Source organism: Geomicrobium sediminis (assembly GCF_016908595.1).
Lineage (GTDB): Bacteria > Bacillota > Bacilli > Bacillales > Marinococcaceae > Geomicrobium_A > Geomicrobium_A sediminis.
In genome coordinates this window covers 460,132-503,510 of record NZ_JAFBEC010000002.1, presented here as the reverse complement: position 1 = coordinate 503,510, position 43,379 = coordinate 460,132, and the positions used below count along the sequence as shown (strand labels likewise).

Annotated in this window: 48 protein-coding genes, 1 pseudogene and 1 riboswitch (1 of these 50 running past the window's edge); of the genes and pseudogenes, 36 read left to right on the top strand and 13 right to left on the bottom strand. The window is 42.0% G+C overall.

Annotation, left to right across the window (positions count from 1 at the left end):
• Positions 1 to 835 (bottom strand): annotated as a pseudogene (locus tag JOD17_RS05470) (hypothetical protein); the annotation flags it as partial.
• Between the two features lie 146 nt (positions 836 to 981).
• Positions 982 to 2,436 carry an MDR family MFS transporter gene (locus JOD17_RS05465; protein WP_204696031.1) on the bottom strand — a complete coding sequence of 485 codons (1,455 nt, stop codon included), beginning with the start codon at positions 2,434 to 2,436 and terminating at the stop codon, positions 982 to 984.
• A 156-nt stretch (positions 2,437 to 2,592) separates the two neighbouring features.
• Here JOD17_RS05465 and JOD17_RS05460 point away from each other — a divergent pair, with 156 nt between their 5' ends.
• The 21 genes from JOD17_RS05460 to JOD17_RS05360 all read left to right on the top strand — a co-directional run bounded on the left by JOD17_RS05460 (position 2,593) and on the right by JOD17_RS05360 (position 23,993).
• Positions 2,593 to 3,192 (top strand): TetR/AcrR family transcriptional regulator, encoded by a 600-nt coding sequence (locus tag JOD17_RS05460; RefSeq protein ID WP_239575274.1) that lies wholly within the window; start codon positions 2,593 to 2,595, stop codon positions 3,190 to 3,192.
• Between the two features lie 72 nt (positions 3,193 to 3,264).
• On the top strand, positions 3,265 to 4,059 hold the full coding sequence (locus JOD17_RS05455) for an MBL fold metallo-hydrolase (protein WP_239575230.1): 795 nt from the start codon (positions 3,265 to 3,267) through the stop codon (positions 4,057 to 4,059).
• Between the two features lie 81 nt (positions 4,060 to 4,140).
• Positions 4,141 to 4,252: riboswitch (SAM riboswitch) on the top strand.
• A 127-nt stretch (positions 4,253 to 4,379) separates the two neighbouring features.
• Positions 4,380 to 5,402 carry an ATP-binding cassette domain-containing protein gene (locus JOD17_RS05450; RefSeq protein ID WP_204696029.1) on the top strand — a complete coding sequence of 341 codons (1,023 nt, stop codon included), beginning with the start codon at positions 4,380 to 4,382 and terminating at the stop codon, positions 5,400 to 5,402.
• Positions 5,395 to 6,063 (top strand): methionine ABC transporter permease, encoded by a 669-nt coding sequence (locus JOD17_RS05445; RefSeq protein ID WP_042417671.1) that lies wholly within the window; start codon positions 5,395 to 5,397, stop codon positions 6,061 to 6,063. Before JOD17_RS05450 ends, JOD17_RS05445 begins: the two co-directional genes overlap by 8 nt.
• An 18-nt stretch (positions 6,064 to 6,081) precedes the next feature.
• Entirely contained in the window at positions 6,082 to 6,981 is a 900-nt protein-coding gene (locus JOD17_RS05440) for a MetQ/NlpA family ABC transporter substrate-binding protein (protein ID WP_042360289.1), read from the top strand.
• Between the two features lie 281 nt (positions 6,982 to 7,262).
• Positions 7,263 to 8,771, top strand: a complete 1,509-nt coding sequence (locus JOD17_RS05435; RefSeq protein WP_204696028.1) for a BCCT family transporter — start codon at positions 7,263 to 7,265, stop codon at positions 8,769 to 8,771.
• A 59-nt stretch (positions 8,772 to 8,830) separates the two neighbouring features.
• Positions 8,831 to 9,211 (top strand): carboxymuconolactone decarboxylase family protein, encoded by a 381-nt coding sequence (locus JOD17_RS05430; protein WP_239575229.1) that lies wholly within the window; start codon positions 8,831 to 8,833, stop codon positions 9,209 to 9,211.
• Positions 9,212 to 9,411: 200 nt separating this feature from the next.
• Complete coding sequence (sufC, locus tag JOD17_RS05425; RefSeq protein ID WP_042360291.1) at positions 9,412 to 10,197, top strand: Fe-S cluster assembly ATPase SufC; 786 nt, start codon at positions 9,412 to 9,414, stop codon at positions 10,195 to 10,197.
• 18 nt (positions 10,198 to 10,215) lie between these two features.
• Positions 10,216 to 11,523: a Fe-S cluster assembly protein SufD gene (gene sufD / locus JOD17_RS05420; RefSeq protein WP_204696025.1), complete on the top strand. Its 1,308-nt coding sequence runs from the start codon at positions 10,216 to 10,218 to the stop codon at positions 11,521 to 11,523.
• Positions 11,523 to 12,758 carry a cysteine desulfurase gene (locus JOD17_RS05415; protein ID WP_204696023.1) on the top strand — a complete coding sequence of 412 codons (1,236 nt, stop codon included), beginning with the start codon at positions 11,523 to 11,525 and terminating at the stop codon, positions 12,756 to 12,758. The genes sufD and JOD17_RS05415 overlap by 1 nt, the downstream gene beginning before the upstream one ends.
• Positions 12,742 to 13,179, top strand: a complete 438-nt coding sequence (gene sufU / locus JOD17_RS05410; RefSeq protein ID WP_042417685.1) for a Fe-S cluster assembly sulfur transfer protein SufU — start codon at positions 12,742 to 12,744, stop codon at positions 13,177 to 13,179. The genes JOD17_RS05415 and sufU overlap by 17 nt, the downstream gene beginning before the upstream one ends.
• Before the next feature lie 46 nt (positions 13,180 to 13,225).
• Complete coding sequence (gene sufB / locus JOD17_RS05405; RefSeq protein ID WP_204696021.1) at positions 13,226 to 14,623, top strand: Fe-S cluster assembly protein SufB; 1,398 nt, start codon at positions 13,226 to 13,228, stop codon at positions 14,621 to 14,623.
• A 109-nt stretch (positions 14,624 to 14,732) separates the two neighbouring features.
• Positions 14,733 to 16,019: a M1 aminopeptidase family protein gene (locus JOD17_RS05400; protein WP_204696019.1), complete on the top strand. Its 1,287-nt coding sequence runs from the start codon at positions 14,733 to 14,735 to the stop codon at positions 16,017 to 16,019.
• 55 nt (positions 16,020 to 16,074) lie between these two features.
• On the top strand, positions 16,075 to 16,938 hold the full coding sequence (locus JOD17_RS05395) for a DUF72 domain-containing protein (RefSeq protein WP_204696101.1): 864 nt from the start codon (positions 16,075 to 16,077) through the stop codon (positions 16,936 to 16,938).
• A 4-nt stretch (positions 16,939 to 16,942) separates the two neighbouring features.
• Complete coding sequence (locus JOD17_RS05390) at positions 16,943 to 18,337, top strand: bifunctional metallophosphatase/5'-nucleotidase (protein ID WP_204696017.1); 1,395 nt, start codon at positions 16,943 to 16,945, stop codon at positions 18,335 to 18,337.
• A gap of 77 nt (positions 18,338 to 18,414) precedes the next feature.
• The gene (locus tag JOD17_RS05385; protein WP_042360295.1) at positions 18,415 to 18,717 is read left to right on the top strand and encodes a YunC family protein; all 303 of its coding nucleotides are present in this window, start codon (positions 18,415 to 18,417) and stop codon (positions 18,715 to 18,717) included.
• 56 nt (positions 18,718 to 18,773) lie between these two features.
• Complete coding sequence (locus JOD17_RS05380) at positions 18,774 to 19,736, top strand: thymidylate synthase (protein WP_204696015.1); 963 nt, start codon at positions 18,774 to 18,776, stop codon at positions 19,734 to 19,736.
• Positions 19,737 to 19,751: 15 nt separating this feature from the next.
• On the top strand, positions 19,752 to 20,240 hold the full coding sequence (locus JOD17_RS05375; RefSeq protein WP_204696013.1) for a dihydrofolate reductase: 489 nt from the start codon (positions 19,752 to 19,754) through the stop codon (positions 20,238 to 20,240).
• A 71-nt stretch (positions 20,241 to 20,311) separates the two neighbouring features.
• Positions 20,312 to 21,157, top strand: coding sequence for a sporulation protein YunB (yunB, locus tag JOD17_RS05370; RefSeq protein WP_204696011.1), 846 nt, complete (start codon positions 20,312 to 20,314; stop codon positions 21,155 to 21,157).
• A gap of 79 nt (positions 21,158 to 21,236) precedes the next feature.
• Positions 21,237 to 22,583, top strand: coding sequence for a sodium-dependent transporter (locus JOD17_RS05365; RefSeq protein WP_204696010.1), 1,347 nt, complete (start codon positions 21,237 to 21,239; stop codon positions 22,581 to 22,583).
• A 60-nt stretch (positions 22,584 to 22,643) separates the two neighbouring features.
• The gene (locus JOD17_RS05360) at positions 22,644 to 23,993 is read left to right on the top strand and encodes an alanine/glycine:cation symporter family protein (RefSeq protein ID WP_042417701.1); all 1,350 of its coding nucleotides are present in this window, start codon (positions 22,644 to 22,646) and stop codon (positions 23,991 to 23,993) included.
• 42 nt (positions 23,994 to 24,035) lie between these two features.
• Here the strand turns inward: JOD17_RS05360 and JOD17_RS05355 are convergent, their stop codons facing one another.
• Positions 24,036 to 24,689, bottom strand: a complete 654-nt coding sequence (locus JOD17_RS05355; protein WP_204696009.1) for a histidine phosphatase family protein — start codon at positions 24,687 to 24,689, stop codon at positions 24,036 to 24,038.
• Positions 24,690 to 24,739: 50 nt separating this feature from the next.
• The gene (locus tag JOD17_RS05350) at positions 24,740 to 25,735 is read right to left on the bottom strand and encodes a M23 family metallopeptidase (protein ID WP_204696008.1); all 996 of its coding nucleotides are present in this window, start codon (positions 25,733 to 25,735) and stop codon (positions 24,740 to 24,742) included.
• Between the two features lie 123 nt (positions 25,736 to 25,858).
• Here JOD17_RS05350 and lipA point away from each other — a divergent pair, with 123 nt between their 5' ends.
• The 4 genes from lipA (at position 25,859) to JOD17_RS05330 (ending at position 28,605) form a co-directional block, all read left to right on the top strand.
• The gene (gene lipA, locus JOD17_RS05345; protein WP_204696007.1) at positions 25,859 to 26,782 is read left to right on the top strand and encodes a lipoyl synthase; all 924 of its coding nucleotides are present in this window, start codon (positions 25,859 to 25,861) and stop codon (positions 26,780 to 26,782) included.
• 16 nt (positions 26,783 to 26,798) lie between these two features.
• The gene (locus JOD17_RS05340) at positions 26,799 to 27,083 is read left to right on the top strand and encodes a YutD family protein (protein ID WP_204696006.1); all 285 of its coding nucleotides are present in this window, start codon (positions 26,799 to 26,801) and stop codon (positions 27,081 to 27,083) included.
• A 123-nt stretch (positions 27,084 to 27,206) separates the two neighbouring features.
• On the top strand, positions 27,207 to 27,851 hold the full coding sequence (locus JOD17_RS05335; RefSeq protein ID WP_204696005.1) for an SDR family oxidoreductase: 645 nt from the start codon (positions 27,207 to 27,209) through the stop codon (positions 27,849 to 27,851).
• A 406-nt stretch (positions 27,852 to 28,257) separates the two neighbouring features.
• A complete protein-coding gene (locus JOD17_RS05330; RefSeq protein ID WP_204696004.1) occupies positions 28,258 to 28,605 on the top strand; it encodes an SLAP domain-containing protein in 348 nt (115 codons plus the stop codon).
• A gap of 16 nt (positions 28,606 to 28,621) precedes the next feature.
• Here JOD17_RS05330 and JOD17_RS05325 read toward each other — a convergent pair whose 3' ends face one another.
• On the bottom strand, positions 28,622 to 28,903 hold the full coding sequence (locus tag JOD17_RS05325) for a hypothetical protein (protein ID WP_204696003.1): 282 nt from the start codon (positions 28,901 to 28,903) through the stop codon (positions 28,622 to 28,624).
• 103 nt (positions 28,904 to 29,006) lie between these two features.
• Here JOD17_RS05325 and JOD17_RS05320 point away from each other — a divergent pair, with 103 nt between their 5' ends.
• Complete coding sequence (locus JOD17_RS05320) at positions 29,007 to 29,468, top strand: DUF86 domain-containing protein (protein ID WP_204696002.1); 462 nt, start codon at positions 29,007 to 29,009, stop codon at positions 29,466 to 29,468.
• Positions 29,455 to 30,225, top strand: coding sequence for a TIGR01457 family HAD-type hydrolase (locus tag JOD17_RS05315; protein ID WP_204696001.1), 771 nt, complete (start codon positions 29,455 to 29,457; stop codon positions 30,223 to 30,225). Before JOD17_RS05320 ends, JOD17_RS05315 begins: the two co-directional genes overlap by 14 nt.
• Positions 30,226 to 30,244: 19 nt before the next feature.
• Here JOD17_RS05315 and JOD17_RS05310 read toward each other — a convergent pair whose 3' ends face one another.
• From JOD17_RS05310 to JOD17_RS05290, 5 genes are all read right to left on the bottom strand, one after another.
• A complete protein-coding gene (locus tag JOD17_RS05310; RefSeq protein ID WP_204696000.1) occupies positions 30,245 to 31,423 on the bottom strand; it encodes a GerAB/ArcD/ProY family transporter in 1,179 nt (392 codons plus the stop codon).
• A gap of 18 nt (positions 31,424 to 31,441) precedes the next feature.
• Positions 31,442 to 31,663 (bottom strand): hypothetical protein, encoded by a 222-nt coding sequence (locus JOD17_RS05305; RefSeq protein ID WP_204695999.1) that lies wholly within the window; start codon positions 31,661 to 31,663, stop codon positions 31,442 to 31,444.
• Positions 31,656 to 32,873, bottom strand: coding sequence for a Ger(x)C family spore germination protein (locus JOD17_RS05300; protein WP_204695998.1), 1,218 nt, complete (start codon positions 32,871 to 32,873; stop codon positions 31,656 to 31,658). The genes JOD17_RS05305 and JOD17_RS05300 overlap by 8 nt, the downstream gene beginning before the upstream one ends.
• Before the next feature lie 13 nt (positions 32,874 to 32,886).
• On the bottom strand, positions 32,887 to 34,407 hold the full coding sequence (locus tag JOD17_RS05295) for a spore germination protein (protein WP_204695997.1): 1,521 nt from the start codon (positions 34,405 to 34,407) through the stop codon (positions 32,887 to 32,889).
• Between the two features lie 159 nt (positions 34,408 to 34,566).
• Positions 34,567 to 35,061: a phosphatidylglycerophosphatase A family protein gene (locus JOD17_RS05290; RefSeq protein ID WP_204695996.1), complete on the bottom strand. Its 495-nt coding sequence runs from the start codon at positions 35,059 to 35,061 to the stop codon at positions 34,567 to 34,569.
• A gap of 138 nt (positions 35,062 to 35,199) precedes the next feature.
• Between JOD17_RS05290 and JOD17_RS05285 the strand changes: the two genes are divergently transcribed.
• The 4 genes from JOD17_RS05285 (at position 35,200) to JOD17_RS05270 (ending at position 39,101) form a co-directional block, all read left to right on the top strand.
• Positions 35,200 to 36,225, top strand: coding sequence for a protein kinase family protein (locus JOD17_RS05285; RefSeq protein ID WP_204695995.1), 1,026 nt, complete (start codon positions 35,200 to 35,202; stop codon positions 36,223 to 36,225).
• Between the two features lie 109 nt (positions 36,226 to 36,334).
• Positions 36,335 to 37,675, top strand: a complete 1,341-nt coding sequence (locus JOD17_RS05280) for a homoserine dehydrogenase (RefSeq protein WP_204695994.1) — start codon at positions 36,335 to 36,337, stop codon at positions 37,673 to 37,675.
• Positions 37,641 to 38,591 (top strand): homoserine kinase, encoded by a 951-nt coding sequence (thrB, locus tag JOD17_RS05275; protein ID WP_204695993.1) that lies wholly within the window; start codon positions 37,641 to 37,643, stop codon positions 38,589 to 38,591. Before JOD17_RS05280 ends, thrB begins: the two co-directional genes overlap by 35 nt.
• Before the next feature lie 141 nt (positions 38,592 to 38,732).
• The gene (locus tag JOD17_RS05270) at positions 38,733 to 39,101 is read left to right on the top strand and encodes a YuzC family spore coat inner layer protein (RefSeq protein WP_204695992.1); all 369 of its coding nucleotides are present in this window, start codon (positions 38,733 to 38,735) and stop codon (positions 39,099 to 39,101) included.
• A 56-nt stretch (positions 39,102 to 39,157) separates the two neighbouring features.
• On the opposite strand, the gene JOD17_RS05265 is transcribed toward JOD17_RS05270, so the two are convergent.
• Positions 39,158 to 39,400 (bottom strand): NifU family protein, encoded by a 243-nt coding sequence (locus JOD17_RS05265; RefSeq protein ID WP_238554380.1) that lies wholly within the window; start codon positions 39,398 to 39,400, stop codon positions 39,158 to 39,160.
• 125 nt (positions 39,401 to 39,525) lie between these two features.
• Between JOD17_RS05265 and JOD17_RS05260 the strand changes: the two genes are divergently transcribed.
• On the top strand, positions 39,526 to 39,843 hold the full coding sequence (locus tag JOD17_RS05260; protein ID WP_204695991.1) for a DUF1462 family protein: 318 nt from the start codon (positions 39,526 to 39,528) through the stop codon (positions 39,841 to 39,843).
• 24 nt (positions 39,844 to 39,867) lie between these two features.
• Here JOD17_RS05260 and JOD17_RS05255 read toward each other — a convergent pair whose 3' ends face one another.
• Positions 39,868 to 40,950: an NAD(P)/FAD-dependent oxidoreductase gene (locus JOD17_RS05255; RefSeq protein ID WP_204695990.1), complete on the bottom strand. Its 1,083-nt coding sequence runs from the start codon at positions 40,948 to 40,950 to the stop codon at positions 39,868 to 39,870.
• A gap of 317 nt (positions 40,951 to 41,267) precedes the next feature.
• On the opposite strand from JOD17_RS05255, the gene JOD17_RS05250 reads away from it, so the two are divergent.
• The 4 genes from JOD17_RS05250 (at position 41,268) to dapF (ending at position 43,278) form a co-directional block, all read left to right on the top strand.
• The gene (locus JOD17_RS05250; RefSeq protein WP_042360315.1) at positions 41,268 to 41,504 is read left to right on the top strand and encodes a DUF1450 domain-containing protein; all 237 of its coding nucleotides are present in this window, start codon (positions 41,268 to 41,270) and stop codon (positions 41,502 to 41,504) included.
• A gap of 66 nt (positions 41,505 to 41,570) precedes the next feature.
• Complete coding sequence (locus JOD17_RS05245; protein ID WP_204695989.1) at positions 41,571 to 42,149, top strand: TetR/AcrR family transcriptional regulator; 579 nt, start codon at positions 41,571 to 41,573, stop codon at positions 42,147 to 42,149.
• 24 nt (positions 42,150 to 42,173) lie between these two features.
• Positions 42,174 to 42,413, top strand: coding sequence for a hypothetical protein (locus JOD17_RS05240; RefSeq protein ID WP_042417747.1), 240 nt, complete (start codon positions 42,174 to 42,176; stop codon positions 42,411 to 42,413).
• A gap of 10 nt (positions 42,414 to 42,423) precedes the next feature.
• Positions 42,424 to 43,278 (top strand): diaminopimelate epimerase, encoded by an 855-nt coding sequence (dapF, locus tag JOD17_RS05235; protein WP_204695988.1) that lies wholly within the window; start codon positions 42,424 to 42,426, stop codon positions 43,276 to 43,278.
• Here the strand turns inward: dapF and JOD17_RS05230 are convergent.
• Positions 43,199 to 43,379 carry the final stretch of a hypothetical protein gene (locus JOD17_RS05230; RefSeq protein WP_204695987.1) on the bottom strand. 347 nt of this gene lie beyond the right edge of the window, so the window shows 181 of its 528 coding nt (coding positions 348-528); its start codon lies off the right edge, out of view — the gene reads right to left on this strand; the stop codon is at positions 43,199 to 43,201. The genes dapF and JOD17_RS05230 overlap by 80 nt on opposite strands.

The following is a 43,379-nucleotide window of genomic DNA, read 5'->3' as shown; positions in this document are numbered from 1 at the left end:
AATAGGTGCTACCGTCAAACGTAACGATTTGCCCAACAGGATAGCCCGGTGCGGCAACAGGGTCAAAAGGAACAACACCATCGAGTCCGATGCCCATAGCGCCCGTCGGTCCGGTTGCCCCTGTAGGCCCGGTGTCTCCTGCAATGCCCGTAGCCCCGGTGACACCCGTAGCGCCCGTAGCTCCAGCGCTTGCAATCAAGGTATAATCCGGTGAAGTGCCAGGAGTGCCCGTAGGAGGCGCAGTGTTCACAAAATAGGTGCTACCTTCAAACGTAACGATCTGTCCAACAGGATAGCCTGGTGCAGCGACAGGATCAAAAGGAATAGCGCCATCAAGTCCAATGCCAGTAGCGCCAGTAGCACCGGTAGCGCCAGTAGCACCAGCGCCTGCAATCAACGTGTAATCTGGTGAAGTACCAGGAATACCCGTAGGAGGAGCGGTGTTCACAAAATAGGTGCTACCTTCAAACGTAACGATCTGTCCAACAGGGTAGCCTGGTGCAGCGAGTGGATCAAAAGGAACGGCACCATCGAGCCCGATTCCAGTTGCGCCGGTCGGTCCAGTTGGACCGGTTACGCCAGTTGCACCATCTGATGGTCCGGTTGGCCCTGTAGGACCCGTTGGTCCAGTAGGACCTGGTAAATCAATGGTAATGCCTGTTGGTGGGCTTGTCGGTTGAGTTGGGGAAGTGGGAGTAGTTGGGGAAGTAGGGATTCCCGTTGGAAATGAGCCGGTACCACCAACAATACCGGGACCATTTATGAGATTGTTGTTAATGGAAACCCCATTTCGATTTTGTCGATTGGCGTTCCATAAGTGATCTGGTGGATTCAATCTAATACCTCCGTCTAATCGTTGAATTTCATGCACATCAATTGATTGCTGTGTATGAGCTAAAAGTCATAACAGTATATGTACGGAGTGATGAACGTGTTTATAGAAAAAGCCCTGAATTGCATTAACAATTCAGGGCTTGGTTATTACGCTGGATTTTTGGTGTTTTTACTTCGAATAAAAAGTGCAATAAGAAGTGCGATGACTGCAAAGATCAATCCAAACGAAAAGCTTTGTTGAGCGCCAATCGTTGCAGCTTCTATTTGTTGTTCTGCACTAGGGTTTTGAATTCCAGATAGTGCATTGGTGCGTCCAGTTTCCATAATAGAGATGAAGATCGCAGCCCCAATTGCCCCAGAGACTTGCATGAGTGTGTTAAAGATTGCGGTCCCGTGAGGATAAAGTTCTTTAGGAAGCTGATTCAATCCGTTTGTTTGAGCGGGCATCATAATCATTGCGACAGATACCATGACGAACACATGTTGTAACGCTAGCACCCATTCGTCAACACCCGGCGTTGAGAAGCGGTACGTAAACACAGTGATCACGAGCATAATTGCACCTGGGATTAGAATTGGGCGTGGTCCAACTTTATCAAATAGGCGACCCATAATTGGGGACATGGCACCGTTAATAATCCCTCCAGGAAGCATGATTAGACCAGTCGCTACAGCTGTGAAAAGTAAAGCTGACTGCATATACATCGGCAGTACGAGCATAAGTGCGAACATCGTCATCATCACGAGCATAACGAGCACGAGTCCAAGTGCAAACATCGGAAAACGGAATACTCTAATGTCGAGTAACGGTTCTTCCATTTTCAATTGACGAATCGCAAACGTCACGAGCGCTAAGAGCCCGATAACGAGTGATGCAATCACAAGTGGATCAGCTAGTGAACTGTCGCCTTTACCGGCTGTGCTAAATCCGAACACAATTCCACCGAAACCGATGGTCGATAAGATAAATGAAAACACATCAAGTTTTGGTTTCGATGTCTCAGTTACATTTTTCAAGACGAAATAACCGAAGACGAGTGAGAATAGTGCAATCGGTATGACAAGGTAAAAGAGCCAACGCCACGTTAAGCTTTCAATAATAAGTCCCGAAACGGTTGGACCAATTGCAGGAGCAAACATAATGACAAGACCCATCATACCCATCGCTGCACCTCGGCGCTCGACTGGGATTACGGCTAAAATCACGTTCATAAGCAGCGGAATCATAATTGCTGTACCGACAGCTTGAGTGATTCTTCCTATTAATAGAACTGCAAATGTCGGGCTAACACCTGCAATAACCGTCCCTAATGTAAATAGTGACATTGCGGTGATAAACAACTGACGAGTCGTAAAACGTTTTATGAAATAGGCAGAAATCGGAATAAGTGTACCGATGACGAGCATGTAACTCGTTACGAGCCATTGTGCCGTACTTGATGTAACACCAAGATCTCCCATGATGGCTTGCAAAGCAACGTTAAGAATTGTTTCATTTAGGATTGCAACAAATGCACCTGAAAGAAGCACGGCCAAAATTGGTATAGGTCGTATATCAGGAATATCAGATTTTAAGTCAGCTTCTGTAGCTGTGTGAGCCATAGCCGTACCCTCCTTCTTTTAAACAGCAAGAGAAATCTTACCACGAGTAATTACGGAACGCAACAGTTTCGTAATTAATTCTCTGTAAAGATTGCCTTAACCAATTCGAAGGTGCTACAGTAAAAAGAGAAACAGTAGGAGGTTAGGTTCGTGAGCATGGACGAACAAGTTGTGAAAAAAGGTCGCCCACTAGACGAGAGTCGAAATCAAGTGATCTTAGACTCCACGCTAGAACTTATTGCGGAACACGGATATGAAGCAGTAACGATGGATCATATTGCAAAAGCTGCAGGTGTTGGAAAGGCAACGATTTACCGGCGATGGAAATCGAAGCAAGAGTTGGTCGTTGAAGCGATCTCTTCCATAAAATCGTTTGAAGGCATTTTAGAAGAAGTAGATGAGACAAATGGACTTGAAGAACAGATAAAGCAGTTATTATTATCTAGCTTTTGGTCTGAAGATCCCATTCATCAAAGAGCAATGGCGGCGATCGGGGCTGTCTTGGCGAATCATAAAGAATTAGAATATCGCCTACAACAAGACTATTACCGCAAATACAGACTCGTGTTCTTTGCGATTTTAGATCCTTATGTTTATCCTGAACGCACAGTCGGTTTGGAAACGCTCGATCTAATTGCTGATATTGGGCCTTCAATGGTTTATTACCGAGCAGTTGTTACGAAGAAGCCGATTGATGAGCCATTTATCGAGCAAATTGTAAAAAAGATGATTATGCCCCTTCTCGTTAACGAGTAGTCGTGCTACGGAGGTTAACGGGTAGCTAGTGTACTATCTGAAATTTCAGTTTCAAGTTGGGAGTTGAAGCGTATGAACGTTCAAATGATTGAAGGTGTTACGATTGCTAACGTTGTTCCAGAAAATAAAGGTAGGAAAATGACTCCGGTTTATTTATTTTCTGTCGACAATATGCTCGTAGATACAGGTCCATCGAATATGTATGAAACGTTACGTTCTTTTTTTGATTCGCAATCGTATGATTTTATTGCATTAACCCATAATCACGAAGATCATAGTGGAAATGTAGCCGTATTGGCTAATCAACGTGAGTTGCCTGTTTATGTACATGAACTCGGGTTGGAAGAATGCTTTCTAGAAACACCGTATCCGTATTATCGCCAGCTTGCCTGGGGAGAGCGTAAGCCCTTCCAACCAACGAAAATGCCCGATCAACTTACTACATCGCACTCAACATGGGAAGTGATTTTTACACCTGGTCATGCAAAAGACCATATTAGCTTACTCGATGAGCGAACGGGGCGTCTGTTTACAGGGGATTTATTTGTGACACCGAAACCGAAAGTCATTATGGAAGCTGAATCAATCCCGGAAACGTTACGCTCTCTAAAGAAGTTGTTGAACTACGAATTTTCATCGATATTCTGTTGTCACTCCGGGTATCATATAAACGGGAAAGAAATGGTTAATAAGAAGATTGAACATTTAGAAGCGCTCATTGCTCAAGTACATGAGTTAACTGAACAAGGATATTCTATTGATGACATTGATCGGTCACTTTATCCGAAAACCTACCCAATCGAAACCGTCTCCGAAGGTCAATGGAGTTCTAGACATATCGTCTCGTCAATTGTAAAAGAACGATGATTTAGAACATAGGTGATAAATCATGAAAGATTTGTTGACAGGTAGAAAGCTGGGTGCTAAGATACAATCACAAACTGAATATCCTTATCTGGAGAGGTGGAGGGACTGGCCCTATGAAGCCCGGCAACCGGCAATTTTTATTGCAATGGTGCCAATTCCTGCAAGATTACGTCGTAATCTTGGGAGATGAGACGGGAATAGTTAGAATACAACCTTTCTGCTCATCATATTGAGTTGATGGGTTATTTTTTTATTTCGTTCAAAGTTTACTGAATAGATATGTATAGTAGGAAAAAAGTTTAGAAAAGGAGGTGCAGCCCGTGATTCGAATTAATGATGTTTCTAAAGTTTTTAAGACGAAGGCTGCATCAATTAACGCCGTTCAAAACGTAGAACTTAACATTGAGCAAGGAGAGATCTTTGGCATTATCGGGTACAGTGGTGCTGGGAAAAGTACACTCATCCGTCTGTTGAATTTACTTGAAGTGCCAAGTAGTGGTTTTATAAAAATTGCCGATTACGACATGATGACGCTTAGAGGCAAAGAGTTAAGGAAAGCAAGGCAAGAAATCAGCATGATCTTTCAACATTTCAACTTGCTTTGGTCACGAACTGTACGACAAAACATTGCTTACCCTCTAGAGATTGCAGGAGTTTCAAGTGCAAAACGCAAAGAGCGTGTTGATGAGCTCATTAAGCTTGTCGGTTTAGAAGGTCGCGGTGATGCGTATCCGTCGCAATTAAGTGGTGGTCAAAAGCAACGAGTCGGGATTGCACGAGCTCTTGCGAATAATCCGAAGGTGTTGCTTTGTGACGAAGCAACGTCTGCACTTGATCCAAAAACAACGAGTCAAATTCTAGATCTCCTTTATGATATTAATCAAAAGCTAGGACTTACAATTGTTCTTATCACTCATGAAATGCACGTCATTCACAAAATTTGTGGTCGAGTGGCGGTGATGGAAGATGGCAAAGTCGTAGAACAAGGTGCTGTACTCGACGTATTTAGAAACCCATCAGAGGAAATCACGAGAGCATTTGTGAAACAAATTACAGAGAACGATGAGTCACTTGAAGTCATCGAAGATCAGTTGGATGATGCAAACGGGACAGTGGTGAAACTGACGTTTGTCGGTGAGCGAACAGAAAAACCGTTCGTCTCTGAGCTCATTCGTAATGTCGATATTGACGTCAATATTCTACAAGGTAACATTGCACGTACGAAAGATGGCAGTTATGGAACGTTATTTATTTCATTAGAAGGAAGCGAAGATAAAGTTAAGGCAGCTCTCGCCTTCTTAGAGAATCATGAAGTACAGGCGGAGGTGATTACTCATGGATGAAGGCTTCCTTAGTAATGTGAATTGGGACAATATGCTTGAAGCGACGTGGGAAACAGTGTACATGAGTTCAATCGCAATTGTTTTCACGTTTATATTAGGAATAGCATTAGGGTTATTATTGTTTTTAACGTCTAGAAATCAGCTCTGGTCTAATCCGGTGATTAACTGGTTTACCGCAGCTTTTGTGAATATCTTTCGCTCGATCCCATTTATCATCTTAATCATATTATTGATTCCATTTACAGTCGCAATCTTAAATACGATGCTTGGACCACAAGCAGCTCTTCCCGCATTGATTATTGGTGCAGCACCTTTCTATGCGAGACTCGTCGAAATTGGGCTTCGTGAAGTTGACAAGGGTGTCATTGAAGCAGCTCGGTCTATGGGAAGCAATCAATTTCAGATTATCTTTAAAGTGTTATTACCTGAATCAATGCCTGCGTTAATTTCTGGAATTACTGTTACATCAATCGCACTTGTTGGCTACACAGCAATGGCAGGGGTTATTGGTGCAGGAGGACTAGGAGATCTAGCCTACCGTGATGGCTTCCAACGTAATAATGCAGAAGTAACGCTCGTAGCTACCGTAATTACGCTCGTCATCGTGTTTATTTTCCAAGGAATTGGCGACGTGTTGACGAGAAAATTAGATAAACGATAAGAAGGGAAGAGAAGTAGAATGAAAAAGTTTTATACGGCAATTGCAGCAGGTTCACTTGTACTCGCATTAAGCGCTTGTGGAACGTCTGATGAGGAAAATGGTTCAGGCGCTGAAGGAGACGCGGATTCTGACGTTGAGACACCAGATGAAGATACGGATGAAGAAGCGACAAACGATGGTGAGAATGAACCACTCGTCGTAGGTGCTTCTAACATTCCACATGCTGAGATTCTTGAATTTGCACAAGATCTTCTTGAAGAAGAAGGTGTTGATCTGCAAATTGAAACGTTCAATGATTACATTATCCCGAACCAAGCACTTGATTTCGGTGATTTAGATGCGAACTATTTCCAGCACATCCCTTACCTTGAAAGCCAAATCGAAGAGCATGGTTATGATTTTGCTAACGCAGGCGGCGTACACATTGAGCCGATGGGTGGTTACAGTCAAGAGTATAGTTCTTTATCAGAACTTCCTGAAGGCGCACACGTTATTATGAGTGATTCTGTCGCTGACCATGGTCGTGTGATTAGCTTATTTGAAGAAGAAGGTTTAATTACAGTTGCTGATGGCGTTGATCCAATTTATGCAACGATTGATGACATCGAAGATAACCCGAACGATTTCAACTTTGACCCATCCTATGAAGCAGCGATTTTACCACAAGCGTTTGATACTGGTGAAGGAGATGTTGTCTTCATTAACTCGAACTATGCAATTGACAACGATTTAAGCCCGGTTGATGATTCGATCGCTGTTGAAAGTGGCGATGATAACCCATACGTTAACGTGATTGCAGTAAATTCAGGTGATGAGGACGACCCACGCATCCAGACATTACTAGATGTCCTTCATTCCGATGAAGTCGTATCGTTTATTGAAGAACAATACGAAGGTGCAGTACTTCCAGCAGAATAAATAAAAAGAGCAGTCCGTTTCTGAAAACGGCCTGCTCTTTTTATTTGTCGAGATCAAGCATCATATATCCAAATAAAAAATGCACTTTAAATATGAAGAAAGTGGCATAATAAAATGCTACCTAAATCTAGGGTAAATATTACATGTGCATCGAAAAGATTTTATGCTATACTTTGTAACTTGTGACACCAATAAAAAAAACGAACAAACATTTTCGATGTGTTCTAAAAGAAGACGTCGGGGATGTTTTTTTTGTTTTAAGGAAGGGTTTTTTCGGGATAATGAATTTTAAAAAGGTTGACTGGCCTGTCTTTGCAATAAGTGGAGGGATTCTCTTATTGTTCGTTATTGCGTCAATCATCGACGTACAAGCAGTTAGTCAATTTGTGAATGTAACTTTCGAAGCATCTGTATACTACTTTGGTGGCTTTTGGCAGTTGCTCCTTCTCGTCATGTTAGGTGCAGCACTAATTATTGCATTTTCAAAGTACGGCAAAGTACGGATTGGAAATAGAGATCAAGTTGAAATGAGCACGTTTCGATGGATTTCGGTGATTACAATTTCTCTGCTAGGTGCAGGTGGGGTCTTCTGGGCAGCATCTGAGCCGATGTATTATTTTATGGACGTCCCACCGGTACACAACGACATTGAAGCTGCAACACAGGCGGCAATTGCTCCTGCAATGGCACAAGCATTTGTTAGTTGGGGAATGGGGGCATGGGCTGTACTCGGTACGACCGGTGCAATTGTACTCATGTATGCGGTCTATCATAAAGGGATGCCAATGAAACCACGTTCCCTGTTGTATCCGTTTTTTGGTAAGCGAATTGCGAACCATAAGCTTGGGGCGGTTATTGATGCATTTTGTGTTATTGCAGTTGCAGCGGGTACAATCGGTCCAATTGGTATTTTAGCTCTACAAGTGAGCTATGGAATGGATTCATTATTTGCGATTCCTGATAACTTTTTAGTGCAAATATCTGTTATTGCCTTTCTACTTTCTATTGTTACAATTTCAGCGGTTACAGGAATTCACAAAGGAATTCAATGGTTAAGTAAAATCAATATTATTATTGTGTTCATCTTAGCGACTATTATTATGTTATTCGGTGCTGGAGCATTTATCATTGATACGTTCATCTCTTCATTTGGGTTTTACATCAATAATTTTGTAACGCTTCACACGTACCGGGGTGACAATGACTGGTTAGGTTTTTGGATGTTGTTCTTCTTTGCATGGTTCATTGGATTTGCACCGATGATGACGATGCTCATTGCGAGAATCTCAAGAGGACGTACAATTAGAGAGATTATTATGGCTGTTGCTGTGATTTCGCCACTAATTACGAACTTCTGGTTTAGTGTTGTTGGTGGATCAGGGATCTTTTATGAGATGGAGAATCCGGGAAGCGTCTCTGGTCCCCTTGATGAAGGCGGATTGCCAGCAGCAATTATAGCAATTGCAGAGCAAATGCCATTTTCGGTCATTATGCCATTTCTCTTCTTAATTCTTGCGATCCTCTTTGTAATTACAACAGCAGATAGCATGACGTATTCGATTTCAATGAGTATGACAGGGGAAGGAAATCCTCCGAAATTTATGCGTGTCTTCTGGGCGAGCATTATGGCGGTTGTAGCGGCGATTCTAATCTTTATTGGTGAAGGTAGTATCGATGCATTGCAATCGTTTATCGTCGTAACAGCAGTGCCGGTTGCGCTTTTAATCACACCGTCAATCTGGCACGCACCAAAGATTGCGAAAGAACTTTGGCGCGAGCAAAATAAATAATGGAAAAATATGCATGAATTGAATCCCCCTTTTCCATACTAAGGATGAGGGGGATTGTTATGCCAAAAGATCAGAATTTCATTGAAGAAGTATTGCTAGATTATAAAGAAGGCATGGATTATGTTTCAGAACAATTGCCTCGGTTAACTCGGAAGTACCATGCGTTTACAGAAGTTTGTTTTGCAAAAGGAAAATTGCAAACGAAAGATAAACAGCTGATGGCACTGGCGATTAGTGTGGTGATGAATGATGATTATTGCATGGTCTATCATACGAAGATGTGTGTAGATGAAGGGGCGACAGAAGCTGAGATCCTCGAAGCAGTAGGTGTAGCAGCAGCTTTTCGGGCAGGTCCTTCGCTCAGTCAAGCCGCAACATTAATTCGAGATGCAATCGAAGCATTCGAGAAAGAGCAAGATTCCTCAAGTAGTGATAATTAAGCATTTGTCTTAACAGGTTTAATCCATTGAAACCTTTAGAATAAACCTGCATAATGGGAAAAGAGAATCCAGAGCGGTTCTCTTTTTTACGAATACGCCCATGCTCTTGATGGGAGATTGAATTTGTTATAAAATAAGAATGAGAATAGATTGAGAATATGCTACCTATTCGTTGTAGCTTAAATAAATGGAGGTAGATTATGACTGCATCAACATTGACGATCAAAGACTTACACGTCGAGATCGAAGGTAAAGAGATCGTAAAGGGCTTTAACTTAGAAATTTCTGGCGGCGAAATCCATGCCATTATGGGACCAAACGGAACAGGTAAATCAACACTTGCTTCTGCAATTATGGGACACCCAAGTTACGAAATCACAAAAGGCAGTGTAAGCCTTGATGGTGAAGACGTTCTTGAAATGGAAGTTGACGAGCGCGCACGTGCAGGAATGTTTCTTGCTATGCAATATCCAAGTGAAGTAACAGGCGTTACAACTTCTGACTTCCTTCGTACTGCTATTAACGCACACCGCGAAGAAGGCGACGAGATTCCATTAATGAAGTTCATCAAGAAGATGGACAAAAACATGGAAACACTTGATATGAACGAACAGTTCTCAACTCGTTATTTGAACGAAGGTTTCTCTGGTGGAGAGAAGAAGCGTAACGAAATTCTTCAACTTCTTATGCTTGAACCAAAAATTGCGATCCTAGATGAGATTGACTCTGGTCTTGATATTGACGCACTTAAAGTCGTATCAAACGGAATTAACAACATGCGCGGAGAAAGCTTTGGTTGCCTCATCATCACTCACTACCAACGTCTACTCAACTACATCACACCAGATCACGTTCACGTGATGATGCAAGGACGTATTGTGAAGTCTGGCGACGCTAGCCTTGCTCAACGTCTTGAAGCAGAAGGTTATGACTGGATTAAAGAAGAGCTCGGAATCGAAGATGAGCGTGTAGGACAAGAAGCATAAGAGACGGAGGTGCAGAATATGGCTGTTGAAACGAAATGGGCATTTGATCGTGAAACGGTTAAATCTTGGTCGGAAAAGCGCAATGAGCCTACGTGGCTTCAAGAAAAGCGTTTAGAAGCTCTTACAAATGCTGCTTCTTTACCGATGCCTAACCCTGATAAAACGAAATTAACAAGATGGAACTTCTCAACGTTTGAGAACATTGATAGTGATCAACGTGCAATTGAGAGTTACAGTGATTTGCCAGGAGATGTTGCTCGTCTTGCTGGTGATGAAAGCAAAGTGAACAGTGCAATTATTCAACGTGACGGTAAAGTTGCGCACAACAAAGTTGCAGATGAGCTTAAAGAAAAAGGCGTGATCTTCACTGATTTTGAAACAGCAGTGAATGAGCACAGTGACTTACTTGAGAAGTATTTCATGGGGGAAGCTGTTCGTTCAGATGAAAACCAACTTACAGCTCTTCACACAGCGCTTGTTAACGGTGGTATTTTCCTTTACGTTCCGAAAAACGTTGAAGTGGAAGTTCCATTACAAGCAATTTTCTGGCAAGACGATGTGAAGGTCGGATTGTTTAACCACGTTATTATCGTGGCAGAAGACCACAGCCGTGTAACGTATGTTGAAAACTACGTTTCTTTCGAGAAAGAAAAAGCTGCTGCAAACATCGTTACAGAAGTATATGTCGGTCAAGGCGCTGAAGTGAAGTACGGTGCTGTTGATAACCTTGAAAGTGGCGTAACGAGCTACATTGTTCGTCGTGCACACGTTCAAAAAGACGGCCGTATCGAGTGGGCGCTTGGACAAATGAACGAAGGTAGTACAATTTCTGAGAACACAACGCATCTTCTCGGTGATGGTTCTTACGGAGATACGAAGACAGTTGCTGTAGGTCGTGGAGAGCAGATTCAGAACTTTACGAGCAACATGGTCGGTCATGGTAAGCACTCTGAAGGTTACATCTTGACTCATGGTGTAATGAAAGACGCATCGTCTGCAATCTTTAACGGAATTAATAAGATTGAAAAAGGCGGTACGAAAGCACACAGTGAGCAAACTGGACGTGTACTCATGCTTTCTTCAAAAGCTCGTGGAGACGCAAACCCGATTCTTCTTATTGATGAAGATGACGTAACTGCAGGACACGCAGCATCAGTTGGAAAGATTGATCCGATGCAAATGTTCTACATGCAAAGCCGTGGTCTTTCTACGCTTGAAGCAGAACGTTTAATCATTCATGGCTTCCTTGAGCCTGTTGTAGGAGAACTTCCAGTTGAAGCGGTTAAAGAGCGTCTTACGGAAGTGATCGAAAGGAAAGTCTACTAATGTTTGACGTTCAGAAAGTGCGTGAACAATTCCCGATTCTTCACCAAGAAGTAAACGGCCATCCGCTCGTTTATCTCGACAACTCGGCAACTTCACAGAAGCCAATTCAGGTGATTGAAGCGTTGGAGGAGTACTATAACTCGTACAACTCCAACGTGCATCGCGGGGTTCATACGCTAGGTTCGAAAGCGACGGATGGTTACGAAGGCGCAAGAGACCGGGTACAGTCATTCATTAATGCAAAGAACCGTGAAGAAATTATTTTCACGCGCGGAACGACAACAGCACTGAACATTGTTGCTTCAAGCTACGCAAAAGCAAAGCTTAACGAAGGCGATGAAATTGTCTTAACTCCGATGGAACATCATAGCAATATCATTCCTTGGCAACAAGTGGCAAAAGCAACAGGTGCTGTACTCAAATATATTCCACTTCAACCAGACGGTACGATCTCTCTTGAGGATGTTGAAGAAACGGTAACCGATAAGACGAAAATCGTCACAATGGTTCACGTGTCAAACGTTCTCGGAACGATGAACCCAGTTAAAGAAGTTGGAGAAATTGCTCACAACCACGGAGCAATAATGATCGTTGACGGTGCACAAAGTTCACCACACAAAAAAGTTGACGTTCAAGATCTAAATTGCGATTTCTTCGCGTTCTCTGCACACAAAATGTGCGGACCGACAGGAATTGGTGCTCTATACGGTAAGAAAGAACTTCTTGACGACATGGAGCCTTTTGAATTTGGAGGAGAGATGATTGACGAAGTTGGTCTTTACGAGTCAACTTGGAAAGAGCTCCCATACAAATTCGAAGGGGGTACACCGATTATTGGAGGAGCGATCGGCTTTGCTAAAGCGATTGATTACCTCGAAGAGATTGGTTTAGAAAACATCGAAGCACACGAGAAAATGCTCGTTCAATACGCAATGGAGCGACTTACTGAACATGAAGATGTAGAAGTGTATGGTCCTCCTGCTGACCAACGTGCAGGAATCTTAACCTTCAACATTAAAGGTGTTCATCCTCATGATGTAGCGACTGTCCTTGATTCTCAAGGTGTAGCGGTTCGTGCGGGTCACCATTGTGCTCGCCCTCTCATGAATTGGTTAGGGTGTACAGCAACAGCAAGAGCGAGCTTTTATTTATACAATACAAAAAGCGACGTCGACGCATTTGTTGATGCACTTGTGACGGCAAAGGAGTATTTCGGAGATGTCTATGCAGAGTAATCTAGACACTCTTTATCGACAAGTCATCATGGATCATTACAAAAACCCGAGAAATCGTGGAGAGCTTGACGAGAATGATGCCTTGACGATTAACATGAATAACCCTTCATGTGGCGATCGAATTCAGCTTCATTTACAAGTTGAAAATGATCAAGTTGTTGATGCAAAGTTCACGGGTGAAGGTTGTTCAATTAGCTTATCTTCAGCGTCAATGATGACAGATACAGTTAAAGGCAAATCGATCGAAGAAGCGCTTGAAATTTCTGGGATCTTTTCCGAAATGGTTCAAGGTAAAGAGTACGACGATGAAAAATATGACCTTGGAGATATCGAAGCCCTTCAAGGAGTAACAAAGTTTCCTGCCCGCATTAAATGTGCGACTCTTGCTTGGAAAGCAATGGAAAAGGGTTTGGATGAGTAGTAAGACCATCACCAAGCGGTGGTGATATTTGAAGGAGGTCTTTCACATGGCTAAGAAAATGCCTGAGATTGGCGAATACCAATATGGGTTTCATGATAAAGACGTTTCCATTTATCGTTCAGAACGTGGACTAACAGAAAACGTCGTTAGAGAAATTTCCAAGATTAAAGAAGAGCCTGAGTGGATGCTTGAGTTCCGTCTGAAATCATTGGAGCAGTTTTACAAAATGCCAATGCCACAATGGGGCGGCGACTTAACAGAGCTTGATTTTGATGATATCACGTATTACGTAAAGCCTTCAGAGCGTTCTGAGAAATCTTGGGATGAAGTTCCTGAAGAGATTAAGAATACGTTTGATAAGCTTGGAATTCCTGAAGCTGAGCAAAAATACCTTGCAGGTGTTTCTGCACAATACGAATCAGAAGTTGTTTATCACAACATGCAAGAAGACTTGGAAGAACAAGGCATTATCTTTAAGGATACTGATACTGCCCTTAAAGAAAATGAAGACATTTTCCGTGAGCACTTTGCGACGGTTATTCCTCCAAGTGACAACAAGTTCTCAGCATTGAACTCTGCAGTATGGTCAGGTGGTTCATTCATCTACATGCCTAAAGGCGTGAAAGCTGATTCTCCACTTCAAGCGTATTTCAGAATTAACTCTGAGAACATGGGACAATTTGAGCGTACACTCATCATTGCGGACGAAGGAAGCTCCGTACACTACGTTGAAGGGTGTACAGCACCAGTTTATTCAACAAACTCACTTCACAGTGCAGTTGTTGAGATCATCGTTAAAAAGGACGCATACTGCCGTTACACGACGATTCAAAACTGGGCTCCAAACATTTACAACCTCGTAACGAAGCGTGCGACAGCTGGTGCTGGCGCTACGATGGAATGGGTTGACGGAAACATCGGTTCAAAACTTACGATGAAATACCCATCAATCATCATGACAGGCGAAGGCGCTCGTGGTAACGTTCTTTCAATTGCAATTGCAGGAAAGGGCCAACACCAAGACGCAGGTGCAAAAGCATACCACTTAGCACCAAACTGTTCTTCAACGATTGTTTCGAAATCAATTTCGAAGCAAGGTGGTAAAGTATCTTACCGCGGAATCTCTCACTTCGGACGTAAGTCTCAAGGATCGAAGTCGAAGATTGAGTGTGATACGTTGATCATGGATAACGAGTCAACTTCTGACACAATTCCATACAACGAGATCTTCAACGATGACATCATGCTTGAGCATGAAGCAACGGTATCAAAAGTATCTGAGGAGCAACTCTTCTACTTGATGAGCCGTGGTCTGAACGAAGAAGAAGCAACAGAAATGATCGTAATGGGCTTTATCGAGCCATTTACGAAGGAACTTCCAATGGAGTATGCGGTTGAAATGAACCGTCTAATCAGATTTGAAATGGAAGGTTCGATTGGTTAATTCATTTCTCTCTAGATTTCATAGAGGTTAAACATTAAGAGAGAGTTTATGTAGGCATGTGCCTATGTAAACTCTTTTTTTCACATCGGTATGTAGTAGGGGGAAACGTATGAAAAGGTGGTTTTTGTTGATAATGAGTTTTATGCTCATTCCTTCTTGTGAAGACCAAATGAGTTTTCTGCCTGGTGGTGGTACTAGTACAGGCAATCAAGGGGTAAACAGTACATATGAAATGAAGTTAGAACAAGAAGACGATTACTATCGTGCAACGGTTTCAATAGATGTTCGCAATCATTCGAATGATTCATGGAACAAATTATTGTTTTATTTTGAACATTTTTTACAGCCTTTTGACATTGAAGTAACGGTTAATGGGGATGAAGCAGAGACGAGACAAGTCCAATCGCGCTTTGCAATTGACTTAAATGAGTTTATTCGTCCGAATGACCGAGCGGTTGTGGAGTTATCGTATCAATTTTATCCGGGGGAAGCGGGGAGCGTTCAAGCGATCCGACCTTGGTATCCTTTGCTTGGAGATTATGTTCAAGGGGAATGGCAAGTGTTTGAATCGAACAACACCTATAATCGTATGGCTCGGTTAGCGAAGAATCATTACATGCTGACGTATGATTTACAAGGGAAACAAGTGATAACATCTACAGGTGAAAAAGTAGACGAATCAACGATTGAGATTGAAGATACAGATGTTTTTTCGACCATAGTAATGCCTGAAGAGATTAATGAAATCGAAACAACAGTCGGTGATACGAATGTTTTGTCAGTTAACGTTCAGCCACCGGACGTTGAAATTGCTTTAGATAAAATAAAACAGTTAGAAGACATCATCGGTCCTTATCCAGGCGATCAACTGATTTTTGTCGAAGATGAGCACCAGACTATGTTTCAATTACCGGGAACTTTTGTTCATCGAACAACCATGCAAGGAGGCAGTGAAAGCGGGTGGTTGATATATGAACTTATTCAACTTTGGTATGATTCTATTCATTTAGAAGAACTACAAACCGATTTTTGGATAAAGAATGTACTAGTTATGATGACTTTGGAAACGTTTAATGGCGGTGTCGATGCTGAAGCTCTTCAATCGCAAATGGACGAAGAGGTGGAGTACGTCCTACCCGTAAATCTTCATCGTGAAGATTATAACAACGATGAATTTCATCTCTTTACTCAAGTTCTACCGAGAGCAGCCCTTTGGGAATTAATCGAAGAGAATTGGCAAGATGAGAACGTGCAGGATGCTCCCAAACAATTTTTATCGGAATTCAGCAACGAGTTTATGGGTAAGCAAATTTCTACAGAGGACGTGGCGGAATTTTTATGTGAGTACTTTGCGATCACTGAAGAAGAATTGCACAATTACATCGTAATTGAATGAAATGCACAACGCTCTCATGATAAACTAGAACAATAGAGAGCGAGCGGTGATTGAGATGATTTATGTAGGATTAACGGGTTGGGGAGACCACGACCAATTGTATACAGATCAGACGAGAGCAACAGATAAACTGTCTACGTATGCGAGTTTTTTTCCGACGGTTGAAGTTGATAGTACGTATTATGCAGTTCAACCACATTCTACGTGGCAAAAGTGGATGGATGAAACGCCTGATAACTTCAGGTTCATCGTCAAAGCATACGCTGGAATGACGGGGCAGTTACAAGAAAAGCCTCCTTTTGAATCGGAAGCAGTGATGTTTCAAGCATTTAAGGAGTCGTTACATCCAGTCATGGAGTCTGGAAAGTTAGCGATGGTGCTTTGCCAATATCCGCCTTGGTTTGATTGTACGAAAGAGAATGTCCAAACACTTCGGCAGATGCGAGCGTACTTAGATGGCTTGCCTGTTGCGGTAGAATTTCGTCATCAAAGTTGGTATGAGGAACACTATCGACAGAAGACGATTCAATTTCTATCAGAACATCAGTTTATTCACTCTGTGTGCGATGAGCCACAAGCGGGTGTTGGCTCAATTCCAATTGTACCGATCGCGACAACGAAGGAAAAGACGCTCATTCGACTTCACGGTCGTAACCGAGCAGGTTGGCGCAAGGAGACCGCAGGAGCGAATTGGAGAAAAGTTCGTTATCTTTACGATTACAACCTAGAAGAAATCGATCAATGGATTGAATACGCCGAGCAGTTACACGCACAATCAGAGGATATTTATGTTATTTTTAACAACAACTCCGGCGGACATGCCTCTGGTAATGCACGAACGTATATGGAGCGTGCGAATTTATCGTATGAAGGGTTAGCACCGAAGCAATTGTCCCTTTTCAGCGAAGAAGAGCGGTGAGAGTTTGAGTAAAGAGACCGTATTTTTTTACCATACCAATGACTTGCATAGCCAACTTTCACAATGGCCGAAGATTGTCCACTACCTCGAGACAAAAAAAGTTCTTCATGAAGATCGAAATGAAGACGTTTTGTTTTTTGACTTAGGGGATCATGCGGATCGTGTTCATGCCATTACAGAAGCGACAAGTGGACAAGGCAACATCGAACTACTCAATGCATCACCCGTTAATTATGTGACGATCGGCAACAATGAAGGTATCACGTTCTCGAAAGACAGCTTAGATCATTTGTATGATCAAGCGAAGTTCGACGTGATCGTTGCGAATTTGTTCAATGAAAATCATGTTCGACCGTCGTGGTGTGTACCAAGTCGCATCCATACACTTCAAAGTGGCACAACAATTGGCATGCTCGGCTTAACGGCAGCCTTTTACCCATTTTATACAGAGCTTGGCTGGGTTATTGAAGACCCAATCGTAACGTTGGAGAGAGAATTGCCAGTGTTAAAACAGCAATGTGATGTTGTCGTCTTGCTTTCACACCTCGGATATTTCATGGATGAACGAATTGCAGCGGACTATGATATTGATGTAATCCTCGGTGCGCACACGCATCATCGATTAAATCCCGCAATAGAAATTGAGGGTACTTTGATCGCTCAGACGGGGAAGCTTGGAACTGACCTTGGAAAAATCACGTTGCAGATTGATCAACGGCAAGTGACTGCGAAAGAAGGTACCCTTCAATCAATTGACGCTGTTGCTGAAAGCTCGTTGGCAACGGAAGCCGTGTTAGAGCGTTTACAACAGTCCGCAGATGCATCGTTTCGTGAAGGGGTTGCCGTGTTGGATCGCCCGCTAGACATTTCTTGGACAGAACCTTCAACGTTTGCGTCATTTTTAGTCGAATATTTACGGCAGTGGTGCAACACGGAGATCTCCATGATGCACAGCGGCATCATTTTAGCGTCTCTACGTGAAGGGGCTGTTACGAAAGGTGATTTGCACCGGATTTGCCCCCATCCAATCAATCCTTGTATCGTTGAAGTGAAAGGAAGCAACATCAAAACAGCGATTGAACGGTCGTTTACGAGTAAAATGGTGCATTTACCATTAAAAGGCTATGGATTTAGAGGGGTAAAGCTTGGGATAATGGTGTTTGCTGGGTTAAACGTTGAAGTCGTTGAAACAACGGAAGGTGAATACGAGGTTCTTTCTATTTTAAAAGACGGAAGCCCTCTTCTAGAAGACAAATGGTATACGATTGCTGTGCCAGATATGTTAACGTTTGGGAATCTTTATCCTGAGATTGTGCAAAGTACATCAAAACGATATATGATGCCAGAACTTATTCGTGACGTTTTGTTGTGGGCGCTAATGAAAAACACTGAATCATGACTACTTGCCTATACGAAGAAAATAGGCTTTTCATAGACTACTAAGAATGACTGATATTGGTGAAAGGCGGAGGTTGAATGTTAGAAATGGAACCGGTCGAAATTGATGGGCAACTGTTTAGTGCTGTATCAATGAAGTTACCGAAAACGAACTTTATGGCAGTGACGAACAGCGTAGGGTACATTATGTGCGGGGCACTTGATGTTCAATTATTAAATGATAAACTAAAAGACCGTGGCATTGTCGCTGGTCGTGCAGTAGGTGTTAGAACGATAGATCAACTCCTTGATGCGCCACTTGAATCGGTGACGATTGCTGCAGAAGAGTTGGGCATTACAGTCGGGATGACAGGCCGAGAAGCTTTATTGAAAATGAAATAATAGCATCTGCGCACCAATATTCATATTGGTGCGCCATCTATAAAGGGGTACAAATAATGAGTAAGAGCGAACAGCAATATTTAGATCTTCTCCAAGATGTATTGAACAATGGCGATAAAAAATCCGATCGGACAGGCACGGGAACAATTTCAGCTTTTGGTAAGCAAATGCGCTTTGATTTGTCTGAAGGATTTCCAATGCTTACGACGAAACGCGTGCCATTCAAATTAATCAAAAGCGAATTGCTCTGGTTTTTAAAAGGCATGACGAACATTCAATATTTGCTTAAGCATAACAACAACATTTGGAACGAATGGGCATTTGAGAGGTATGTGGCGAGTGACGCTTACACCGGACCAGATATGAAAGACTTCGCCCTTCGCGCTGAACAAGACGAGCAGTTTAAAGAAGTGTACTTACGAGAAATGGCGTCGTTCAAAGAACAAGTTTTGACTGATGATGCGTTTGCAGCGAAGTACGGGGAACTCGGGGACATTTACGGAAAACAGTGGCGAGCGTGGAAGACGACAACAGATGAGACGATTGATCAAATCGCTGATGTCATTGACATGATCAAAACCAACCCGAATTCAAGGCGTTTAATCGTATCTGCTTGGAATCCAGAAGACGTCCCTACGATGGCATTACCACCTTGCCACACGTTGTTCCAGTTTTACGTAGCCGATGGCAAGCTGTCATGTCAGCTGTATCAACGTTCAGCGGACCTATTTTTAGGTGTTCCGTTTAATATCGCAAGCTACGCGTTGTTGACACATCTGATTGCTAAAGAGTGTGGTCTAGATGTTGGTGAATTCGTTCATACCATTGGTGATGCTCACATTTATACGAATCACATCGATCAAGTGAACGAACAATTATCAAGAGAGATGAAGGCTCTACCTGAATTAGTCATTCAAGAGCAAGCGTTAGAGCGATCAATCTTTGATTTTGATATCGACGATATTGTACTAAAAGGATATGAGCCACACCCTACGATCAAAGCGCCGATTGCGGTTTAAGGAGGCAAAGAACATATGCTATTATCGATGATTGTCGCACATGATATCAATCGTGGGATTGGAAAAGACAATAAGATGCCTTGGCACTTACCAGCTGACTTTAAATACTTGAAAGAAGTGACGACCGGTCACGCCCTCATTATGGGGCGCTCTACGTTCGAATCGATTGGCAAACCGTTACCGAATCGTCGCAACATCGTCATTACGAGTCAATCGGATTGGTCATTTGAAGGAACAGAAGTGGTCCAATCACTAGACGAAGCAGTGGAACGATGCAAGGATGAAGAGGAAGCTTTTATCTTTGGAGGCAGTTCGGTATATGAACAAGCGATCGATCGTGTCAAGAAAATCTACGTTACAGAAATCAAAGCTTCGTTTGACGTAGATCGCTACTTCCCTGATTACAAAAACGGTGAGTGGAAATTAACGTGGGAGAAATCAGGAACCGTCGATGAAAAGAACAAGTATCCACATACGTTTAAGCAATACGAACGAGTAAACTAAATTATAATAGAATTCTCATGTTTGAACACGTCCCTTCCTGCATATACATCATGCTAGGAGGGGATTTTTGTATGGCGTTAAAACGATCAAAAATCGCGAAACCTAAGCAAAAAAAAGGTGGTCCACTGCCATTTAAGTACGTTTTCTTAATCTCAATAGGAATCTTTCTTATCATGACAATCCAAGGTCTCTATTTCGTAGATAAACATATACGACCGTCGCTGATGTCCATTGCCGTTGTTGAAACGAAACGAATCGCACAGCACGCTGTTACTGAAGCGATTTCACAAGAGATGACTCATCAAGAAGACATGAATGATCTTGTTCTAATTGAGCGAAGTGACAATGGAGATATCTCTTCGTTGGCATTTAATGCGCAAGTGTACAATCGAGTATTGTCTGATTCTACGATGGTCGTTCAAGATTATTTACATGAAATTCAGCGGGGGATTACACAAGGAGATCCACCGAGAAGTGTCGATGAAGAATATGAAGACCGAGGGGTTGGAACCGTTGAAGACGGTGCAATTTATACAATCCCACTCGGGATGGCGACTGGTAATGCATTACTTGCCAATTTAGGTCCTCGAGTTCCGGTAAGTTTTTCCGTAATTGGAGAGATTCACGCCGATATGGAAGAACGAATTGAAAACGTCGGGATTAACAATACGTATCTTCGGATTAGTGTAGCCATTGATATGGACGTGCGCGTGGTGATTCCATTTGGTACTGATGAAACGAGTGTCACCTATTCCGTTCCAGTTGGAATGGTGTTTATACCAGGAGATGTGCCTGATTACTACGGTCAAGGAGGAGGGATGCCTGTCCCAGCAATTATGCCTAGTGGTAATGAAGAAAGTGTTGAGATGCAAAGTCCAGATGCGGAGGAAGGGGCTGAGGAAACAAATCAACAATAATAAGTTTTGTTAGATTATTTTGACAAAATTCAACATTAATTTTATAATTTTCTATACAAATACAAAAGGGGGGTATTACATGGCTCGTGAGCAATGGGGAACGAAGGTTGGTTTTATGTTGGCGGCAGTGGGGTCAGCAGTTGGACTAGGGAATATTTGGCGTTTTCCTTATATTACTGGAGAATACGGGGGCGGTGCATTTTTACTCGTTTACCTCGTGTGTGTTGCTATTATAGGTTTACCAGTAATTTTGGCTGAATTTTCAATCGGGAAAAGAGGACAGTTAGATGCAGTAGGTTCATATCGTAAAACAGCACCATCTAAAGTGTGGGTCGCTGGTGGTTGGCTAGCGGTCACGACTTCTTTTTTAATTGTATCGTTTTACGCAGTTATTACAGGCTGGGTATTGCATTACATGTTCGGGTATTTAATGGGGTCTGTACAACAAGTGGAAAGTGGAGGCGTAGAAGGGTACTTCCTTGATACAATAGGAGCGACTTGGACACCGATCTTCTGGCTTGTTGTCGTTATGGCGATTATTGTTGGGATTTTATACTTTGGAGTTCAAAAGGGTATAGAACTTAGCAGTAAGATCTTCATGCCGTTACTTGCAATTATATTAGTTATTTTAGCTGGTTACAGTTTAACATTAGACGGCGCATTAGAAGGAATGAGCTTTTTATTCATTCCAGATTGGAGTGCTCTAGCTGACCCTGCGTTATATTTAGCTGCTATTGGTCAATCGTTCTTTACGTTATCTCTTGGTATGGGGATTATGATTACGTATGGTGGCTACCTATCAAGGCAAACGGGTACGAATTTACCAGCAACAGCTCGTAATGTCGTTATTCTAGATACATTGTTTGCCATTGTCGTTGCGGTTGCTATCTTTGGCGCAGTGTATGCGATCGGCATGGAGCCTTCACAAGGACCAGCGCTCATATTCGTTGTATTGCCAGAAGTATTTAACCAAATGGCTGGTGCCGGAACGATCTTTGCGATTGCGTTTTTCTTCCTTGTCTTTATTGCAGCACTAACATCAGCAATTTCTTTAGCTGAAGTAAGTATCTCAGCAGCCATTGAACGTTTCAAAATTAGCCGCCAAAAAGCTACGTTAATTCTGGGTGCGCTCATTACAGTACTAGGAGTTCCTTCAGCGTTAAGCCAAGGTGGTCCGTTATCAGAGTTTTTAATCTTCGGATTGCCATTCTTAGACTTTGTAGATACCCTGACTGATAGTTATTTCTTACCAATTGGTGGATTAATCGTCGTCCTACTTGTTGGTTGGGGTTGGACGAAGAGAGCCACTTTGGATGAAGCAGATTTTAGAAATCCGATGATTGCAACTCTTTATTTAATCCTACTACGTTTTATCGCTCCAGCGATGATCATTATAATCTTAGCTTTAAACATATTTGGATCTTAATTAAGGACCTTGGTGCTTAAAGGCACCGAGGTTCTTTACTACTTATAGTGGGGTGATGAGATGATTGAGTGGATTGACAATTGGGCAGCTGCCGCTGCGGACTTTGTCTGGGGATTACCGTTAATTGTATTACTTGTAGGGACCGGAATTTATCTTACATTTAGATTAGGATTTTATTCATTTACACAGCTCCCATATGCAATGAAGCTCGTTTTTAAGAAAAACTTAGACAAGAACTCCGAAGGTGACATTTCACACTTTCAAGCGTTAATGACTTCACTAGCAGCAACTGTAGGTACAGGGAACGTTGCTGGTGTAGCAACAGCTGTCGTCTTAGGGGGACCAGGAGCGGTATTTTGGATGTGGATTACCGCTTTAGTCGGTATGGCAACGAAATACTCAGAAGCCATACTCGGTGTAAAGTATCGAGGAAAGAATTACCGAGGTGAAATGGCAGGCGGTCCGATGTACTATATTGAACATGGACTAGGGAAGAAATGGAAATGGATGGGTATGTTGTTTGCTTTCTTCGCCGTCTTCGCTGCGATTTTTGGAATTGGTAATATGACACAAGCGAATACAGCTTCAGATATTGTACAGAGTACGTTTAACGTTCCGACATGGATTACTGGGATCATCATGATGGTACTAGTCGGATTAGTTGTTATAGGCGGTATAAAGAGTATAGGTCGTGTTAGTGGTGTAATTGTTCCAATCATGATTGTATTCTATGTTATTGCAGGGTTTTTCGTTATTGGATTCAATATTACTGAAGTACCTGCTGCTTTTGGTTTGATTTTTACAGATGCATTTACCGGTCAAGCAGTCGCAGGTGGCGCAATCGGGACGGTGATCCAGATGGGTGTTGCACGAGGGTTATTTTCTAACGAAGCTGGTCTAGGTACTGGAGGAATTGCTGCCGCTGCAGCAAAAACCGATGTCCCTGCTCGTCAAGCTCTCATTTCAATGACGCAAGTATTTATTGATACGATTATCGTATGTACGATTACAGGACTTGCACTTGTCATTGCAGACCTTTATACGTCAGGTGAAAGTGGTGCATCATTAACTGCAATGTCGTTTGATGCAATTTTACCGTTTGGCGGAAGTATGGTCGTTACGATTACATTATTGTTCTTTATCTTCTCCACCATCATTGGCTGGGCATATTTCGGAGAGAAGTGTTTAGAGTACCTAGTCGGTGGTAAAATCACTTACATTTATCGGATTGTCTTTGTACTTGCAGTTTTCGTAGGTGCAACATTACCACTTAATACCGTATGGAATTTTGGTGATATCTTTAATGGGCTTATGGCAATCCCCAACTTAATTGCATTAATTTTACTGTCTGGCGTTGTAGCAAAAGAAACGCGTAAGTTTAAAGACATTAGAAAGTTAGAGAGTAGATAAATAGTAATGAGCACATGTCTTCGGACTTGTGCTCATTTTTATTTAGTATTTCACTTCATTGACATGCTGTACTAAAAACTGATTGTTCTCATACGTCACATATGTAACGCTACAATTTTCAATATCATCATAGCTCCCGCTATACCCAAATAAACGAATCATCGCACGGATCGTAAGCCCGTGTGACACAATATAGATGTTATTAAAGCCTTGGGCCTGTGCATCTTGAATGACTTCGTTCATCCCTTCTTGGATTCTCTTCGAATACTGCTCCCAATGTTCAGCTTGTTGACTCGAGTCGATCGCTGCGATCGTATCAACGACAATATCGAGTGGGACATCCCAAAGCATATGAATGTCTTTGTATTGATCAGGTAACCCTCGTTTTAGCGCTTCGAGCATCGCAATGTTGTATCCACCTTCAAAACCACCAAAATACAATTCACGTAATGCCTTGTTTACTTGAATGTTAATTTGTTGGTCGTTGCGACTATGCAAACGAATAAGGTGAGCAGTTTCTCTAGCTCGACCACTGTCGCTCGTATAAATGTGATCAATCGGTTCGTTTGCAAGTGCTTCACCTAATGTTTTGGCGCCAGCACAACCTTTCGATGTAAGCGGTGTGTCTGACCAACCTTGCACTTTGCCTTGCGTATTAAAAATGGTTTTACCGTGACGAACTAAATAAATATTCAATACGTAGACCCTCCTCAATCGGATTCTCTACGTTAAAGTATAGAGGAAGGTCAACTCTTCTGTCTTTCTTTTTGTTCCCACGAGCGTAGTTTTGGATACGGATCAAATGACCATTCAGTGTACCCGTTATCTCGATAAATACCGTAATGCAAGTGAGGTGGGAACTTTCCTTGTGTTCCTGGCTTTCCGTATCCAGAGCTACCTACACTGCCGATGACGGATCCAGGCGTGACGATCGATCCTTCTTCAATATCTTCAGCAAAGCCGTGAAGATGGGCATAATAATGATAAATGTTATCCAAATCCCGAATACCAATTCGCCATCCACCATATTCGTTCCAGCCTTTTAATTCGACCGTTCCGTATGTGGTTGCACGTACAGGTGTGCTATACCCTGCAAAGATATCTGTTCCTTCATGAATTCGTCGGCCACCCCATCCGCGTTTTGCGCCCCACGTGCTCCGGTAAGAGTAGTTGTAATGAAGAGGAACTGGAAACGCGTTATCATGCAGCGCAATCGTTTGAAACTTTTCAAAGACGTTTGCATGACCGTGTATAATTCGAACCGTCTGATCTCGCTGATAATGATCCCAAAGTGCAATGCGAATGTTTTCATCATCAAAGCCATATGTCGATAATTTACGAGCCATCGTATAAAGCACATCGGCATCGTTGTGGCGATCCGCTTGTCCATCACCATCACCATCAAGACCAATTCCGCCAAAAACACTAATCCGATCAGCATCTGTATCTTCGAGGTCTGGATTTAGTGCGCCGACCCAGTCGCGCGGTGAAAAGTAGATCGAGATCACACCTGTCGGTTTGTCACGATCATTTCTTGCAACATTTAACCCTCGCTCATAGGCATCAATTGCTGCAAGCCAATGCCATGGAACTTGTGTAACGGTATCCATATCTTTATACAATTGCATACGTTCTAGGTCAATCTCATCTTGGGTACGTTCTTCTTGTGCGTCCACACTAGTTGTAGTTACGAAAAACAAACAGACAATTAATAAAAAACGGAGGATTCCTTTCGAGTTCATCAATTTTAACCCCTCTTCAACGATGTCTTCTTACTATGGAACAGATCTTACTTTTTATACTAAAAAGCATAACTTGGACCCTAAGATGACTCGTGGTAAAATTGGGAAGAAGGGTGTGATGAAATGAGCGAAAAAACTGAACACGTGAGAAAACCGGATTGGCTGAAAATAAAATTAAATACGAATGAATCATACACTGGCTTAAAGAAAATGATGCGCGAGAAAAACTTACATACGGTCTGTGAAGAAGCTCGTTGTCCCAACATTCATGAGTGTTGGGCAGTTCGCAAAACCGCGACATTTATGATCCTAGGAGATACGTGTACGCGTGGTTGTCGTTTTTGTGCTGTCAAAACAGGCCTTCCAACCGAACTCGATCTAGATGAGCCTGAACGTGTTGCCGATTCTGTTGAGCAAATGGGATTAAAACATGTCGTAATCACAGCGGTTGCAAGAGACGATCTAAAAGACGGTGGTTCGAATGTTTTCGCTGAAACAGTGAGAGCGGTAAGAAGAAGAAATCCTTTATGTACCATTGAGGTGCTTCCATCTGATATGATGGGTCTAGAGGAAAATTTAAAAACCTTAATGGAAGCAAGGCCGAATATTCTAAATCACAATATCGAAACGGTTCGCCGTCTAACAAAGAAAGTACGTGCCCGTGCAAAGTACGATCGTTCACTGCAATTTCTGAGCTATTCAAAAGAGCTTCACCCAGATATTCCGACGAAATCGAGCTTAATGATTGGACTTGGAGAAACAGCAGAAGAAATTGAAGAAGTAATGGATGATTTACGTGCGAATGACGTGGATATTATGACAATCGGTCAATATTTACAGCCAACGAAAAAACACTTGCCAGTGATCAAGTACTATACGCCTGATGAGTTTCAACAGTTTAAAGAACTTGCGATGAGCAAAGGGTTTAAGCATTGTGAAGCTGGACCTCTCGTTCGTTCTTCTTATCATGCTGATGAGCAAGTGGACAAAGCGCAAGTTTGGAAAGAGGCTGCGAAATATCAAAGTGAACAACAATTTAGCAGCTAAGTCGAGGTGAGATTCGTTGATTCAATTAAATAATCAACAGTTTGAACTCATAGAAGAGTCGCGCGAGGGATGGGACGAAGAAGCGTTTCAGAATCGCTACAGCGAAGTATTGAACAAGTATGATTTTATCGTTGGAGACTGGGGACATGAACAATTGCGTCTCCGAGGTTTTTTTAACGATAACAACAAAAAAGCGGCTTTTGACTCAAAAGTGAGCACCGTTTATGACTATTTGTATGAGTTTTGCAATTTTGATTGTCCTTATTTCATATTAAAGAAGGTCAAATCAGACAAAAAATGATAAGAAGAGAATCGTGCAATGCGTTTGCACGATTCTTTTTTTAGGAATTCCTACATGTTTGGTTTTATTTAGACGTGGGAATAACCATGAATAGAAGACGATCAAAAGGAGAGTCGGACAAACATGAACGTACTCGTTATCGGTGCAAATGGACAAATAGGAAAACATACCGTAGAAAAAATGGTTCAGGACCCTACATTTACCCCTACGGCTATGGTTCGTAAAGAAGAACAAATGAAAGCCTTTAAAGAAATGAATGCAAACACGGTTCTTGCAGACTTAGAAGGGTCTGTTCGTGATTTGGCTACAGCAATGAAAGGTATGGATGCGGTAGTGTTCACTGCCGGGTCTGGTGGTCATACCGGCGCGGATAAGACCGTTATGATTGATTTAGACGGGGCGATTAAATCCATGGAAGCTGCAAAGGAAGCCGGCATAAAGCGCTTCGTTATCGTTAGTGCCATTGGTGTTTACGATCGTAACAATTGGATGGAAAAAGCTGCGTACTATAGTGCTTCTAAACATTATGCAGATCGCTTCTTAGAACAAAGCGGACTTGATTATACGATTGTACGACCTGGTCTGCTCACAAATGACGCAGGAAAAGGCAAAGTTAAAGTAGCTAAAGAAGTAGAACGTGGAGAAATTCCACGAGAAGACGTAGCCGAAACAATTCTAGCCTCGTTAAAAGACGAGCATACGATTGGAAAAGGCTTTGATATGATTTCAGGTGATGAGAACATCGCTTCTGCGCTTAGAAGTCTATAATCACTCTGAGGTCATTAGGGTATAATCCTAATGACCTCAAAGTGTCGAAAAAGTGCTGTTCTTATATAAATGAAATGAAGAGTTAATGAACTTGTAGATTTCAAAGTATTGAAGTTAAACATTTTACTTTTGCTTTTGTAAACTCAACATGCCGTATAAAAGCGGCTGTCGTGGCGAAGACGCCTGCGGGAGTAGCGTTAGCCGAAGATCATCGTGCGAAGCACGATAGCTAAGGCAACGCCCGTGGCAAGCGTAGCCACAGAAGCCGCTTACTCATTTACGAGTACTCGTTTGGTACGTTTAAGTTTCTCAACAGCCTGAGGTCATTAGGGAATAATCCTAATGACCTTTTTTCTTGTCATCTCATAATTTTGATATAGTAAGAACAATGAAAGAAGGTGGGATCATGACTGAACCATTATATTTACATCCAGCTTGGGAGCGGACAATTTCACAGCGAGACCTTGATGCAATTAAACATCGAGTGGAGCGTGGGGTTACCGAGTTGTTTACGGTTCTTTGGGTAGCGACCAACTATCGTAATGATTTACTTATTACGATTCTCATTCGTAATAACGAGCAAGAAGCGTTTACGCTAACGAACGAACCAATGGCATTGATGAATGAAGCGGAAGAACTTTGCAGAGAGACGTTTACATATCATGTGCCTCCGAACTGTATCATGCCTTGGACGTTAATTTTTGAGGACGCTCTGCACTACACATCTGTATGGACACACGTAAAAAAGGCATAAAAAAAACGAAGCGCGATTAATCAGCGTCTTCGCCTTTATCTTCAGAATGTGTCGGGTGAGAGCCTGGGAACTGGCGCTCATTTCCTGCGTGTAGCTTGCGGTTTTCATAGGTAAATGCACTCGTTACGTGTTGACCTTTACGCCACGGCTCGCTTTTTCCTGGAGGTTCAACAATTGGAGAGCCGTACGGTCCTTCTGGTAAATCTTCACGAATCAAATCTTCTTCTTGTGATTGCACGTTTTGAAAGTCTTCGAATTCATTTGATTCGGGACTGACTTTTCGATCGTCACGATCCATTGCACTCAGCTCCTCACGTATAGATTGGACGAGCATAGACGATGTTATGCATCTTCCATGAGAGACGAGCGTCATTTATAATAGAATGGAAAGGATGATGAACATGTACTTTGTTGATCGAAAACTTATCTACGCACGATTATCATATATGGATGGCCTCTATGAGCATTACTTAACGGTAAATGCATGGCAACAAAAGCATGATCAATTAGCACTTGAACGTATTGCTCAAGGTTACATTGAAGCGATGATTGATGTTGGAAATCAAATGATTGACGGATTTATTATGAGAGACCCAGGTAGCTATCAAGATATCCTAGACATTCTTGAAGATGAAAAAGTGCTCACAAAAGAAGAAGCAGCCTCACTTCTTAAGGTGTTGAATTGGAGAAAAGTTCTCGTTGAGGGTTATTTAAACGTAGATCACGCTTCACTTTCACAAACTTTAACGAATGAGAAAGAAGCGTTGCAAAGCTTCTCTACTCGTATTCAAACGTACCTTGATCAAGAACTTGGACCAGTGAGCGCTTTTTTACCTGAAGAGGAAGACGATGCACGTTCTTGATTATGATGGTTACTTACTTGATTTGGACGGTACAGTCTATCGAGGCAATGAAGTAATCCCCGAAGCCGTTATATTTGTTAACTGGCTAATCAAAGAACAGAAGAAATTTTTGTTTGTGACGAATAACTCTTCAAAAACACCCGAGCAAGCGGTGGATAGGCTGAACAGCATGTCAATTCCTGCTAAGCGAGAACACATTTTTACGAGTGCATTAATGGTTGCACATCATGTGCAGCAAATGACAGATCGACCTAAAAGCGCTTATATTATCGGTTCGACTGGGCTAAAGGTCGCTTTGGAAGAGGTTGGCCTTATCGAGCAAGATGTTGACCCAGACGTTGTGATCGTAGGAATTGATCGCACGTTTACGTATGACAAACTCGAAAAAGCCTCGCTCGCTATCCAAAAAGGAGCTAAATTCATTGCCACAAATGGTGACAAGATGATTCCGACAGAGCGAGGATTCGTCCCAGGAAACGGCTCCATTATCGCAGCAATTGAAGTAGCGAGTGGGAAAGAAGCACTTGTTATGGGGAAACCAAACCCGATGTTTATTAAACAGGCTGCAGAAATAATCTCTACCCCGCATCAAAAGACGATCATGATCGGAGACAACTACGATACGGATATCTCAGCCGGTATTGCTGCAGGTGTTGATACATTGCATGTGGACACTGGTGTGACAAGGAATACAGTTGTAAAGAAGAAAGCGATACAGCCGACATTTTCTATTCGAACATTCAAAGACATTATGTGATTTAAAGAGACAAGTCGCTTCATGAGTGATTCTCATATGAAGCCGACTCTGTTTCTTTTTTTTGTTCGGTTCTTTTAGGATAAAGACTAAGGCCTTCTTTTCTTCTCTTCATTAGCGTAAGTGTAAACATTACGAATGGTAATACATAACAGGCAGGAATGATGAAAAAGAATGATCCATAGAAATAATAAGCCGTATCTTCAATAAGATTGTTAAATTCTGTACGGGCAAAATACATGTGAAGAGTTCCTAGAGAAACTACAATTGGTTTGATGTTTTTAACATTGAAAATAAATGCAGTTCCGACTGATAAGATGTATAGATAAAGCGCATTCATGAAATAAAAACATAAAAAGAACATAAAGACAAGTAATGACTCTAATCGTTCAATAATGTCACCAATTGCTACCCGCTGACCGATCGAAAAACCAGTAAAGATTTTTACTTTAGTTAGGTCAGGTCCTAGAATTGTAATGGCCATAAAAGTTGTTAAGAAAAGAACGAAGCAACTGAAAAAGTAAGCAATATACACATACTTTTCAGCCTTGGCTTTTTTTTCGATCGTTTTCGGATAGAAAAATAACATGAGTACAAGTTTTGTTACGATGATTTTAGAAGTAAATAAGAAAATCGCATCTAAATATTGCATAGGTTGTTGATCTAGCATGGGAGAAATAAAGCGAGTATCAACATCACCTGCACTAAACCCGGTTAATACTATGAGGAATAGGATAAAAGGAACAAAGGAAATGACAGCTGCGCGCCCTAAAACTTCAATTCCAAGGCAAGCGCCAAAGATCAGTACGAAGACTAGTGCCACGACAATGATATCTTCAGGTGTATTTCGGAAGAAATGTGTATTCATAAATGAAGTAAAAAAGAAAGTATGACCAGCGCTGTTGTAGAAAGGAAGTAATAATACAAGGAGTAATAGTGCTTTCCCAACCCATTTTCCAAAAAGGTAAACAAGGATCTCAGGTAATGAAAGGTTTGGAAAGTAACGTCCAAACAGAATAATCATATAGAGGAAAGGAAAGGCCAACACGGATGAGACGATAGGGATCCACCAACCATCTTGCATAACACGAGTTGCAAGAGAGGTTGGCATTGTAAGAAAAGTAGTGCCGATCATCATAAATGTTAGCAGGACAAAAAATTGGGGGTTGGTGATCTGCTCGTTTTGTTCTGTCTGTTGCATTGTTATTACTCCTACAAATCAGAATGTGAACTGTTGCATAAATTGAGAAAGATAGACCGTAACTCTTGGAATCTGAAATCCTAAAATTTGTAAAGTAGGTAAAAGAACACTTATACCAATCAACGAATAAAAAACTTTAGATAATTTCGGGTCGTTTTCTTTTGCTTGGCTCAATTCACGCTGTTGAGATAGAATAGCTATGCCATGAATGAATAGTACAATGAGTAGTTGACTAATCATGTTTATAATCCTCGATATTGAATGTATTATTGACATCTCCAGACTCTTTTACTTCCACTTTCGCATCAACGGTAATGTTCAGCGACTCAAAGGTTTCATACCAATGGTTTTTGATGTTATGCCATATATGAGGCTCTTGACGATAAACTTCTCTACCGATCCCCGTATAGTCTGAATGTTCTTCTTGTGCTTTTGCGATTGTTTCACCGACGAGATCTTCTATTCGTTGTTCAAACGTTTCTATCACAAATTTATGTGTGGATGGGGACAGAACATCTAGTTGGTCACAATTAATTTCTGAAATCGTTCCTTGGACGTAAGGTTTAATGACAACATTTGGCAAGGAGCCGTTACTTGTAACCGTGATGGATGTATCAATCGATGTCGTTTCCACTGTGAAATAGTTATCTTGTCCATGTGGACAGGGTAATGTTTCGGAAGTATCTTGGACGGCATTCGTTAAGTATTGATACCCTTTCGTTTCATCTTCACTTAGCCAACCAATTAGTTTGTCTTCTTTAAAAAAAGCCGAGTTACCAATTTCTAAGAAAGCTTTAGGGAGCGCTTCCTCTACATTCTCTAAACTTTGACCGACTTCTTCATCTCCAATTATGGTAATGCCATTTAAAGAAGGGTCTATGCCCGAAGCGACAATCATTTCAAAAAGGTCATCTAACGTCGTTTCAGTAACTAACGAATAACTGTTCTCACTGTATATAATCGAATCCATAATATGAATCGACGTAATATCTTCAATAGGTGGAGTAATCGAAAGAATTTCCTTTGCATCATATCCTCGTGCAATGATGATTGGAAAATCAGTCCGGATTTCATGATCTCGATAAAAGTGATCTAAGTAATTATTTAAACCTTTTTTAGCAGCTTCTTCACCAATTACTACGGATGCAAGGTGGGAATAGTAGCCACGTCTTGGAGCGGTTTGGGTTAATTTACGAAATGCTTCTTGTATGGAAGGGGCAAACGTCTCATAGTTCTGTGCGCCCGAACGTCCTGTCCCCTCTTCTTGAGCTGCTAATTCACTAGGATTAATTACTTGAAGGGTAAGACGTACTGTATCATCTGACATAATATCAATTCCTAAACCAGTCACAACTGATAAATCCCGAAGCTCATATTGATCCCAACAACTACTTAGAAGCGTACTAGCAAATAATAACAAACTAGTTAACACGAGTCTTCTTAACCACATAAACCTTAACTCCTTACAGTCGTTTGGATGGTTTTGGCGTGTTTTGACGAATTGAACGATTTTTAGGCACAAAGCGTGGGCGATAGTTCTGCAACCATTTTGGTAAACGGATTAAGCTATCGCTTTGTTCTTTCTGAATAAATGGAGATAACCCTTCTAAGTATGGAACGCCGAATGACTTCAAGTTACAAAGGTGCAAGAGAAGCAACATGAGAAACAGAAATATGCCGAGTAACCCTAACTGAGAGGCAAAAATTAATACGATAAATCGGCAGATCCTAAGTGGTATGCCAATTGCATACGTTGGAAAAACAAAACTAGATATCGCGGTTAATGCGACAACTATTACGACAGATGAGGAAATGATTCCCGCTTCTACTATGGCAGTGCCAATCACTAGTGCACCGACAATGGATAATGCTTGACCAGCTGGCAAAGGCATACGAATACTAGCTTCTCGAATAATTTCAAAGATAACTTCCATAATGAGCACTTCAGCAAGCGTTGGAAAAGGAGTACCCTCACTTTGGGCAGCTAAACTTACCATGAGATTAAATGGAATTAATTCTTGATGAAATGTTGTTACTGCAACATAAAGGCTCGGGGTTAGTAAAGCAATAAAGACACAAGCAAACCGTAACAACCGAACTAACGACCCTATATCAGATCGCTGAGTGTAATCCTCTGCACTATGTATAAATTGGACAAAGGGTGCTGGAACAACAAGTGGGAAGGGAACACCGTCAACAATTAAAACAATCCTTCCGTCAAGTAAATGGTTGGTAACAACATCTGGTCGTTCAGTAGCATAGACGGTAGGGAAAGGTGTTAAATAGGCGTCTTGAATTAATTCTTCAAGGTCTGCACCTGTGTGAATCGCATCGGTGTCTATTCGATTTAGGCGTGTCTTCAATTCTGTGAGAACGGCTGGATCAATCACATCGGTAATATATGTCACGAATACTTTTGTTTGGGTACGTTCACCGAACGTAAAGGGTTCAAAGCGTAAATGCTGATCTTTAATACGTCTGCGAATCAATGACATGTTAATAAAGATATTTTCGACAAACGCTTGCTTTGGACCACGAATAATATTCTCACTTGATGGTATATCAACTTGACGATCGTTCGTTTGAACCATATCGACAGATAACACAGAAACATATTTATCAATGAAAACAAGTGTTAACCCTTTTAAAAGTGCTTCAATGGTTTCATCGAGTGTTTTATGGACGACAACATCTCCTGATTTCTCAAAAAAAGTGGTCACTTTTGACCAAGAATGTTGTTCATCATCAGGAAAGAGCATTGCTTGGCTTAACATAAAGTTGATATTAGGAGTATCCACAAGTCCATCGAGGTAGAGAATAGAGGCATTCACTTCAGTATTTGCGCCTAAAGAGAAATGTCTAACAATCACATCGTCACTCTTTCCAATGATGGATAGAATGGTTTTTATATTGACGTTCATTGATGAGGATAGAAATGATTTAAATTGTGTTGGTTGAAATCGTCTTTTTAAAAGTAAAGCCATCGTCATCCCTCTTAACTTTAGAACTCAATTTTAGGATGTCAGGAAAAAGTAATATTATGCATTTTTGTCCAAGGTGTTTACTACTTTACTTTTGAGTATAAAAAAACAACCACCCTCGTATGTGATACGAGAAGTGATTGTCTATTATCTAATTGCAATTTAATCAGGAACATCAGCGCCTTCTTCAGAATGCGCGAGCCTACTTGAGGCGGCGGCTGCAATGGCACCGACAATATCATCAAGGAATGTATGGACTTTGCCATCATGATGATCATTTAATTTCTCGACGATGCCAGGCTTAATCTTGTCAACGTAACCGAAGTTTGTAAGTCCGATTGAGCCGTAAACATTCACAATTGCAAGAGCGATGATTTCATCTATGCCATACAACCCTTCATCTGAAGCTACAATATCTTGAAGTGGCTGTCGTAATTTCTTCTCTTCAGCCAATCGATCAAGTTCAATCCCAGTTAGTAGGGCATTTTGGACTTCTCGTTTTGATAACACACGCATCACATTGTGTTTGCACGTAGCTCGCGTTAAGTTGGTGACGTACGGTGCTTGGAGATCAAATACTAATTCAGTAATGTCGTCAACGTTTACACCACGCTCTTCGAGTCGTTCAATAGCAAGTTCAGTTGATAAAGCTTTCATGCGGACTCAACCCCTTATCCATCATAATCGTTTTCCTATATTCAGTGTGACGCTTGTATGATTATTATGCAAAGAAGAGACATTGTCAAAACCTTAATATTTTGTCATATACATAAAAGTAGAGATGGAGGTGGCAATGTGTTTGAGAGAAATATCTATGATCAATACGGTTTTCACTGTGATGAACGTTGGCATTTAGGGGCTTATGAAGGGTTTGAATCTGAAGGGAATTCGTACATTGTTACGCCGTACCCACGTAAAGAAGATAGCGTCTTAACCCAATTTGAATGGGCAAGGCAATTAGAGCGGGCAGGCATTATTGATGTGGCAATGCCAGTGCAGACGATGGATGGGAAAGTAATTGCAAAAATTGACGGTGCGCAACAACTCATTTTCCGCTTGCCGCAAGATGATCCGAGACGTAATGAGCAACCGCAACAGCCTGAGGCTTTTCAACTTGCACAAATTCATGAAGTAAGTCGAGGGTGGATGCCGAATGTGAAAGATCTAAATTTCCTAGGCAGCTGGTTGCATATTTGGGAAACGAGAATGAGTCAACTTGAAAATTGGCATCAGCAAGTGGATGCCAGAAGGCAAAAGAATGATTTCGATCGTCAATTTCTTTATACGTTTCCGTATTATTTAGGTCGTGCGGAAACGGCCATGCAATGGCTCGTTGAGGAAGGTCAGGAACATTTACTTCAACCGTATGACGGTTCAATCAATCACACGAGGTTCACACCGACATCGTGGTTTGCAGCAAGCCCAACGACGACGCAAGTTAAGCTCCCTCTACAGTTTGTCTATGATCACCCGGCAAGGGATTTAGGAGAGCGGCTTCGCTCAATTTATCGTCAAGGAGATGGTGAGGAGGCGTATCGTTTTATTGAAGACTATTACGGGGCGCAATTTAGAGGAGGAAACAATGTACACTGGCCATTAATCGGCGCGCGCCTTTTGTTACCGTTAAATTATGTTGAAGTCGTTGAAGATCATTACATGAATGAAGGAACCAATGCTGAGAATCGTTCGCTTGAAGCGGTGAACTTTGAAGAAGAACTAGCGGCTGAAGAGAAGTATTTACGTTTAACATCAGAATGTCTTTTAGAACATTTACCGTCTTCTACGGCAGGTGCCTGGTTTACACGGAGAATTTTTGTGTAAATTGTTCAAACCCCCTTGTTATTTTCACGTATAGGATCTATAATGTCCATATTATGAAGACAATTGTTCGCGTAGAGAGAACAATGGATCGAACAGGGGTGGATTCCGAATGGATAACAAACACATTGCAATTGGACTGTTAGGACTTGGCACGGTAGGTACTGGGATTATGCATATTATAACTGAACACCAACATAAATTGTGCAAAAAAACAGGATTGAATGAAATTTCCGTTAAGAAGGCACTTGTTCGTGATCTAGAAAAGGCGAACGGTCATGGATTTCAATCCGTTGATTATACGACGGATGGCTATGAAGTCGTAACAGATGAAGATATTCACGTAGTTATCGAAGTGATGGGTGGCATTACCCTTGCTAAGGAACTTATTGAAAAAGCGTTAGATCAAGGGAAACATGTCGTGACAGCGAATAAAGATTTAATGGCATTACACGGTGAGGATTTGCTTCAACGAGCGAAGCGTAACCAAGTAGAGCTCATGTATGAAGCGAGTGTTGCAGGTGGGATCCCGATTTTACGAGCGTTAAACGATGGGTTATCCTCAGATCAAATCACAAAGATCGTTGGCATTGTGAACGGAACGACGAACTACATGTTGACGAAGATGTCTAAAGAAGATTTGAGCTATGACGAAGCACTCAAGGAAGCCCAAGAAAAAGGCTTCGCTGAGAGTGATCCAACTTCTGATGTTGGTGGACTTGATGCTGCCCGTAAGATGGTTATCTTAGCGCGTCTCGGCTTCTCTACGTCAGTAGAGTTAGATGACGTCTATGTGCGAGGCATGACAGAAGTGACGAGTGACGATATTGATTATGGGAAGAAGCTAGGCTATACGTTGAAGCTCATTGGTCTTGCAAGCAAAGAGGAAAACGGTGCAGAAGTGTCGGTTGAGCCAGTATTTGTGCCAGATGAGCACCCGCTTGCAACGGTTAATGATGAGTTTAATGCCGTCTATGTATACGGTGATGCTGTCGGTGAGACGATGTTCTACGGACCTGGAGCGGGCTCACTTCCAACTGCAACAGCAGTCGTTTCAGATGTTGTTAGCGTCATTCGTCACCTACGTCTTGGCGTTTCTGCGAATGCACTTGAAGATTCAAGTACGACTTCACTTGAAATCAGTGATGAGCGTGATGTTTCTGCTAAGTTCTTCGTTCGATTGCATGCCAAAGATGTTGCAGGGGCATTTGAATCGATAACTGCGGTGTTTTCTAAGAACAACGTGAGTTTTGAGAAGTTAATTCAATCGCCATTTGAGCAAGGAGCGTTAGCGGAAGTTGTGATCGTTACGCACGAAACGACCCGTGGTGATTTTGACCAGACACTTGAAGACTTGAAGTTGTTAGATGTCGTGACGTCAATTAAGAGCCGATATCGTGTAGAAGGAGGGACAGCAGATGTCTTGGAAGAACAGAACCTCGCCCTCGTCTAACGAAGCGACGATGACGATCCGTGTTCCAGCAAGCTCTGCGAATTTAGGTCCTGGGTTTGATTCAATTGGTCTTGCGGTAAATCGGTACTTGCATTTAGATGTTTGGCCGAGTGAAGAGTGGTTGTTCACGTCATCGTCCCCCCATTTGGAAGGCATACCTTCAGGGAAGACGAACATGGTTTATAATGTGGCGCGAGCATTCGCTGCAACGAAATGCTTGGCTTTACCACCTTGTCACGTTGACATGCGATCGGATATCCCTTTAGCGAGAGGGCTTGGCAGTTCAGCAGCAGCGATTATTGCGGCGATTGAGCTAGCTGATCAATTAGTGCACATGAATGCAACGAGAGAAGAGAAATTACGATTTGCGAGCATACTAGAAGGGCATCCCGACAATGTTGGGGCATGCTTATACGGTGGACTTACAATCGGAATGCATACGGAGAAATCGACGAAGATGGTGGCTCAACCTTCGCCTGATGTTGATCTTGTTTTGATGGTTCCAAGTGTTGAGCTGTTAACGAAAGAAGCGCGAGAGGTACTCCCTGAAACGTTACCATACCGACAATCTATTGAAGGAAGTGCATGTGGGAATGTTCTCGTCGCAGCGCTTTTAACGGGTGACTTTGCACTTGCAGGTGAGCTTATGAACCGGGATCGATTCCATCAGCCGTACCGCATAGGAGTAGTCCCCGGGTTAACAGAGGCATTAGATGATGTGTTGAATTACGGAGTATATGGAGCGGCACTTAGTGGCGCTGGTCCGACAATCTTATGTTTAGCACCAAGCGGTGAAGGAGAAGCAATAGCGAAGCGTATTCAAGAAGATTATCCTGATTATGAGGTCAGTGCAGCTAAGCCTTGTGATCACGGTTCTTTCGTTTCGATCTCTCCCACAGTAGCCTTAACATCATAATAAGAGACGGTTTCAATGTGGTTAACACATTGGAGCCGTTTTTATATGGAGATGGGTGCAGTAAAGCTTATATCCTAGCTGTTCACCTTTTTGAAATAAGACACATACGATAAGAAAGCACAGTTACAGGGGGGGTAGTTTATGTATCGATGGTACTCACCTTATCATTATTATCAACACCATCCTGCATACCGAAACTTTCCAGCAGTAGATACGACCATTTTAGAAGGGTCTGTGAGTGGTTTTCAAATTTTGTTGCAGCAAAGCCAAGTGTTATTAAAGTCGTTAGAAAACCGGGAGTTTGCGAAACAACTCATTGAAACAGCTCAGAAAGGGCATCAGCAACAAGTTGATCAAATGATCCAGAATATTCCTGGCTTCACATCAAGGGCGAACATTCAGTACACACCAACGGGTATACGGTTTCTTTTATTACTTCCAACAACGACTGAGACCATTGAAAACCCAGACTGTTGTTCGATGTCGTTAGAATTAAAGTGGGGAACATAAAAAAACCGCGCACAATGTGCGCGATTTCTTAAATAGAAAACCCATTTGAATAGGTCTTAAAATACTTGTTCAATCTCCACAACGCCTGGAACTTCTTCCACTAACGCGCGCTCAATACCTGCCTTTAACGTAATGGTTGATGAAGGGCAAGTTCCACAAGCACCCATTAGACGTACTTTAACAATCCCGTCTTCAATATCAACCAATTCAACGTCGCCGCCGTCGCGGAGTAGGAATGGGCGGAGTTTTTCAAGTACTTCTTGTACTTGGCCAGTGATGTCTACAGTTTCTGTCATCATAAACACTCCTTTCTTTATCCTCTATTATAATACCCATCTTCATAAAAATCCATGTTTAGGGTTATTTTTTTATGAATACGATGTATGATGGAAGAAGAAATCGTCAATGTTTGGGAGGGAACGCTATGTCTATTGAAGTTGTCATTTATGGTGCGGAGCGTAAGTGTGCGAGTTGTGTTAATTTACCTTCTTCGAAAGAAACGATGGAATGGTTAGAAGCATTGTTAAATCGGAAGTATCCAGAGCAATCGTTATCGTTTGAATACATTGATATTGAAGCACCAAAGTCAGGGTACGAACAGCTAGCAAATGAAATTATAGAAGAAGATCGCTTTTATCCATTTATCACGGTCAATGATCAAGTAGTCGCTGAAGGAGACCCGAAAGTTAAGACGATTTACAAGACAATGGATGAGATTATTCATAATCAAAAAATCAGCTGAGAGGAATACTCCCTAGCTGATTTTTTATACACCACTGTGATATTTGTACATCCATAGCACACCGCTTTTAAGGATCCTCGCAACTCGTCCTTTGACGGAAGCTTTGTCTCCCATCACTCCGAACCCTTGTTTCTTTCCTAAAGAACCAAGCGTCCCTTTTAATTTCATTTCAGGCATCGTTTCAGGAAGTTCTTCTCCTGCCCATTGCTTCTTTAAGATCATTACAATTTGTTCACCTTGCTTTTCCGCAAGTTGCCCACTTGGCGCATACGGTAAGCTCGCACAGTCACCAACAACAAACGTATCCGGATGATCTGGAATGTGATGATGTTTTGTAAGGATAATATGACCTTTTCGGTCTTTTTCAATGTTTTCAATGTCACGAACGACTTTTACAGGCTGCACGCCAGCAGTCCAAATCACGGCATCTGAAGCGATCCGTTCTTCGTGATTAAACAGTGCATCCTCGGATACACGTGTAATGTTTGAATTGCTGATGATATCTACTTCATGCTTTTCAAACCACGAGCTTACATACGTGCTAAGACGTAGTGGGAACATTGGTAAGATCGTTTCACCGCGGTCAAACAAATGAATCGTTAAGTCTTGACGACTTTCACGTAATTCTGCTGCAAGTTCCACACCAGAAAGACCAGCACCAACGACAGAAACCGTTGCACGTGGAGGCAAATTACTAATCGCTTCATACGTCTTTCGTGTGCTTTCCATGCTTTGGATACTATGTGTATGTTCCTCTGCACCTGGAACACCGTGATACTTATCTTCAGCGCCTAAGCCGATGACCATTTTGTCGTATTGAAGCGTTTCGACTTCACCGCGATCGCCTACAAGGGTAATTTCTTTGTTATGAACATCAATGTTATCGACATTGCCAAAGACCCGACGAACGTGTTTCGGAAAAGGAACACGAATGTCATGATCTGATTCCGTACCGGCTGCTAGTGCGTAATATTCCGTTTTAATACAATGATAAGGAAGTTTATCAACGAGTATCATTTCGTAATCTTCGGGGAGATCTTTTGCGCTCAATTGCTGCATGATCTTCATGCCGCCATATCCGCCGCCCAATATAACGAGTTTTTTCATGTTACAGGACTCCTTTGGTAGAAAAATAGCACGTGATGATGGGCGACCAACGCGTTTGCTTACTCGCCCAAATTGTCATTTATGTACAGAAAATATCATTAGATTGTCACACCTCTTAAATTATAACGATTCTATCTGTATATGACAACAACTGTAGTAATGACAATAAAAGATTGATTATTTAGAGAAGTTTTATGGAACTTCTATCACACGCTGTGCAATGGAATCCTCATTCATGAATTTTTACGAACAAAACTTAGAATGAATTGACGATCTTCTGCGTCCGAGATACGATAGCGGTAGGTAGGTGAGGACGAATGTATCCTCTTGTAGAATTTTGCATGTCGAATGTCGCAGAAGGCACCCATTCAGTTATGGAAGAGTTGTCGCGTGATCCGAATATTGATGTTGTAGAACGTGGTTGTCTCGGGCAATGTACAATGTGTAGAGACCATCGATATGCTAGAGTAGAGGGCAAGATTATTAAAAGCCAACAAACAGATGAGTTAATAGATGATATTTATCAGTATCTTGAAGAAGAAGATTGGCTGTAATGAATGTGTAAAGTCCGGAGTCTAAACGAGGCGACCGGACTTTCTTTAAGGTCAGGGGGGAGAAAGATGAGTAAAAAAGACAAAATCGTTCAAGCAGCGATTGAAGTGTTTAAAGAAAAAGGAATAGAACGAACGAAAGTTTCTGATATTGTGAAGGCGGCTGGCATTGCACAAGGAACGTATTACTTGTATTTTCCATCGAAGCTAGCGATAATGCCTGCAATTGCGGATGTTCTCATTGAAATACTCGTCGCAGACATTCGTAAACAAATTAACACAGACGACCCTTTTAAGACACAACTGGACGACTTAGTTGAAGTGATGTATCAACATACGAAAGAATATCGAGATGTTCATTCACTCGTCTATGCGGGTCTTTCTTCAACAGAATACCTCCAACAATGGGAAGAGATTTATGAGCCATTTTACGAATGGCTTGGCGATGTACTAGAGAATGCGATTAGGCGGGAAGAAGTACGACAAGAAATGAATGCCAAACGTACAGCGAAGCTTTTAATCGGCACCATTGAGACGAGCGCAGAGCAGGCGTATTTATATGACCAAACTGACGAAAAAGAAATCGATGAACAGAAAAAGGAACTTCGAACGTTTATCAACCAAGCACTTGGAACGAAGAACGACTGATGATTCTAAAGGAGAGAGTTTACGATGAAGCTACTGCCTTTTGAAAATACGTGGCCGTATGAAAAAGTAGGCGAAGACGTTTACTTACATGAATGTCCAGATTGTGGCGACAGCAATGTGTTAACGTTTTTAAAGACTGAACAACTACAAGATGCTTTTGATAATGTAAAAACACAATTGATCATGCCGTGTTGCAATTACCGAATTACGATTTTGCAAGCGGATGAGGATTATTTTTGGACATCAGAACGACAAAGAAAATGAGGGTTCGCAGATGAAGTTTACGAAGTTACATGGACTCGGTAATAGCTACATTTACCTCGATGGATTTAACGATGCAATTCCGAGTGAACAAGATTTACCAAAAACAGCGATCGCTGTTTCTAATCCATATACAGGAATTGGCTCTGACGGTTTAATTTTAATTTTGCCATCTGAAGGTTCTGATGTGAGGATGCGTGTCTTTAACAACGACGGTTCAGAAGCGAAGAATTGTGGAAACGGTCTGCGTTGTGTTTCCAAATACGTCTACGATCGTGGCATTGTCACCTCGACAACGTTTACCATTGAAACGCTCGGTGGTGAAGTTGAAGCCGAAGTTCATCCAGACGATGCGAATCAAGTGAAGATGGTTACCGTTGATATGGGTGTGCCTAGACTGAAGAAATCAGACTTGCCGATGACGGGGAATGGTGCTGAGCAGACGATTAACGAATCAATTGCAATAGCAGATCACCAATTTTCAATGACAGGTGTCTCGATGGGTAATCCTCATATTATTATGTTTACCGATGACATTTCAAAAGCGCCAGTATCAACACTTGGACCGCTTATTGAGAAATCTTCAGTATTTCCTGAAGGTGTAAATGTAGAATGGGTTCAAATGGTTAGTGAACGTGAGATGAACTTTAAAGTATGGGAACGAGGAAGCGGCATCACACAAGCATGCGGAACCGGCGCATGTGCTGCGGTCGTTGCAGCCGTCTTAAACGGCCAGAGCAAAAAAGACGAAGAAGTAATCGTCCACTTACCAGGCGGAGACCTTTACATCACATGGTCATCAAAAGACGACCACGTCTGGATGCGTGGCGAAGCCGTAACCGTCTGTCACGGAAAATATCTAGCGTAAAGCCAAGAAGGGGGAGCTCTTCTTGGCTTTTTTTATTGCGCGGATCAAGCGTGATGGTGCGCGTAGCAAGAGCGAGTGAACGTGTAGCAAGAGCGCGGGAA

Bases quoted from the DNA above. Each gene is read 5' to 3' on its own strand.
- JOD17_RS05385 (WP_042360295.1), top strand. From the start codon at position 18,415: ATGTTAGAAATGGAACCGGTCGAAATTGATGGGCAACTGTTTAGTGCT.
- JOD17_RS05250 (WP_042360315.1), top strand. From the start codon at position 41,268: ATGTATCCTCTTGTAGAATTTTGCATGTCGAATGTCGCAGAAGGCACC.
- JOD17_RS05295 (WP_204695997.1), bottom strand. From the start codon at position 34,407: ATGGCTTTACTTTTAAAAAGACGATTTCAACCAACACAATTTAAATCA.
- JOD17_RS05320 (WP_204696002.1), top strand. From the start codon at position 29,007: ATGTACTTTGTTGATCGAAAACTTATCTACGCACGATTATCATATATG.
- JOD17_RS05315 (WP_204696001.1), top strand. From the start codon at position 29,455: ATGCACGTTCTTGATTATGATGGTTACTTACTTGATTTGGACGGTACA.
- JOD17_RS05445 (WP_042417671.1), top strand. From the start codon at position 5,395: ATGGATGAAGGCTTCCTTAGTAATGTGAATTGGGACAATATGCTTGAA.
- lipA (WP_204696007.1), top strand. From the start codon at position 25,859: ATGAGCGAAAAAACTGAACACGTGAGAAAACCGGATTGGCTGAAAATA.
- JOD17_RS05255 (WP_204695990.1), bottom strand. From the start codon at position 40,950: ATGAAAAAACTCGTTATATTGGGCGGCGGATATGGCGGCATGAAGATC.
- JOD17_RS05435 (WP_204696028.1), top strand. From the start codon at position 7,263: ATGAATTTTAAAAAGGTTGACTGGCCTGTCTTTGCAATAAGTGGAGGG.
- JOD17_RS05325 (WP_204696003.1), bottom strand. From the start codon at position 28,903: ATGGATCGTGACGATCGAAAAGTCAGTCCCGAATCAAATGAATTCGAA.
- JOD17_RS05380 (WP_204696015.1), top strand. From the start codon at position 18,774: ATGAGTAAGAGCGAACAGCAATATTTAGATCTTCTCCAAGATGTATTG.
- sufD (WP_204696025.1), top strand. From the start codon at position 10,216: ATGGCTGTTGAAACGAAATGGGCATTTGATCGTGAAACGGTTAAATCT.
- thrB (WP_204695993.1), top strand. From the start codon at position 37,641: ATGTCTTGGAAGAACAGAACCTCGCCCTCGTCTAACGAAGCGACGATG.
- JOD17_RS05455 (WP_239575230.1), top strand. From the start codon at position 3,265: ATGAACGTTCAAATGATTGAAGGTGTTACGATTGCTAACGTTGTTCCA.
- JOD17_RS05365 (WP_204696010.1), top strand. From the start codon at position 21,237: ATGGCTCGTGAGCAATGGGGAACGAAGGTTGGTTTTATGTTGGCGGCA.
- JOD17_RS05305 (WP_204695999.1), bottom strand. From the start codon at position 31,663: ATGATTAGTCAACTACTCATTGTACTATTCATTCATGGCATAGCTATT.
- sufC (WP_042360291.1), top strand. From the start codon at position 9,412: ATGACTGCATCAACATTGACGATCAAAGACTTACACGTCGAGATCGAA.
- JOD17_RS05270 (WP_204695992.1), top strand. From the start codon at position 38,733: ATGTATCGATGGTACTCACCTTATCATTATTATCAACACCATCCTGCA.
- yunB (WP_204696011.1), top strand. From the start codon at position 20,312: ATGGCGTTAAAACGATCAAAAATCGCGAAACCTAAGCAAAAAAAAGGT.
- JOD17_RS05260 (WP_204695991.1), top strand. From the start codon at position 39,526: ATGTCTATTGAAGTTGTCATTTATGGTGCGGAGCGTAAGTGTGCGAGT.
- JOD17_RS05440 (WP_042360289.1), top strand. From the start codon at position 6,082: ATGAAAAAGTTTTATACGGCAATTGCAGCAGGTTCACTTGTACTCGCA.
- JOD17_RS05430 (WP_239575229.1), top strand. From the start codon at position 8,831: ATGCCAAAAGATCAGAATTTCATTGAAGAAGTATTGCTAGATTATAAA.
- sufU (WP_042417685.1), top strand. From the start codon at position 12,742: ATGTCTATGCAGAGTAATCTAGACACTCTTTATCGACAAGTCATCATG.
- JOD17_RS05330 (WP_204696004.1), top strand. From the start codon at position 28,258: ATGACTGAACCATTATATTTACATCCAGCTTGGGAGCGGACAATTTCA.
- JOD17_RS05335 (WP_204696005.1), top strand. From the start codon at position 27,207: ATGAACGTACTCGTTATCGGTGCAAATGGACAAATAGGAAAACATACC.
- JOD17_RS05300 (WP_204695998.1), bottom strand. From the start codon at position 32,873: ATGTGGTTAAGAAGACTCGTGTTAACTAGTTTGTTATTATTTGCTAGT.
- JOD17_RS05290 (WP_204695996.1), bottom strand. From the start codon at position 35,061: ATGAAAGCTTTATCAACTGAACTTGCTATTGAACGACTCGAAGAGCGT.
- dapF (WP_204695988.1), top strand. From the start codon at position 42,424: ATGAAGTTTACGAAGTTACATGGACTCGGTAATAGCTACATTTACCTC.
- JOD17_RS05350 (WP_204696008.1), bottom strand. From the start codon at position 25,735: ATGAACTCGAAAGGAATCCTCCGTTTTTTATTAATTGTCTGTTTGTTT.
- JOD17_RS05395 (WP_204696101.1), top strand. From the start codon at position 16,075: ATGATTTATGTAGGATTAACGGGTTGGGGAGACCACGACCAATTGTAT.
- JOD17_RS05400 (WP_204696019.1), top strand. From the start codon at position 14,733: ATGAAAAGGTGGTTTTTGTTGATAATGAGTTTTATGCTCATTCCTTCT.
- JOD17_RS05240 (WP_042417747.1), top strand. From the start codon at position 42,174: ATGAAGCTACTGCCTTTTGAAAATACGTGGCCGTATGAAAAAGTAGGC.
- sufB (WP_204696021.1), top strand. From the start codon at position 13,226: ATGGCTAAGAAAATGCCTGAGATTGGCGAATACCAATATGGGTTTCAT.
- JOD17_RS05415 (WP_204696023.1), top strand. From the start codon at position 11,523: ATGTTTGACGTTCAGAAAGTGCGTGAACAATTCCCGATTCTTCACCAA.
- JOD17_RS05245 (WP_204695989.1), top strand. From the start codon at position 41,571: ATGAGTAAAAAAGACAAAATCGTTCAAGCAGCGATTGAAGTGTTTAAA.
- JOD17_RS05460 (WP_239575274.1), top strand. From the start codon at position 2,593: ATGGACGAACAAGTTGTGAAAAAAGGTCGCCCACTAGACGAGAGTCGA.
- JOD17_RS05280 (WP_204695994.1), top strand. From the start codon at position 36,335: ATGGATAACAAACACATTGCAATTGGACTGTTAGGACTTGGCACGGTA.
- JOD17_RS05310 (WP_204696000.1), bottom strand. From the start codon at position 31,423: ATGCAACAGACAGAACAAAACGAGCAGATCACCAACCCCCAATTTTTT.
- JOD17_RS05375 (WP_204696013.1), top strand. From the start codon at position 19,752: ATGCTATTATCGATGATTGTCGCACATGATATCAATCGTGGGATTGGA.
- JOD17_RS05360 (WP_042417701.1), top strand. From the start codon at position 22,644: ATGATTGAGTGGATTGACAATTGGGCAGCTGCCGCTGCGGACTTTGTC.
- JOD17_RS05265 (WP_238554380.1), bottom strand. From the start codon at position 39,400: ATGATGACAGAAACTGTAGACATCACTGGCCAAGTACAAGAAGTACTT.
- JOD17_RS05465 (WP_204696031.1), bottom strand. From the start codon at position 2,436: ATGGCTCACACAGCTACAGAAGCTGACTTAAAATCTGATATTCCTGAT.